General features: G+C 63.3%; 34 protein-coding genes. 10 read left to right on the forward strand and 24 right to left on the reverse strand.

Features of this window, described 5'->3' with window-relative positions:
• Positions 1–73 precede the first annotated feature (73 nt).
• From BX591_RS28375 to BX591_RS28405, 7 genes are all read left to right on the forward strand, one after another.
• Entirely contained in the window at positions 74–1,378 is a 1,305-nt protein-coding gene (locus BX591_RS28375) for an HlyC/CorC family transporter (RefSeq protein WP_111934644.1), read from the forward strand.
• A gap of 128 nt (positions 1,379–1,506) precedes the next feature.
• The gene (locus BX591_RS28380; protein WP_111934645.1) at positions 1,507–2,799 is read left to right on the forward strand and encodes a GspE/PulE family protein; all 1,293 of its coding nucleotides are present in this window, start codon (positions 1,507–1,509) and stop codon (positions 2,797–2,799) included.
• On the forward strand, positions 2,796–4,028 hold the full coding sequence (locus BX591_RS28385) for a type II secretion system F family protein (protein ID WP_111934646.1): 1,233 nt from the start codon (positions 2,796–2,798) through the stop codon (positions 4,026–4,028). Before BX591_RS28380 ends, BX591_RS28385 begins: the two co-directional genes overlap by 4 nt.
• Before the next feature lie 27 nt (positions 4,029–4,055).
• The gene (locus tag BX591_RS28390) at positions 4,056–4,997 is read left to right on the forward strand and encodes a prepilin peptidase (RefSeq protein ID WP_111934647.1); all 942 of its coding nucleotides are present in this window, start codon (positions 4,056–4,058) and stop codon (positions 4,995–4,997) included.
• 3 nt (positions 4,998–5,000) lie between these two features.
• Positions 5,001–5,633: a dephospho-CoA kinase gene (coaE, locus tag BX591_RS28395; RefSeq protein ID WP_111934648.1), complete on the forward strand. Its 633-nt coding sequence runs from the start codon at positions 5,001–5,003 to the stop codon at positions 5,631–5,633.
• A 278-nt stretch (positions 5,634–5,911) separates the two neighbouring features.
• The gene (zapD, locus tag BX591_RS28400) at positions 5,912–6,667 is read left to right on the forward strand and encodes a cell division protein ZapD (RefSeq protein WP_111934649.1); all 756 of its coding nucleotides are present in this window, start codon (positions 5,912–5,914) and stop codon (positions 6,665–6,667) included.
• A gap of 113 nt (positions 6,668–6,780) precedes the next feature.
• On the forward strand, positions 6,781–6,978 hold the full coding sequence (locus BX591_RS28405; protein ID WP_111934650.1) for a DNA gyrase inhibitor YacG: 198 nt from the start codon (positions 6,781–6,783) through the stop codon (positions 6,976–6,978).
• Between the two features lie 141 nt (positions 6,979–7,119).
• Here BX591_RS28405 and BX591_RS28410 read toward each other — a convergent pair whose 3' ends face one another.
• From BX591_RS28410 to secA, 4 genes are all read right to left on the reverse strand, one after another.
• Positions 7,120–7,542, reverse strand: coding sequence for an NUDIX domain-containing protein (locus BX591_RS28410; protein WP_111934651.1), 423 nt, complete (start codon positions 7,540–7,542; stop codon positions 7,120–7,122).
• Positions 7,539–8,408, reverse strand: coding sequence for an ATP-binding protein (locus BX591_RS28415; RefSeq protein ID WP_111934652.1), 870 nt, complete (start codon positions 8,406–8,408; stop codon positions 7,539–7,541). Before BX591_RS28415 ends, BX591_RS28410 begins: the two co-directional genes overlap by 4 nt.
• 52 nt (positions 8,409–8,460) lie before the next feature.
• Positions 8,461–9,702, reverse strand: a complete 1,242-nt coding sequence (gene argJ / locus BX591_RS28420; RefSeq protein ID WP_111934653.1) for a bifunctional glutamate N-acetyltransferase/amino-acid acetyltransferase ArgJ — start codon at positions 9,700–9,702, stop codon at positions 8,461–8,463.
• A 149-nt stretch (positions 9,703–9,851) separates the two neighbouring features.
• Positions 9,852–12,662, reverse strand: coding sequence for a preprotein translocase subunit SecA (gene secA / locus BX591_RS28425; protein ID WP_111934675.1), 2,811 nt, complete (start codon positions 12,660–12,662; stop codon positions 9,852–9,854).
• A 292-nt stretch (positions 12,663–12,954) separates the two neighbouring features.
• Here secA and BX591_RS28430 point away from each other — a divergent pair, with 292 nt between their 5' ends.
• Positions 12,955–13,440 carry a DciA family protein gene (locus BX591_RS28430; RefSeq protein WP_111934654.1) on the forward strand — a complete coding sequence of 162 codons (486 nt, stop codon included), beginning with the start codon at positions 12,955–12,957 and terminating at the stop codon, positions 13,438–13,440.
• Between the two features lie 66 nt (positions 13,441–13,506).
• Here the strand turns inward: BX591_RS28430 and lpxC are convergent, their stop codons facing one another.
• The 18 genes from lpxC to coq7 all read right to left on the reverse strand — a co-directional run bounded on the left by lpxC (position 13,507) and on the right by coq7 (position 33,983).
• Positions 13,507–14,424 (reverse strand): UDP-3-O-acyl-N-acetylglucosamine deacetylase, encoded by a 918-nt coding sequence (gene lpxC, locus BX591_RS28435; RefSeq protein WP_111934655.1) that lies wholly within the window; start codon positions 14,422–14,424, stop codon positions 13,507–13,509.
• Between the two features lie 277 nt (positions 14,425–14,701).
• The gene (locus tag BX591_RS28440) at positions 14,702–15,205 is read right to left on the reverse strand and encodes a peroxiredoxin (protein WP_035548832.1); all 504 of its coding nucleotides are present in this window, start codon (positions 15,203–15,205) and stop codon (positions 14,702–14,704) included.
• 253 nt (positions 15,206–15,458) lie between these two features.
• The gene (ftsZ, locus tag BX591_RS28450) at positions 15,459–16,661 is read right to left on the reverse strand and encodes a cell division protein FtsZ (RefSeq protein ID WP_035548835.1); all 1,203 of its coding nucleotides are present in this window, start codon (positions 16,659–16,661) and stop codon (positions 15,459–15,461) included.
• A 119-nt stretch (positions 16,662–16,780) separates the two neighbouring features.
• Positions 16,781–18,013, reverse strand: coding sequence for a cell division protein FtsA (ftsA, locus tag BX591_RS28455; RefSeq protein WP_007180311.1), 1,233 nt, complete (start codon positions 18,011–18,013; stop codon positions 16,781–16,783).
• Positions 18,014–18,040: 27 nt separating this feature from the next.
• Entirely contained in the window at positions 18,041–18,793 is a 753-nt protein-coding gene (locus BX591_RS28460) for a cell division protein FtsQ/DivIB (protein ID WP_111934657.1), read from the reverse strand.
• Between the two features lie 24 nt (positions 18,794–18,817).
• Positions 18,818–19,759: a D-alanine--D-alanine ligase gene (locus tag BX591_RS28465; RefSeq protein ID WP_111934658.1), complete on the reverse strand. Its 942-nt coding sequence runs from the start codon at positions 19,757–19,759 to the stop codon at positions 18,818–18,820.
• A gap of 1 nt (position 19,760) precedes the next feature.
• Complete coding sequence (gene murC / locus BX591_RS28470; protein ID WP_111934659.1) at positions 19,761–21,164, reverse strand: UDP-N-acetylmuramate--L-alanine ligase; 1,404 nt, start codon at positions 21,162–21,164, stop codon at positions 19,761–19,763.
• Positions 21,161–22,294 (reverse strand): undecaprenyldiphospho-muramoylpentapeptide beta-N-acetylglucosaminyltransferase, encoded by a 1,134-nt coding sequence (murG, locus tag BX591_RS28475; RefSeq protein WP_111934660.1) that lies wholly within the window; start codon positions 22,292–22,294, stop codon positions 21,161–21,163. The genes murC and murG overlap by 4 nt, the downstream gene beginning before the upstream one ends.
• Positions 22,291–23,556: a putative lipid II flippase FtsW gene (ftsW, locus tag BX591_RS28480; RefSeq protein WP_111934661.1), complete on the reverse strand. Its 1,266-nt coding sequence runs from the start codon at positions 23,554–23,556 to the stop codon at positions 22,291–22,293. Before ftsW ends, murG begins: the two co-directional genes overlap by 4 nt.
• Positions 23,553–25,067: a UDP-N-acetylmuramoyl-L-alanine--D-glutamate ligase gene (murD, locus tag BX591_RS28485; protein WP_111934662.1), complete on the reverse strand. Its 1,515-nt coding sequence runs from the start codon at positions 25,065–25,067 to the stop codon at positions 23,553–23,555. Before murD ends, ftsW begins: the two co-directional genes overlap by 4 nt.
• Positions 25,068–25,090: 23 nt before the next feature.
• Complete coding sequence (gene mraY, locus BX591_RS28490) at positions 25,091–26,260, reverse strand: phospho-N-acetylmuramoyl-pentapeptide-transferase (RefSeq protein WP_111934663.1); 1,170 nt, start codon at positions 26,258–26,260, stop codon at positions 25,091–25,093.
• 17 nt (positions 26,261–26,277) lie between these two features.
• A complete protein-coding gene (locus BX591_RS28495) occupies positions 26,278–27,708 on the reverse strand; it encodes a UDP-N-acetylmuramoyl-tripeptide--D-alanyl-D-alanine ligase (protein WP_111934664.1) in 1,431 nt (476 codons plus the stop codon).
• Entirely contained in the window at positions 27,705–29,252 is a 1,548-nt protein-coding gene (locus BX591_RS28500; protein WP_111934665.1) for a UDP-N-acetylmuramoyl-L-alanyl-D-glutamate--2,6-diaminopimelate ligase, read from the reverse strand. Before BX591_RS28500 ends, BX591_RS28495 begins: the two co-directional genes overlap by 4 nt.
• On the reverse strand, positions 29,249–31,114 hold the full coding sequence (locus BX591_RS28505) for a peptidoglycan D,D-transpeptidase FtsI family protein (RefSeq protein WP_111934666.1): 1,866 nt from the start codon (positions 31,112–31,114) through the stop codon (positions 29,249–29,251). Before BX591_RS28505 ends, BX591_RS28500 begins: the two co-directional genes overlap by 4 nt.
• The gene (gene ftsL, locus BX591_RS28510) at positions 31,111–31,461 is read right to left on the reverse strand and encodes a cell division protein FtsL (RefSeq protein WP_035548864.1); all 351 of its coding nucleotides are present in this window, start codon (positions 31,459–31,461) and stop codon (positions 31,111–31,113) included. Before ftsL ends, BX591_RS28505 begins: the two co-directional genes overlap by 4 nt.
• Positions 31,458–32,411 carry a 16S rRNA (cytosine(1402)-N(4))-methyltransferase RsmH gene (gene rsmH / locus BX591_RS28515; RefSeq protein WP_111934667.1) on the reverse strand — a complete coding sequence of 318 codons (954 nt, stop codon included), beginning with the start codon at positions 32,409–32,411 and terminating at the stop codon, positions 31,458–31,460. Before rsmH ends, ftsL begins: the two co-directional genes overlap by 4 nt.
• Positions 32,412–32,426: 15 nt before the next feature.
• Entirely contained in the window at positions 32,427–32,855 is a 429-nt protein-coding gene (gene mraZ, locus BX591_RS28520) for a division/cell wall cluster transcriptional repressor MraZ (protein ID WP_035548869.1), read from the reverse strand.
• A gap of 489 nt (positions 32,856–33,344) precedes the next feature.
• Complete coding sequence (gene coq7, locus BX591_RS28525) at positions 33,345–33,983, reverse strand: 2-polyprenyl-3-methyl-6-methoxy-1,4-benzoquinone monooxygenase (protein WP_111934668.1); 639 nt, start codon at positions 33,981–33,983, stop codon at positions 33,345–33,347.
• 302 nt (positions 33,984–34,285) lie between these two features.
• Here coq7 and BX591_RS28530 point away from each other — a divergent pair, with 302 nt between their 5' ends.
• Positions 34,286–35,473: a porin gene (locus BX591_RS28530; protein ID WP_111934669.1), complete on the forward strand. Its 1,188-nt coding sequence runs from the start codon at positions 34,286–34,288 to the stop codon at positions 35,471–35,473.
• 258 nt (positions 35,474–35,731) lie between these two features.
• On the opposite strand, the gene BX591_RS28535 is transcribed toward BX591_RS28530, so the two are convergent.
• Entirely contained in the window at positions 35,732–37,405 is a 1,674-nt protein-coding gene (locus BX591_RS28535; protein ID WP_111934670.1) for a long-chain fatty acid--CoA ligase, read from the reverse strand.
• A 146-nt stretch (positions 37,406–37,551) separates the two neighbouring features.
• The gene (locus BX591_RS28540; RefSeq protein WP_111934671.1) at positions 37,552–39,630 is read right to left on the reverse strand and encodes a molybdopterin-containing oxidoreductase family protein; all 2,079 of its coding nucleotides are present in this window, start codon (positions 39,628–39,630) and stop codon (positions 37,552–37,554) included.
• 179 nt (positions 39,631–39,809) lie between these two features.
• Between BX591_RS28540 and BX591_RS28545 the strand changes: the two genes are divergently transcribed.
• Positions 39,810–41,006 (forward strand): M20 aminoacylase family protein, encoded by a 1,197-nt coding sequence (locus tag BX591_RS28545; protein WP_111934672.1) that lies wholly within the window; start codon positions 39,810–39,812, stop codon positions 41,004–41,006.
• The last annotated feature ends 310 nt before the right edge of the window (positions 41,007–41,316 follow it).

Raw genomic sequence — 41,316 nt, forward strand, 5'->3', positions numbered from 1 at the left:
GGCCGTCTCGCGGCGAGCCGGGGCGGCCCCCTCTGCTATATTCTCTCCATCCTGTCCCTCTCCTTCACGACGCGTGGAACAACTTCCCCTGTGGGCGCAGATCGGCGCGGTTTGTCTGCTGCTCGTCTGCTCCAGTTTCTTTTCCATTTCTGAAACGGCGATGATGGCGCTCAACCGTCATCGCCTGAAGCACCTGGCCAATCAGAACGTGCTCGGTGCAAAGACCACTCAGGGTCTGCTCGCGCGTACCGACCAGCTCTTGAGCGTGGTGCTGATCGGCAACAATCTGTTCAATACGATCATTCCGGTGCTGACCACCTCGATCGCGCTGCACACGTTCGGCCGCAACAACCTCGTGCTCTCGATCGCAACCGGCATCGTCGCGTTTCTTATCATCGTGTTCGCGGAGATCACGCCGAAGATCGTCGGCGCAACGTTTCCGGAAAAGATCGCGCTGCCCGCCAGCCTGCTGATCGCGCCGATGATGCGCGTCGCGAAGCCGCTCGTCTGGTTCGTCAATCTGTTCGCCAACGCGATCCTGCGGGTGCTGCACATCAACACCAAGGGCGCGCACGACCAGCGTCTGTCCACCGAAGAACTGCGCACCATCGTGCTCGAATCGGGCAGCTTCATGCCCACCAAGCACCGCAGCATTCTGCTGAACCTCTTCGACCTCGAAAACATTTCTGTCGACGACGTGATGATCCCGCGCCGCCGCATCGAAGCGCTGGATTTCGACGCGCCGTTCGAACAGATCCTGCATCAACTCGAAACCTGTTATCACAACAAGCTGATCGTCTATCAAGGCGACATTGACCGCGTGCTCGGTGTACTCCACGTGCGCAAGACCCTGGCCGCGCTGCATAACCAGGAACTCGAACGCGAGACGCTGCGCGAGTTGCTCGCCGAGCCGTACTTCGTGCCGAGCGGTACGCCCGTGTTCCAGCAACTGCAGTTCTTCCAGGAAAGCCGCCATCGCACCGCGCTGGTCGTCAACGAGTATGGCGAACTGCAGGGCCTCGTCACGCCGGAAGACATCATCGAAGAACTGATCGGCGAATTCACCACGTCGATTCCGCGTAGCGCCAATACGCGCGGCGGCTGGAACGAGAGCGGCGAATGCATCGTGGCGGGCAGCATGCCGCTGCGCGAACTGAACCGCTGGCTGCAACTGACGCTGCCCACGGACGGTCCGAAAACGCTCAACGGCCTCATCCTCGAAATTCTCGAAGACATTCCGGACGGCGACGTCTGCGTGCAGATCGGCGACATAAAACTCGAAGTGATGCGCAGCGACGATCAGGCGATCCGCACCGTCAAGCTGTTCAAGCCGCCGGTGCGCGGTACGGCCAAGGCCGCCAAAGCCACGCGCATCTGAAGCCGAAACAGAGCTTCGCACAGCGGCGCCGCGCGCGCCATTAGCCGAATGGCCGAGTGGCGTTAGGGCGATACCTTGACCGATGATGCGACCGTCATGTTCTACAGGCGGCTCGTCACCGGTCTCTCATGCAAGCATCCAGTCATTCCGCCGCGCCCGCTTCGGGGCCTTCAACTTTCAATAGCGAAGCTGCGGCCAAAGCCAGGACCGCAAACTTCGCGGTCGATCCCGCCGCCAACCTCGTCGATATCGACAACGCGCCGGCCGTTCGCCTCCTCACCGAAACCCTGCAGGAAACCACTCGCCGCAATGCGTCGGACCTGCATATCGAACCGTCGGAGCATGGCTGGCGCGTACGCATGCGCATCGACGGCGTGCTGCATGAGCTGCCGCAGCCGCCCGCGCATCTGCGCGACGCATTTATCACCCGCGTGAAGGTGCTGGCACGCATGGACATTGCCGAGCGGCGCGTGCCGCAAGACGGCCGGCTGCGAATCGCCACGTCGCCCGGACGGACCGAAGACTATCGCGTCAATTCGCTGCCTACACTGTTCGGCGAAAAGCTGGTGCTGCGCCGGCTCGACGCATTGCCCGCGGATCTGTCGCTCGACTCGCTCGGCCTCGATCCACGGCAGCGCGCCATCGTCGACGCCGGCATCCGCGCACCGCACGGCCTGATGCTGGTCACCGGCCCGACCGGCAGCGGCAAGACGCTGTCGCTGTATTGCTTCCTGCAATTGCTCAACGACTCATCGCGCAATCTGTGCTCGGTTGAGGATCCGGCCGAAATCCAGCTAGCGGGCATCAACCAGGTCAGCGTGCGTGAGAAAGCGGGCCTCACCTTCGCCGTGGCGCTGCGCGCGTTTTTGCGTCAGGACCCGGATGTGATCATGGTGGGTGAAATCCGCGACGACGAAACCGCCGACGTCGCCGTGAAGGCCGCGCAAACCGGCCACCTCGTATTATCGACACTGCATACGAACGACGCCCCCGCGGCGATCGCGCGTCTGATCGACATTGGCGTCGAGCCGTACAACCTGGCGGCCGCGTTGCGCATGGTGACCGCGCAACGGCTGGTGCGCCGACTGTGCGTGGCGTGCCGAACGCCCGCGCCACATTCGAGCGCCGCGCTGCGTGCCGCGGGTTTCGCCGACGCTCAGCTCGACGGCTGGCAGCCCTACACCGCCGCTGGTTGCGCCAAGTGCCACGGTATCGGCTACCGGGGCCGGATCGGCGTGCATCAGGTAATGCCGGTGTCGGAGCCGATGCGCGAATTGATCGTGGCAAGCGCCGGCTCGCATGAGCTCGCGCGGCTCGCTCAGGCGGAACAGGTGGCGACGTTACGTGAAGCGGCGTTGGCGCGCGTGCGCGACGGCACGACGAGTCTCGCGGAAGCGCTGGCTGCCACGGAGGTCGCGTGAATACCGCTGTGTTGGTGCAGTCGGCGGCCACGGAACTGCGCTTCAAATGGCATGGCGTCAACGCACAAGGCACGCACAAGCGCGGCGCGCTGATCGCGCCGAACGCCAGCATCGCGCGCTCTCTGCTCAACAAGCGCGACAACCTGTTCATCATCGAACTCAAAGTGCATGGGGCGGCGCCCCGCCCCAAAACCCGCGCCGCCGACGTAACACTGTTCACACGCCAGCTCGCCAGTCTGCTGCGCGCCGGCTTACCGCTCGCGCCCGCGCTCGATCTGCTGGCGCAGACCGACAGCGTCCGCCAGCAAGGAATGCCGCGGATCGTCGGCGCGCTGGCACGCGACATTACGAGCGGCCTGCGGTTTTCGGCGGCGCTGCAACGGCATCCGGCCCAATTCAGCGCGTTCTATTGCCAACTGGTCGAGGTGGGGGAAGCCGCCGGCGCGCTAGCCACGGTGCTGGCCCGTCTGGCCGACGACCGCGAACGCGCCGCCGCGCAGCGCGCCAAGGTGCGTGCCGCGTTAACCTATCCGGGGGCGATCCTGCTGCTGGCCATGGCGATTACGACGGCGTTGCTGGTGTGGGTCGTGCCGACGTTCAAGCAGATCTTCGACGGCTTCGGCGCGCAGCTGCCCGCGCCGACCCAGTTCGTGCTGGCGCTCTCGGCGGGTGCGGCACGTTGGAGCGTGCCAGCCGTTGTCGCGGTATTCGCCATGGTGTGGGCTGCGACGTTTCTGCTGCGACGTTCCGAAGCGGCGCGCATACGCTTTTCACGCGTGGCGCTGAAAATACCGGTTGCCGGTCCGCTGTTGAGCAGTCTGTGCGCCGCCCGCTGGAGCCGTGCGCTCGGCACGCTGCTGTCGGCCGGCACGCCGCTCGCCGACGCCTTCGACTCCTTGACGCACGCCACCGGCAACGCATTCTTCGACCGCGCCACCGTCGATATCGCCACACGGCTGCGACGCGGTGAGCGGCTCGCGGCGGCCATGCGCTCGGTCCGCTGTTTTGCGCCGGAGATCGTTCAGCCGGTCGCGGTCGCCGAGGAATCGGGCACGCTCGACACCATGCTGATCGACGTAGCGTCGCTCAGCGATCGCCAGGTAGACGAAAAAATCGCCACGCTGGCGAGCCTGTGCGAACCGCTTGTCATCGTCGTGCTGGGGGCGCTGGTCGGTGGCCTCGTCATCGCCATGTATCTTCCCATTATTCAACTCGGCAACGTGGTGTAGCATCGCAGCCGAATCCACTATTTCGCCATGCAGGCTATTCATCCACTCGTGTCAGACACCTCTTCCAGCTTGCTTGCGGGCTTGCTGCCCGGGCACTTTGCCGCTGATCTGGGCTTCGCGTTCGGCAGCCTGCCGACCGGCTTGCAGTTCGGTTTCGCGGTCGTGTTCGGCCTCGTGATCGGCAGCTTCCTCAACGTGGTCGTGCATCGTGTGCCGATCATGCTGGAGCGTGCATGGCAAGAGGAAGTGCACGAAGCCACCGGCGCGCCGCCCGAAGAAGACACCCTGCCCGCCCGCTACAACCTGTGGGTGCCGCGCAGCGCGTGCCCGCACTGCGGCCATGTGCTCAGCGCGTGGGAGAATCTGCCGGTACTGAGCTACCTGCTGTTGCGCGGGCGCTGCTCGGCCTGCAACGCGCCCGTCAGCCCGCGCTACCCGTTGCTCGAAGTCGCCAGCGCCGCCTGCGCGGCCGGCACACTCGCGCTATACGGCCCGACCGCCACGACGCTCGCGGCGTTCGGCCTGTGCGCGGCGTTGCTGGCCATGAGCGCGATCGACATCGATACGCACCTGTTGCCGGACTCGATGACGCTGCCGCTTTTGTGGGCCGGCCTGATCGTCAATTTCAACGGCATGTTCGCCAGTCTTCACGACGCGGTGCTGGGCGCGATCTGCGGTTATCTGGCGCTGTGGGTCGTGCACTGGCTGTTCAAGCTGGTGCGCGGTGTCGAAGGTATGGGCTATGGCGATTTCAAACTGCTGGCCGCGCTCGGCGCCTGGTTCGGCTGGGCGGCTCTGCCGCAGATCGTGTTGATCGCCGCGGTCAGCGGTGCGGTGGTCGGCCTCGCCGCCACATGGCTCGGCCGTATGCGCTTCCAGGAACCGTTGCCGTTCGGACCGTTTCTCGCGGCGGGCGGCGCTGTTACGCTGTTCATCGGCACGCCGCTTTATCTTGCGCTGGGGGGCTGAAGCATGTTCGTCGTGGGTCTGACTGGCGGTATCGGCAGTGGCAAATCGACCGTGGCGGACCTGTTCGCCGCGCACGGCGTGCCGCTCGTCGACACCGATCTGATCGCGCATCGCATCACGGCGCCGCACGGCATTGCGATGCCGCAAATCGCGGCGGAGTTCGGCACGGAATTCGTCGCGGCGGACGGCTCGCTCGACCGCGCCCGCATGCGCACCCTGGTATTCAGCGACGACGGCGCGCGCAAGCGGCTCGAAGGCATCACCCATCCGTTGATTCGCGCGGAGACCGAACGTGGGCAGCGCGAGGCACGCGGGCCTTATGTGATCGTCGTGGTGCCGCTGCTAGTCGAGTCAGGCAGCTGGAAGACGCGCGTGAACCGCGTGCTGAGCGTGGATTGCAGCGTCGAGACGCAAATCTCGCGCGTGATGACCCGCAACGGCTTCAGCCGCGCTCAGGTGCTGGCGATCATCGCGCGCCAGGCCACACGCGAAGCACGCCTCGCCGCAGCGGACGACGTGATCGGCAACGACGGCGCATCGCTAGAAAGTCTGCGCGCGCAGGTCGACGCGCAGCATCGCGCGTATCTGTCGCTCGCCGCAGGGGCGTCGGGCCAAGCTCAAGACGCGGACTCGTAACGCAGGCGTAGCACGGCCACGCTCAGCTATGCCAACGAGCGCCAATCCTGTGCTCGCATGTGCCCGGCAGATGAAAACCGCATGCCCCCGCCACGACGTCCGCTGCCAGGCCCATTGAACTTCGCGGCATCGTGCGAGCCGAATGACGCAGAAAACTGCCCAAAACACGCGAAAAAAATTGCGCAAGCTGTCAGGAAAAGTGCGAGATTGCTAGGGTAGTCTCACGGCATTAGAATGTTCTGCATTCCCGTCACCGACCACGCCCGAGGCGAGCCCGCTTGATCCTTTACGAGTATCCCTTCAACGAGCGAATCCGGACGCTATTGCGCCTCGAAGATCTGTTCGAGCGCTTCACGTTCTTTCTGACTCAGGAAGACGCGAGGGAGCATCACGTCGCGTTGACAACGTTGTTCGAAATCTCAGAGGTTGCGGGTCGCGCGGATCTGAAGTCCGATCTGATGAAGGAACTCGAACGCCAGCGTCAAACGCTCGCGCCGTTCCGCGGCAATCCCGGCATCGAGCAGAACGCGCTGGAAGCGGTGCTCGGCGAAATCGAGCAGACCCTCTCGGGCCTCTCGCAGATGCAAGGCAAAACCGGCCAGCATCTGGCCGACAACGAATGGCTCGCCAGCATCCGCAGTCGCGCGATCATTCCGGGCGGCACCTGCAAATTCGACCTGCCGTCTTACTACGCGTGGCAACAAATTCATCCGGATCAGCGTCGCCAGGATATCGCCAAATGGGTCACGCCGCTGCTGCCGCTGCGTGACGCGGCCACCATCGTGCTGCGGCTCGCGCGCGAATCCGGGCAGGCGTCGAAGGTCATGGCCATGCAGGGCAGCTATCAGCAAATGCTGTCGGGCCGCTCCTATCAATTGATGCAAGTGCGCGTGACACCCGAGTTGCGGGTGATCCCGGAAGCCAGTGCGAACAAGTACATGCTCTGGGTGCGTTTCACTGTGCAGGACGGCGATCTGCGTCCGCGCGCGGTGGACGTCGACGTACCGTTCCAACTCACGCTCTGCAGTCTGTAACGTTCGCCGGGTAAGTCGGCCTTTAAGCCGACTCGCGAGGGCACGCCTTTAAAGCAGCCAGAAAAGCCCCTATATTCGTTACTTGTTCCGCTTACGATTGACCGCCTGACCGTATGCCTACCTTCGTCAAATGCCCCACTTGCGGAAAGGACGTCCTCTGGGCCCCTGAAAACCGCTTCCGCCCGTTTTGCTCGGACCGTTGCAAGCAGGTCGATCTCGGCGCCTGGGCCACCGAGAAGTACAGGATCGGCGGCACCGACCAGGACGCTGTATCAGATGACGCGCCCGGCGGGGATCACAACCCGCATTGAATACGGCGGCTACGCCTTTCAGCGCCGCTTCGCAGGCCAGCCCGTTCTAACGCAGCCCAAAACAAAACGCCACGACTGAATGCCGTGGCGTTTTGTTTTGGGCTTTCGGGCGCCCGTTTGCGCGAGCATTTTCTTTGCTGACTAGCGCTGCTCCGCCGCGAGCCATTCCAGCACGGGAATGGTCGCCGGCAACAACGGCGCGACGTCCGCCGGCAGCGTTTGCCAGACAAAAGCCTGACCTTCGCGGCCGTGCGGCTCGCCGGCCCACTGCGTCACCTTGCAGAAAAACAGCCGCACATAAGCATGCGGGTAGTCGTGTTCCAGCGTATGCCACAGGTGGCACGCCTTGACGTCGATCCCCAACTCCTCGTGCAACTCGCGCGCGAGCGCGGCCTCGACCGATTCGCCCGCTTCCAGCTTGCCGCCCGGAAACTCCCAGTAGCCTTCGTACGGTTTGCCGGCCGGACGCTGCGCCAGCAGATAGCGCCCATCCGGCTGAACCAGCACGCCGACGGCGACTTCCGTCACCTTGCGGCCGGCGGCATTCGTGGCAGCGTCGCTCATGCCGGGTTCTTCCGGCCGGACCAGTCGCGGGCGAACTGCCACGCCACGCGCCCCGAGCGCGAGCCGCGTTCGAGCGCCCATACCAGCGCATCGCCGCGCGCCGCTTCGACTTCGGCGTCGTCGCAACCGAAGTACCGCAGCCAGTGACCGATGATCGACAGGTAGTCGTCCTGTTTGAACGGATAGAAGCTGACCCACAGCCCGAAACGCTCGGACAGCGAGATCTTTTCTTCGACCAGCTCGCCAGGGTGAATCTCGCCGTCGGACGTGTGCTTGTACGTCTCGTTGTCGCTCATGTATTCGGGCAACAGATGGCGGCGGTTCGACGTCGCGTAAATCAGCACGTTGTCCGACTGCGCGGCGATCGAGCCGTCGAGCGCGACCTTCAGCGCCTTATAGCCCGACTCGCCGTCTTCGAACGACAGGTCGTCGCAGAACACCACGAAGCGCTCCGGCCGCTGCGCGATCAGATCGACGATATCGCCGAGATCGTGCAGATCGTCTTTGTCCACTTCGATCAGACGCAGGCCGTCTTTCGCATACGCGTTCAGGCAAGCCTTGATCAGCGACGATTTGCCGGTGCCGCGCGCGCCGGTCAGCAGCACGTTGTTGGCCGGTTGCTTATGCACGAATTGACGCGTGTTCTGCTCGATCAGACCTTTCTGGCGTTCGATGTTTTGCAGGTCGTCGAGCGTGATCGCCGAAATGGCCGGCACCGGCTGCAGGTAACCGCGCCCCTGGCGCTTGCGCCAGCGGAACGCCACCGCGGCCGACCAGTCGATGTCCGGCGCAGCGGGCGGAAGCATCGCTTCCAGGCGGCCGAGCACGGCTTCGGCGCGGGTCAGAAACTGTTCGAGTTTGTCCATGGCTGTGAAGTGAGCGGCCACGAGGCCGCATCATTAGCTTGATTAAACCTGGTTACGAACGATAGTCGGCGTTGATGCTCACGTAGTCGTGCGACAGATCGCAAGTCCAGATCGTGGCTTGCGCATCGCCGCGGCCGAGTACGACACGAATGCCGATCTCGCTCTTTTTCATGACGCGCTGGCCGTCTTCTTCACGGTAGGCCGGATTGCGGCCGCCGGCAGTCGCGACCAGCACGTCGTCCAGATACAGATCGATCTTGCCGACGTCGAGATCGTCCACGCCGGCATAACCGATGGCCGCCAGAATGCGGCCGAGGTTCGGGTCCGATGCGTAGAAGGCTGTTTTCACGAGCGGCGAGTGGCCGATCGCGTACGCGATCTGGCGGCATTCGCCGACGCTCGAACCGCCTTCGACCTGCACGGTCATGAATTTGGTCGCGCCTTCGCCGTCGCGCACGATCAGTTGCGCGAGGGTCTGGGCGACCTCGGTCACCGCGTCGCGCAGCGCTGCATAAGCGGGCGAATCGGTGGAGGTGATCGCCGGCAGGCTCGATTGGCCCGACGCGATCAGGATGAAGGAATCGTTGGTCGACGTATCGCCGTCGATCGTGATGCAGTTGAACGAGCGATCCGCCACGTGCCGGACCAGCGCGTCGAGCACCGGTTGGGCGACGGCGGCGTCGAACGCGAGGAAGCCGAGCATGGTCGCCATATTCGGCTTGATCATGCCGGCGCCCTTGCTGATGCCGGTCAGCGTGACCGTGTGGCCGTCGATCGTGACCTGACGCGAAGTCGCCTTGGGCAGCGTGTCCGTGGTCATGATCGCTTGAGCGGCGTCGTACCAGTGCGCTTCCTTACGGTTCGCGAGCGCCGCCGGCAAACCTGCCTTCAGACGATCGACCGGCAGCGGCTCCAGAATCACGCCCGTCGAAAACGGCAGCACCTGCTCCGGCGAAAGGTCCGCCAGACGCGCGAGTTCCGCGCAGGTTTCGCGCGCCGCGACCATGCCCGGTTCGCCCGTGCCCGCGTTGGCGTTGCCGGTGTTGATCACCAGCGCGCGGATCGGCTTGCCGCCGGCGCGCACACGCTCCAGATTCTCGCGGCACACCGTGACAGGGGCCGCGCAAAAGCGGTTCTGCGTGAACACGCCGCCGACCGTGGCGCCTTCGGCGACGGAAATGACGAGCACGTCCTTGCGGTTCGGCTTGCGGATATTCGCCTCCGCCCAGCCTAGCGTGACGCCGGCGACAGGATGGAGTTGAGCGGGATCGATCGAGGGGAAATTGACAGCCATGGTCGCGACCTGTCGAAGAAAATGCCGGCAGGCGCCGGCATCGGGGATAGCAAACTGATGGCTCGGGAAGAGGGCCGAACCACCGCGAAATCGACTAAAACACCTGCATGAAACGACGCGGCGCGCTCAAAGGCGCGCCGCTTTCGGCATCAGACAATCTTGCCGTGGCACTGCTTGTACTTCTTGCCGCTACCGCACGGGCACGGATCGTTGCGGCCGACCTTCGGCACCTCGTCCGCATTCACGTTCGGCGCTGCCGGCGACGACGAGCCGTGGCTCATCGCGTCGCCGATCATCGCGGCGGTCGCGGCTTCGGCGGCAACCGGCGCGGCCGATGCCGCTTCGGCAAATTCGGCGTGGCGGAACTCGACATTCTCAAGATGGCCGCCCTGCTCTTCCATCTGCTCGGCAGCCTGTTCCAACTGTTCCGGCGACTGGATCTGCACGTTCATCACCACGCGGGTGACTTCGAGCTTCACGGCGTCGAGCATGGCGGCGAACAGTTCGAACGCTTCGCGCTTGTATTCCTGCTTCGGGTTCTTCTGCGCATAGCCGCGCAGATGGATGCCCTGACGCAGGTGATCGAGCGCGGCCAGATGTTCGCGCCAGCTACGGTCCAGAGTTTGCAGCATGATCGAGCGCTCGAACGCGCTGAACGACTCGCGCCCGACCAGTGCGACCTTCGCTTCGTACGCTTCGTCTGCAGCGGCTTCGACCGCTTCGAGGATTTCGTCGGCGCTGATCGAATTCGACTCGTTGATCATTTCCTGAATCGCGAGGTCGAGTTGCCATTCGTTGCGCAGCACTTCCTCCAGTTCGGGCACGTCCCACTGCTCTTCGATACTGCCGGCCGGCACGAACTGATGGACGATATCGCCGATCACGCCCTGACGCATCGCGCCGATGGTTTCGGTAATGTCGTTCGCTTCGAGCAATTCGTTACGTTGCTGATAGATCACCTTGCGCTGATCGTTCGACACATCGTCGTATTCGAGCAATTGCTTGCGAACGTCGAAGTTGCGCGCTTCCACTTTGCGCTGCGCCGATTCGATCGAGCGCGACACGATACCCGCTTCGATCGCTTCGCCTTCCGGCATTTTCAGACGGTCCATGATCGCGCGCACGCGATCGCCGGCGAAAATGCGCAGCAGCGGATCTTCCAGCGACAGATAGAAGCGCGACGAACCCGGGTCGCCCTGACGGCCGGCACGGCCGCGCAGCTGATTGTCGATCCGGCGCGATTCGTGACGCTCGGTGCCGATAATGTGCAGACCGCCCGCGGCCTTCACCTGATCGTGCAGCGCTTGCCACTCGTCGTGCAGCTTCTGGATGCGGCTTTGCTTGTCCGCGTCGGACAGCGTTTCGTCCTGTTCGATGAACGACGCCTGCTTTTCGGCATTGCCGCCGAGCACGATGTCGGTCCCGCGACCGGCCATGTTGGTGGCGATCGTGACGCGCTTCGGACGGCCCGCTTCAGCGACGATCTCGGCTTCACGCGCGTGCTGCTTGGCGTTCAGCACTTCGTGCGGCAAGCCGGCCTGCTTCAGCAGATGCGACAGCAACTCGGAGTTTTCGATCGACGTGGTGCCGACCAGCACCGGCTGACCGCGCTCGTAGCAATCGCGAATGTCGCGGATCACCGCGTCGTAGCGTTCCTTGGCAGTCTTGTAGATCTGATCCTGCTTGTCGATCCGCTTGGGCGGACGGTTGGTCGGGATCACGACCGTTTCGAGACCATAGATCTCGTTGAATTCGTACGCTTCCGTGTCTGCCGTACCGGTCATGCCGGCCAGCTTCGCGTACATACGGAAGTAGTTCTGGAACGTGATCGATGCGAGCGTCTGGTTCTCGCTCTGGATCTTGACGTGTTCCTTCGCCTCGACAGCCTGATGCAGACCGTCGGACCAGCGGCGGCCCGACATCAGACGGCCGGTGAATTCGTCGACGATCACCACTTCGTTGTTCTGCACCACGTAGTGCTGATCCTTGAAGAACAGCGTGTGTGCGCGCAGCGCGGCGTACACGTGGTGCATCAGCGTGATGTTTTGCGGCGCGTACAGGCTTTCGCCTTCGCCGATCAGGCCCCACTCGGCGAGCAGACGCTCGGCCTTTTCATGGCCCGATTCCGTCAGGAACACCTGACGGCCTTTTTCGTCCAGCGTGTAGTCGCCCGGCTTTTCGACGCCGGTGCCGTCTGCTTTCTCTTCGCCGATCTGGCGTTCGAGCAGCGGCGGCAGCGCGTTCATGCGCACGTACAGTTCGGTGTGATCTTCGGCCTGGCCGGAGATGATCAGCGGGGTGCGGGCTTCGTCGATCAGGATCGAGTCGACCTCGTCGACCACCGCGAAATTCAGGGCTCGCTGCACGCGCGCGTCGGTCTCGTAGACCATGTTGTCGCGCAGGTAGTCGAAGCCGAATTCGTTGTTGGTGCCGTACGTGATGTCCGCGGCGTAGGCTTCCTGCTTCGCGTCGTGGTCCATTTGCGACAGGTTGATGCCGACCGACAGACCGAGGAAGTTATACAGGCGCGCCATCCATTCGGCGTCGCGCTGGGCCAGGTAGTCGTTCACGGTAACAACGTGAACGCCGCGGCCCGACAACGCGTTCAGGTAAACCGGCAGCGTGGCGACGAGGGTCTTGCCCTCACCCGTACGCATTTCGCCGATCTTGCCGTAGTGCAGGACCATGCCGCCGATCAGCTGCACGTCGAAGTGGCGCATTTTCAGCACCCGCTTGCTGGCCTCGCGACAGACCGCGAATGCCTCCGGCAGGAGCTTGTCGAGCGCCTCGCCGCTAGCGACGCGCTGGCGGAATTCACCCGTTTTGGCGCGCAGTTGATCGTCCGTCAATTGCTCGATCTGCGGTTCGAGCGCATTGATCGCCGTGACGGTCTTTTGATATTGCTTGACTAGACGCTGGTTGCGGCTGCCAAAAATCTTCTGTAGAAAACCGGTGGTCATCGGATCGGTGTCTGCGTCGCGGCTTCGGCTGGTTCGCGGCGTGCGTGATTCGTGCACGTGCGCTCCGGGGTCGGAGGGGCCTCGGCGGCTTAGTCCAAGAGTGAATTCGAATCGGGCATTTTAGCACGCGCCCCCGGCCGCGCCTGTGTCAGCGGTGAGACGACGGCATGGCATTCCGGGCCCGCCGCGCCGACCTCCGACCGTACGCATCGAGCCGGGCTCGCGTGCATCCCGCGCGGTACAATCGCGGCGTGAACGCGCATGGGGCGCGAACACACCGTTACTGTCGAACATGAGCCGCTTTCCGTCCTTTTCAAGGCCGCCGCCGCAGCAGTTCAAGGCGCGTCGTCCGCAGCCCGTCGCCGAGGTGCTGAATCGCACCGATGCGTTCGCGGCCCTGCGCGCGGGCGTCGAGCAGATCGCGGCGCTGGAGAAGGATCTGCGCGCCTTGTTGCCGGACTATCTGGCCACCAGCGTGGAACCGGGCTTCATCAAAGAGGGCGTGCTCGCGCTGTTCGCCGGGCACAATGCGCTGGCGGCGCGGTTGCGGCATCTCGAACCGCGGCTGTTGTCGGATCTGCAGCAACGCGGCTGGCACGTCAATGCGTTGCGGATTCGCGTGCGGCCGCAGCCGGCCAAGGAACCGCCGCCGGTCAAGCAGGCGCGCATGACGCCGGTCGGCGCGGACGCGCTGCACGCGTTGAGCGAATCGCTCGCGCCGTCGCCGTTGCAGGAAGCGCTGGCGAAAATGGCGGCGCGGCATCGGAGAAATCGCTGAAACGAAAAAGCGGCCCATCGGGGCCGCTTTTTTTGTGTCTACCACGGGCGCGAAGGCCCTCAAGCATTATGCGAACGCCGTTTGCGTCTCATACGCAAAGCCGCGCGGCGCCTTCTGCGTGTCGTCGAAGGTCACGATTTCATACGCGTCTTCGTGCGCGAGCAACTCGCGCAGCAACGCGTTGTTCAGGCCGTGGCCCGACTTGTACGCGTCGTACGAAGCCAGCAACGGATGGCCGACCACGTACAGATCGCCGATCGCGTCGAGCATCTTGTGCTTCACGAACTCGTCGTCGTAACGCAGGCCGTCGTTGTTCAGAATGCGGTATTCGTCGAGCACGATGGCGTTGTCCATGCTGCCGCCACGCGCCAGACCGAGTTCGCGCATCATTTCCACTTCATGCGCGAAGCCGAACGTACGCGCACGGGCGATTTCGCGCACATACGACGTATTGGCGAAATCCACTTCCAGCGACTGGCCGGTTTTATCCACCGCCGGGTGACGGAAGTCGATCGTGAATTTGAGCTTGAAACCGAAGTACGGATCGAGACGCGCGAATTTGTCGCCGTCACGAATTTCGACCGGCTTGGTGACCTTGATGAATTTCTTCGCCGCGTTCTGCTCTTCGATCCCCGCCGACTGAATCAGAAACACGAATGAGCCCGCGCTGCCGTCCATGATCGGGATTTCTTCAGCGGTGACGTCGACGTAAAGGTTGTCGATGCCAAGACCGGCGCAAGCGGACATCAAATGTTCGATCGTCGAGACGCGCGCGCCGTCTTTCTGCAACACCGAAGCCAGACGCGTATCGCCAATGGACAGAGCCGAGGCAGGAATGTCGACCGGCGTGGGCAAATCCACGCGCGAAAACACAATGCCGGTGTCTGCCGCCGCCGGGCGAAGCGTCAATTCGACCTTACGGCCGGAATGCACGCCGATGCCGACGGTCTTGACGATCTGTTTAATAGTGCGCTGCTTCAACATGGTGATCTTCTATTCGATTGAAAATCCCAATCGGGACTTTTTGTTCCATAGCGCGAATTATACTCCAATACCCTTAGGAGCGTCTTTGCGCGGAACGTATCAATCTGTTTCGCTGCATTACCCCGGGTGCGCCAATCAGGGAAAGCGTGACGGGCCGATATCCGGAACGGAGGCGTTTCCGGTCATCGGCCCGCGTAACGGCCTGTCACAAAAGCGTCTTATCGACCGTTGCCCTGCCACAACATGCGCGCGGGGCGAAGGTCGGGACGCCGCGTGACTAGCTCAACGTTGCGAGGATACTCCCTGCATCGCTAACCTCGAATTTGCCGGCAGCCTCGACGTTCAACGTCTTGACCACGCCGTCGTCGACCACCATCGCGTAGCGCTGGGAACGGATTCCCATGCCGCGCGCCGACAAATCCTGCTCGAGACCCAGCGCCCGGGTGAAAGCCGCACTGCCGTCCGCCATCATGCGCACCTTGCCCGAGGCGTGCTGATCGCGTCCCCACGCGCCCATTACGAACGCGTCGTTGACGGACACGCACCAGATTTCGTCGATGCCCGCCGCGCGCAACTGCTCGGCGTGCCCGACATAGCCCGGTACGTGTTTGGCCGAACAGGTCGGCGTGAACGCGCCCGGCAACCCGAAGATCACCACGCGCTTACCCGCCGTCTGCTCGCGCACGTCGAAGCTGTTAGGCCCGATCGTGCAGCCCGCCCGCTCGTCTTCGATCAACTCGAAGAGCGTCGCGTCGGGCAGCTTGTCACCTGTCTGAATCATGCTCAGTCCTTTGCATCGATGCGAAGCACGCTCGCACGCTGTCGTGTCGCAGTGAAGTCAATCGCGCCAGCCCTAACCCGGCTGCGCGCCCCGGCGACAGTCGCCCACTCCGCTTCGCGAATCCGAAGAGGGCAGTTGTCCTTGCCGCGAATCCAACGATACGCGACCTGTTCGCCGTTCACCCGCCACGCTCGTGCATTCGTCGGCCAGCGCTTTTCGAAAAAAGCGCGGCAACGAAAGCCTGCTCGCGCGCTCAGTCCGCCTGCTTGCGCAGGAACGCCGGAATGTCGTACGTGTCGACGCCCTTTTCCTGCAGCGCCTGCACATGCGAAGCCGCCGTGTCGCGCGAGGTGCGCCACACTGCCGGCGTATCCAGCGCGCCGTAGTCGGCGGTGCTCGCGTGCGACGTCGACGGTGCGTACGCAGCGTGTTGCATCGTGCTGATCGGCTGATTGTCGGTGCCGGTGCGCAGCAGCGTCATGGGTGCCGATTGCTGCTTCTTCGCCGCACGGCCCAGACCCGTTGCCACGACCGTCACGCGCAGCGCGTCGCCCATTGCGTCGTCGTACACCGCGCCGAAGATCACCGTGGCGTCTTCCGCCGCGTAGCTCTTGATCGTGTTCATCACTTCACGCGTTTCCGACAGACGCAGCGAACGGCTCGACGTGATGTTGACCAGCACGCCACGCGCGCCCGACAGATCCACGCCTTCCAGCAGCGGGCTGGCGACAGCCTGCTCGGCGGCCAGACGCGCGCGATCGACGCCGGCAACCGTCGCCGTGCCCATCATCGCCTTGCCCTGCTCGCCCATCACCGTCTTCACGTCTTCGAAGTCGACGTTCACCAGACCGTCGACGTTGATGATTTCCGCGATGCCGGCAACTGCGTTGTTCAGAACGTCGTCTGCGCACTGGAAGCACTTGTCCATCTCGGCGTCATCGCCCATCACCTCGAACAGCTTGTCGTTCAGAACGACGATCAGCGAGTCGACGTGATCCTCCAGTTGCTGCGAACCGGCTTCTGCCACACGCATGCGCTTGCCGCCTTCGAACTCGAACGGCTTGCTGACCACACCAACGGTCAAGATACCCATTTCCTTGGCGATCTGCGCGACCACCGGTGCTGCACCCGTACCCGTGCCGCCGCCCATGCCGGCCGTAATGAAGACCATGTGCGCGCCGCGCAGTGCGTCGGCGATGCGCTCACGGGCTTCTTCCGCTGCCGCGCGACCCATTTCCGGCTTGGCGCCGGCGCCCAGACCCGTGTTGCCGAGCTGGATCACCGCGGTGGCGCGCGAACGCGACAGAGCCTGCGCGTCCGTGTTCATCACGATGAAGTCGACGCCTTGCACGCCTTTGTTGATCATGTGCTGAACGGCATTGCCGCCAGCGCCACCTACTCCGACCACCTTGATGATGGTGCCGTTCGTTTCGGTTTCCAGCATCTGGAATTCCATGTTGCCTCCGTCAAGATAAAAAATTTACAGCCACTCGGCCGTTATTCGGCAGGAGATCGGGCAACCCCCTGTCGCGCGCCGGCCGCCGGCACCAGCGCGAGTTTTTTAAAGCGAAATCGTTAGAAGTTGCCGAGGAACCAGTCCTTCATCCGCGTGAAGACCTGACCCATCGACCCCGACTGCACGGCGACCTTGCGGCCGCGCATGCGTTGCGAGCGTCCTTCGACGAGCAGGCCCATTGCCGTCGAGTAGCGCGGGTTGCGCACCACGTCGGCGAGACCGCCCGCGTACTCCGGCACACCGATGCGCACCGGCTTCAGGAAAATGTCCTCGCCCAGTTCGACCATGCCGAGCATCATCGACGCGCCGCCGGTCAGCACCACGCCGGAGCTCAGCAGTTCCTCGTAACCCGACTCGCGCACCACCTGCTGCACGAGCGAAAACAGTTCTTCGACACGCGGCTCGACCACCGCCGCCAGCGCCTGGCGCGACAGCGTGCGCGGACCGCGCTCGCCGAGACCCGGCACTTCGATCATTTCGTCCGGATCGGCGAGAGCCTGCTTGGCGATGCCGTAATCGACCTTGATGTCTTCCGCGTCCGGCGTCGGCGTACGCAGCGCCATGGCGATGTCGCTGGTGATCTGGTCGCCGGCGATCGGAATCACCGCGGTGTGGCGGATCGCGCCTTCGCTGAAGATCGCGATGTCCGTCGTGCCGCCGCCGATATCGACCAGCACCACGCCGAGTTCCTTCTCGTCTTCGGTCAGCACCGCCAGCGACGACGCCAGCGGCTGCAGGATCAGATCGTTCACTTCGAGGCCGCAGCGGCGCACGCACTTGACGATGTTCTGCGCCGCGCTGACCGCGCCGGTGACGATATGCACCTTCACTTCGAGGCGAATGCCGCTCATGCCGATCGGCTCGCGCACATCTTCCTGACCGTCGATGATGAATTCCTGGGTCAGGATATGCAGCACCTGCTGATCGGTCGGAATGTTGATCGCCTTGGCCGTTTCGATCACGCGCGCCACGTCGGTCTGCGTGACTTCCTTTTCCTTGATCGCCACCATGCCGCTCGAATTGAAGCTGCGGATATGGCTGCCGGCGATCCCGGTGAAGACATTGGTGATCTTGCAGTCGGCCATCAGCTCGGCTTCTTCCAAAGCGCGCTGAATCGACTGCACGGTGGCCTCGATATTCACCACCACGCCTTTCTTGAGCCCCTTCGATTCGCTCTGGCCGAGGCCGATCACCTCGTAGTGACCCTCGCCCTTCAACTCGGCGACGATGGCCACCACCTTCGACGTCCCAATGTCGAGGGCGACCAGCAGATCTTTATAGTCTTTACTCATAGCGTGCTCATTGCGTGTGATGTCCGTTTACTTCTTGCCCTTGTCGGGTTCGCTGATAAAGCGCATGCCAGCGGCACGAATCGCGAAACCGTTCGGATAGCGCAAGTCCGCATACTCGATATCCTTTCCCCAACGTTGCGTCACCGCGTTCCACGCCGCGGTCAGGCGCTTGCTGCGATCGAGCAGCGTGTCCTGATTGCGTTCGCGCCCGAGTTCCACCTGCGTTCCGTTCGACAACTTCACCGTCCACGCATAACGCGGCGACAGCGTCACTTCATCCGGCGTCGCGCCCAGCGGTGCAAACCACTTCTGAAAATCGTGATAGCGCGCGACAACTTCCTTGGCTGTGCCGTCCGGACCGTCGAACGCGGGCAAATCTTCTTCGAGCTCGCCCTGGTTCGCCGTGAACAACTCGCCGTCGACGCTCACCAGCTGATCGCTGCCCCACGTTCCCAGCGGTTTGTACTCCTCCAGCGTGACAGCCAGCGCATTCGGCCAGACGCGCCGCACGCTCGCGTGACGCACCCACGGCATCTGCTCGAACGCCTGTCGCGCGACGTCGAGATCGACCGTGAAAAAATTGCCCTTCAACCGCCCTACTACCCCGGCGCGCACCGTCGGCGAATTGATGTGCTCGGTGTCGCCGTCGATCTGGATTTCGCGCAGCGCGAAATTCGGGCGCTGGATCAGCCAGTAACCGCCTGCCGCCAGCAGCACGAGCACCAGCAACGCGTGCAGCGCGTTGGCGGCGAAATTGAGCTGGCGAACGTTGTTCCACATGGTGTTGCTTTCGGGTCGCCCCGGTTAGTCCTGCAGCGTCAGCGCCAACACGCCGACAACCAGATCCTGATAGCTGATGCCCACCGCGCGCGCCGCTTTCGGCGGCAGCGAGTGATCGGTCATGCCAGGCGCCGTGTTCACTTCCAGAAAATACGCATTGCCCTGCGCGTCCATCATGAAATCGGCGCGGCCCCAGTCGGTGCAGCCGAGTACGTCGAACGCACGGCGTGCCAGCGCTTTCAGGCGCGCTTCCTCTTCCGGCGCGAGTCCGCACGGAATTAGATACTGCGTGTCGTTCGCGATGTACTTCGCGTGGTAGTCGTAGAACTCGCCGGCCGGCACGATGCGGATCAGCGGCAGATCGAGATCGCCGGCAATGCACGCGGTGTACTCGCCGCCGCCTTCAATGCTTTTCTCGACCACGACGATCCTGTCGTACTTGATCGCTTCGAGCAGCGCGGCCGGCAACGCGTCCGCGCTCTTCACCTTGATCACCGCGACACTCGACCCTTCGCTTGCCGGCTTCACGAACAGCGGCAAGCCGAGCTTCGCGACGATGTCCTGCGCGCGCGCCGCGTAATCGTCGCCGCGCAGCACGGTTTCGAACGGCGGCGTCGGAATGCCGAGCTGCTGCCACACGAGCTTGGTGCGGAACTTGTCCAGACCGAGCGCCGAGCCGAGCACGCCGCTGCCGTTGTACTTGATGCCATAGAAGTCGAGCGCGCCCTGAATCTGGCCGTTCTCGCCGTAACCGCCATGCAACGCGATGAACGCGCGGTCGAAGCCTTCCGCCTTCAACGCGCCGAGCGGACGCTCGGACGGGTCGAACGGATGCGCGTCGATACCCGCGTCGCGCAGTCCTTGCAGCACCAGGCGGCCGGACGTGAGCGACACCTCGCGCTCGGCGGATTCACCGCCGAGAAGTACTGCCACCTTGCCGAATTTTTTCGGATCGATACCGCTCATCTCACACCTTCGTTTCCTGAGCGAGGCGACCCGGCACACCGCCGATCGAACCCGCGCCCATCGTGATCACCACATCGCCGGCGCGCACCACTGCTGCGAGCGCGTCCGGCACTTCGTCCACCGCATCGACAAACACCGGTTCGACCTTGCCGGTCACGCGCAGCGCGCGCGCCAAGGCACGGCCATCCGCGGCGACGATCGGCGCTTCGCCGGCCGAATAGACTTCGGTCAGCACCAGCGCGTCGACGGTCGACAGCACCTTCACAAAATCTTCGAAGCAGTCACGCGTACGCGTGAAGCGGTGCGGCTGGAACGCCAGCACCAGACGCCGGCCCGGAAACGCGCCGCGCGCCGCCGCCACCGTCGCGGCCATTTCGACCGGGTGATGACCGTAGTCGTCGACCAGCGTGTAGGTGCCGGCCGGCTTGCCTTCGTTCAGCACCGGCACTTCGCCGTAGCGCTGGAAGCGTCGGCCCACGCCGTTGAAATCCGCCAGCGCTCGCTGGATATCGGCATCTTTCACTTCAAGTTCAGTCGCAATCGCAATCGCGGCCAGCGCGTTCTGCACGTTGTGCTCGCCCGGCAGATTCAGCACGATGTCGAGCGGCGCCGCGTCTTCGCGCATGGCGGTGAAATGCATCTTGCCGTCGTGCGCCGTCACGTTGACCGCGCGCACCTGCGCATCGGGCGCCAGACCGTAGCGAATGATCGGCTTCGACACGAACGGCAGGATTTCCTTCACGTTCGGATCGTCGACGCACAGCACCGCAATGCCGTAAAACGGCAGACGATGCGTGAACTCGATGAACGCCTGCTTGAGCCGCGCGAAATCGTGGCCGTAGGTGTCCATGTGATCGGCGTCGATGTTCGTAATGACTTCGATCACCGGAAACAGATTCAGGAACGACGCATCGGACTCGTCCGCCTCGGCGACGATAAAGTCGCCCGTACCCAGTCGCGCATTCGCACCCGCGCTGATCAGCCGGCCGCCGATCACGAAGGTCGGATCGAGGCCGCCCGCCGCCAGCACACTCGCCACCAGCGAGGTGGTCGTGGTCTTGCCGTGCGTACCGGCAATCGCAATGCCCTGCTTCAGACGCATCAGTTCCGCGAGCATCACCGCGCGCGGCACGATCGGAATGCGGCGGTGACGCGCGGCCAGCACTTCCGGGTTGTCGCTGCGCACCGCGGTCGAGACGACCACCGCGTTCGCGCCTTCAATGTTTTCCGCCGCGTGACCGATCGCGATCCGCGCGCCGAGGTTCGCGAGACGATCGGTGATCGCGTTGCTCGACAGATCCGAGCCGCTCACCTGATAGCCGAGATTGACCAGCACCTCCGCGATGCCGCTCATGCCGACACCGCCGATGCCGACAAAGTGAATATGTTTGACGATGTGTTTCATTGCTTTCCTTCTGGGCTCGCGCCCGAAATCGAACCCGCCACGGTCGCGCAAATCTGCGCGACCTGTTCCGTGGCGTCGGGTTTCGCGAGCGAGCGCGAACGCTCCGCCATTTCCGCGAGACTTGCCCGCGTCTGGCTGCGCAACCAGTCGGCGAGCATCTCCGCCGACAGATCGCGTTGCTGCACGACCAGCGCCGCGCCGTTACCGGCGAGGAACGCTGCATTGGTTGTTTGATGATCGTCTACAGCAAACGGGAACGGCACGAAGAACGCCGCCACCCCAACCGCTGAAATCTCCGACACCGTCATCGCGCCCGAACGGCAGATCACCAGATCGGCGTTCGCGTAGGCGCTCGTCATGTCGTCGATGAACGCCACGAGTTCGACGCTGTTCTGCTCAACGCCGGCGGTCTGCAAACCGGCTGCCGCGTAGTTCTCGCGCAACGCCTCGATATGCTTCGCGCCCGCCTGATGCACGATGCGCGGCCGTTCGTTCGGCGCGAGCAACGCCACCGCGCGCGGTACCACTTCGTTCAACGCCGCCGCGCCCAAACTGCCGCCCACCACCAGCACATTCAGCGGACCGCTGCGTTGCGCGTAGCGTGCTTTGGGTGCAATTGCGCGCGCAAGTTCCTCACGAATCGGGTTTCCTGTCCATTCGCCGTGCGGCAGTGCGTTCGGGAACGCAACCAGCACGCGTTTGGCGAGCTTCGCGAGCACCTTGTTGGCGAGCCCCGCGATCGAATTCTGTTCATGCAGCACCAGCGGACGACCACTCAACGCCGTCATCAAACCCGCCGGAAACGTGATGTAGCCGCCCATGCCGAGCACGACATCCGGCTTCACGCGACGCAGCACGGAAAGACTTTGCGTGCAGGCGCGCAGCAGATTCAGCGGCAGCATCAGCTTGGTCTTCAACCCTTTGCCGCGCAATCCGCCGAAGCGCACGTATTCCATCGGAATACCGTGCTTCGGCACCAGCGTCGCTTCCATACCCGCGGGGTTGCCGAGCCAGACGACCTTCCAGCCCCACGCCTGCATCAGGTGCGCGACCGCGAGCCCCGGGAACACGTGTCCCCCGGTGCCACCGGCCATCACCATCAGCGTGCGTTGCGGCGCTGCTGCGGTCATACCTTCCCTCCGCGCATCAACACCCGGTTCTCGTAATCCACACGCATCAGCACCGCCACCGCGACGCAGTTCAGCAAAATTCCCGAGCCGCCATAGCTCACCAGCGGCAACGTGAGACCTTTAGTCGGCAGCAGGCCGAGGTTCACGCCCATGTTGATGAAGGTCTGCGCGCCGAACCAGATGCCGATGCCCTTCGCGACCAGGCCCGCGAACGTGCGGTCGAGCGCGAGCGCCTGACGGCCGATCTCGAACGAACGGCGCACGATCCAGTAGAACATCAGGATCACCACCAGCACGCCGACAAACCCAAGTTCCTCGCCGATCACCGCGAGGATGAAGTCGGTGTGCGCTTCCGGCAGATAGTTGAGTTTTTCGACGCTGCCGCCGAGGCCCACGCCGAACCACTCGCCGCGCCCGAAGGCGATCAGCGAGTGCGTCAATTGATACGCCTTGCCTTGCGCGTAACGGTCGTCCCACGGATCGAGGTACGCGAAAATCCGCTCGCGACGCCATGGCGACGCCCACACCAGCAAGCTGAAGGTGCCCACCGCGGTGGCCACGAGCCCGCCGAACAGCTTGCCGTTCACGCCGCCGAGGAACAGCACGCCCATCGCGATCGCCGCGATCACCATGAACGCGCCCATGTCCGGCTCGAGCAGCAGCAACGCGCCGACCAGGCCAACCGCGACCGCCATCGGCAGAAAGCCCTTGGCGAAGCTGTGCATGTATTCTTGCTTGCGCACCGTGTAGTTCGCGGCGTAGATCGTCACGGCAAGCTTCATGATTTCCGACGGCTGCATGTTCGTGATGCCGAGCGGAATCCAGCGGCGCGCGCCGTTCACGCCCTTGCCGATGTGCGGAATCAGCACGACGACCAGCGCGGCCAGCGAGATCAGGAAAAGCTTCGGCGCGTACTTGTCCCACGTCGAAATCGGAATGCGGAACGCGGCGATGCCGATCACCGAGCCCAGCACCACGAACAGAATCTGCCGGGCGAGAAACGCCCAGTCGCGGTACGACGAATATTTGGGCGAGTCCGGCATGGCGATCGAGGCCGAATACACCATCACGACGCCGAGCCCGAGCAGCGCGACGACCACCCACAACAGCGAGTGATCGTAGTCGAGCATCCGCGAGCGCAGCGGACGCACGCCGTTGACGGCGCTCGCCAGCCCGCTGCCCGTGCGGCCGCCGGCACGCGCCGTGCCTTCGCCGGCGCCCGCGCCCGCGGTGCGTGAACCGAAGCGTTCCGACCAGCTCATATCATCGTCCCCCGTTCGGCCGCGATGTCTTCCACCGTGCCGCGAAATACTTCGGCGCGGTGCGCGTAACCCCTGAACATGTCGAAGCTCGCGCAGGCCGGCGACAGCAGCACGGCGTCGCCCGGTTGCGCCAACGCGGTAGCGGCGCGCGTCGCGTCTTCGAGCGTGGCGTGATCCGTCAGCGCGATGCCGGTGTGTTCCAGCGCGGCGCGAATCTGCGGCGCGTCGCGGCCGATCAGCATCACGGCGCGGCACCAGCGCATGACCGGCGCGGCAAGCGGATCGAACTCCTGACCCTTGCCGTCGCCGCCGGCGATCAGCACCACGCGTTGCGCGAGGCCGTCGAGCGCGGCGACCGTTGCGCCGACATTGGTGCCCTTGCTGTCGTCCACGTAATCGATACCTTCGATCGACGCGATCAATTCCACCCGATGCGGCTCGCCACGGTATTCACGCAGACCGTGCAGCAGCGGCGCGCCCGGCAAACCGACGGCGCGTGCAAGCGCGTAAGCGGCCAGCGCGTTCGCGGCATTGTGCAAACCGCGAATACGCAAAGCATCCGCCGGCATCAAGCGCTTCAGCGCGATATTCGGCAGCGCCACGGCTTCGTTCTTGCGACGGCGCTTGGGCACCGGCTCGTCGCTCACGTCGAGGTCATGCGCCGTGACCAGCCAGACAATGCCGTTCTCGCGCAGCAGACCGTAGTCGCCGTCGTTCTTCGGCTCGGTGACGCCGAATGTCACGACGTCGGCTTCGCTTTCTGCCGAAGGCACGAGCGACATGACGCGCGCGTCGTCGCGATTCAGCACGCGCACCGTTTTAGGTCCGAAGATGCGGCCCTTCGCGGCGGCATACGCATCGAGCCCGCCATGCCAGTCCAGGTGGTCTTGCGTGATATTCAGCACCGCGGCCGCGTCCGGTGCGAACGTGTGCGCGGTTTCGAGCTGGAAGCTCGACAGTTCCAGCACCCACACGTCGGGCAGCGCGGTGTTGTCGATCGCTTCGCTGAGCTTGTCGAGCAGCGACGGGCTGATGTTGCCCGCCACCGCGACCTTCTTGCCGGCGCGTTCGCACAGCAGGCCGGTCAGGCTCGTCGTGGTGGTCTTGCCGTTGGTGCCGGTGATCGCGATCACCTTCGGCGCGTAACCGCTTTCACCGAGCGTCTGCAACGCCAGCGAGAACAGTTCGAGTTCGCCCCAAACCGGAATGCCCTGCTCGCGCGCGGCCGTAATCAGCGGCAGCAGGTCGGCGGCGAGCGGCGACAAACCGGGGCTGATCGCCACGAGTTCGATACCGTCGAGCAACGCCGGCGAAAACCCGCCACCGACGAATTCAGCGTCGACGCGGTGCGCTTCCAGCGCGGACAGGTTCGGCGGCACCTCGCGCGTATCGGCCACGCGCAGCCGACAGCCGTGCCGCGCGCACCAGCGCGCCATCGCGAGACCGGATTCACCCAGTCCCAGCACGAGCACCATCGGCTTTTGCCGATCCCGAAACTTCTCGCCGAACATCGCCTGCTTCCCTTAGAACCTGCTTAACGCAACTTGAGCGTGGACAAACCGAACAGACACAACATGAGCGTGATGATCCAGAAGCGCACAACGACTTGCGTTTCCTTCCAGCCCGACAGTTCGAAATGGTGATGCAGCGGCGCCATCTTGAAGAGACGCCGCCCTTCGCCGAAACGGCGCTTGGTGAATTTGAACCACGTGACCTGCAGCATCACGGACAGCGTCTCGGCGACGAAAATGCCGCCCATGATGAACAGCACGATTTCCTGACGCACGATCACCGCGACCGTGCCGAGCGCGCCGCCGAGCGCGAGCGCGCCGACGTCGCCCATGAACATCTGCGCCGGGTGCGTGTTGAACCAGAGGAACGCGAGCCCGGCTCCGCCCATTGCCGAACAGAAGATCAGCAACTCGCCCGCGCCCGCGATATGCGGAAACAGCAGGTACTTCGAGTAGACCGAGCTGCCCATCACATAGGCGAACACGCCGAGCGAGGCGCCCACCAGCACGACCGGCATGATCACGAGGCCGTCGAGGCCGTCGGTGAGATTGACCGCATTGCTCGAACCGACGATCACCAGATACGTCAGCACGATGAAGCCCCACACGCCGAGCGGATAGCTGATCGACTTGACGAACGGCAGCATCAGGTCGGCACGCGCGGGCAAGCCCATCGACAGGCCGCTGCGCACCCACGCCATGAACAGGTCGTAGACCCGCACGTTGTTCGCTTCGGACACGCTGAACGCCAGATAGACCGCCGCGAACAGGCCGATCAGCGACTGCCAGAAATACTTTTCGCGCGAGGACATGCCGCGCGGGTCTTTGTAGACCACCTTGCGGTAATCGTCGACCCAGCCGATCACGCCGAAGCCGAACGTAACCAGCATCACGATCCAGATAAAGCGGTTGGTCAGATCGGCCCACAGCAGCGTGGCCACCGCGATGCCCAGCAGAATCAGCACGCCGCCCATGGTCGGCGTACCCGATTTGACGAGGTGCGATTGCGGACCGTCTTTGCGAACGGCCTGGCCGACCTTCATCGCGGTCAGCTTGCGAATCACCGCCGGGCCGCAGACGAGCCCGATCAGCAGCGCGGTGATGGTAGCCATCACCGCACGGAATGTCAGATAACTGAACACGCGCAAGAAGCTTGCGTCATTCTGCAGCCATTGCGCCAGCGCCAGTAGCATGCTTCGGTCCTTCTATTTCAATGTGCGGCGGGCGTCGTGCCCGCTGCGTTGGGTTGTGGACTCGTCACGGCGTCCACCACGCGTTCCATTTGCATGAAGCGCGAGCCTTTCACGAGAAGCGTTGCCGCAGGACCGAAACCGGCCTGCTGCAATTGCGCGACCAGCGTGCCGACGTCGGCCACGTGGTGCGCGTCTGCGCCATACGCGGTGCAGGCGTCGCGCGAGGCGTCGCCCATTGCGTACAGCGCGTCGATACCGCGTTCCTTCGCGTAGGCACCGATTTCGCGATGGAACGCCGGACCGTTGTCGCCGACTTCGCCCATGTCGCCCATCACCAGCACGCGCGGCGATGCGCACGACGCGAGCACGTCGATCGCGGCGCGCATCGAGTCGGGGTTGGCGTTGTAGGTGTCGTCGATCACGGTGGCGCCGGTCAGCGCGCCGACCGCCGCGTGCTTGACCTGCAAGCGGCCCTTCACGGCGCCGAACGATTCGAGGCCGCGCTTGATCGCGTCGAGCGGGACGCCTGCAGCCAACGCCGCGGATGTCGCGGCCAACGCGTTGTGCGCGTTGTGATTGCCGAGCACCTGCAGCGTGACGTCGAGGTGGCCTTGCGGCGTGTCGATGCTCAACACGCTGCCGTTAAAGCTGCCTTTGACGGCGGCTTCGGTCACGCGCTCGGCCGAGTTCAGCGCAAAGTCCATGATGCGGCTGCCGGTGGCAGCCACGCGCCAAATGCTCGCGTAGGCGTCGTCGGCGGGGAACACGGCCACGCCTTCCGGCGACAGCGCGTGAATCACGCTCGCATGTTCGAGCGCGACCGCTTCGACGGTCGCCATGAATTCCTGATGCTCGCGCTGCGCGTTGTTCACCACGGCGACGGTCGGCTCGGCGATCTTCGCCAGCAACGAGGTTTCGCCCGGATGATTCATGCCGAGTTCGACCACCGCCAGCTGGTGCGCGGCGTGCAGACGGAACAACGTGAGCGGCAAGCCGATGTCGTTATTGAAGTTGCCGGCCGTGGCGAGCCGCTTTTGTTCGCCCACGGCGGCGGCGAAGATCGACGCGATCATTTCCTTGACCGTGGTCTTGCCGTTGCTGCCCGTCACCGCGACGAGCGGCATACTGAATTGACGACGCCAGCCGCGTGCGAGCGCGCCGAGCGCAACGCGGGTATCGGTCGTCACGAGCAGCGACGGCACGCTCCAGTTCGCCGGCGTGCGCGTGAGCAGCGCGGCCGTCACGTTGCGCGCCGCCACTTGCGGCAGAAAGTCGTGCGCGTCGAAGCGCTCGCCCTTGATCGCGATGAACAGATCGCCCGGGCCGGCGCTGCGGCTGTCGGTCGAAATGCGCTCGATCGTCACGCTGTCGTCGCCGAGCACGGTGGCGCCCGGAATCAGCGCGGCGGCTTCACGCAGCGAGAACATGGCATTGCCTGACTGGCTCATTCGCCACCTCCGCGGGCATGCGTCGCGCGCGCGGCAAGCGCGAGGCGGGCGTGATCCTGATCGGAGAACGCGCGTTTCTTACCCATGATTTCCTGTGTTGCTTCGTGCCCCTTGCCGGCCAGCACGATGACGTCTTCGCGCGCGGCGGTGCGGATCGCTTGCAGGATCGCGCTCGCGCGGTCTTCGATGCGGCGTGCCTTCGACGCGTCCTGCATGCCCGCTGCAATCTGTTCGAGGATCGCTTGCGGATCTTCGCTGCGCGGGTTGTCGCTGGTCACGATCACGCCGTCGGCGAGCCGTTCGGCGATCGCGCCCATTAGCGGACGCTTGGTTGCGTCGCGGTCGCCGCCACAGCCGAACATGCAGATCAATTCGCCACCGCGCGCGGCCGCCATGGGGCGCAGCGCGCCGAGCGTTTTTTCCAGGGCGTCCGGTGTGTGGGCGTAATCGATCACTACCAGCGGCTCGTCGTTTTGCAAGCGGCCGCCCAGCCGCTGCATGCGGCCGTTCACCGGTTCGAGCTTCGCCAGTTCGGCGAGTGCGGCGTCGAACGGCACGTCGGCGGCGAGCAGCGCGCCGAGCACGCCGAGCAGATTGCTCACGTTGAACGCGCCGAGCGTTTGCACTTCGATGTCGGCATCGCCCCAGTCGGAGGTGGTCAGATGGAACGCGGTGCCGGTGGCCGTGGCGCGCACGTTCGACGCCAGCAGCAGCGCGTCGGCTTGCGGCGCGTCCTGCAGCGCGGCGTCGAGACCGTAGGCGATCGTGCGAGCGTGACCTTGCGTGCTGGCCAGCAAGCGGCGGCCGGCGGCATCGTCGCGATTGATCACGGCCGCGCGCAGCGCCGGCCAGGCGAACAGACGCGCCTTCGCCGCTTCATACGCCGCGAAGGTGCCGTGATAGTCGAGATGGTCTTGCGTGAGGTTCGTGAACACGGCGATGTCGAACGCCGTGCCGTTCACGCGCCCCTGATGCAGCGCATGCGACGACACTTCCATCGCCACCGCCTGCGCGCCGGCGTCGCGCAACTGCGCGAGGCTGCGTTGCAATTGCGGCGCGTCGGGGGTCGTGAAACCGGTGTGCACGAGTTGGCCCGGCAATCCCGTGCCGAGCGTGCCGATGATCGCACAGCGCGTGCCGAGCGCGGTCAGCGCCGCCGACACCCACTGGCTGCACGAGGTCTTGCCGTTGGTCCCGGTAATGCCGACCGCCAGCATGGCGTCGCTCGGATCGCCGTACCAGCCGCTCGCAATCGAGCCGGCCAGTTCGTTCAACGCCGGCACGGCTAGCGTGGTGGACGGATCGACCTGCGCGGCAAAGCCCTCGGGCTGCACCAGCACCGCGGCGGCGCCGCGTTCGAGCGCCCCGTCGATAAACGGGCGGTTGTCCGCGCCGTCTACCGCGTAGGCGAAAAATGCGTCGCCCGCTGCGAGCGAGCGCGTGTCGGCATGCAGATGCGCGTCTGGCTGCACGCGTGCGTGCAGCCAGGTGAGCGCGTCGGCGATCTGCCGGTGGGCGGGATGGTGCTTGCGCAATGCGCTCATCGCACGACTCCCGGGTGGCTTTTCGCGGAGGCGGAAATCGTCATCTTTTTAGCGCCGGCGCTAGTGGAAAGTTTCTTGGCCGCTGCAGGCGTGGCCGGTGCGGTGGGCGCGGGCGGCGCCGAATCGTCCGACACCACCATCTGCTTGACCGGCATGTCCGGCGGCACATTCAGCGAGCGCAGCGTATCGCCGACGATCGACGAGAACACCGGACCCGACACCTGGCCGCCGAAGTGGCTGCCCGCCGTCGGTTCGTCGACCGACACGGCGACGACGATGCGCGGATTCGGCATCGGCGCCATGCCGACGAACGACGCGCGGTATTTGGAGTGGTCGTAACCATGCGCACCGTGCTTATACGCGGTACCGCTCTTGCCGCCGACGCGATAGCCCGGCACGGCCGCATCCGGCGACGTACCGCCCGGCGCGGTGACGGTTTCGAGCATGGCGCGCACTTCGCGAGCGGTGGTCGGTGCGAAGATCTGCGGGCCCGTGGCCGGCTGATCGCCCGGCGTGCGGAAAATCGACACGGGCATGATTTCCCCGTCGTGCGCGATCGCGGTGTAAGCGCGGCCCAACTGGAACAGCGACACCGACAGACCGTAACCGTACGACATGGTCGCCTGTTCGATGCGGCGCCAGCTCTTCCACGGTCGCAGACGGCCCGCCGCCGCGCCTGGGAAGCCGACCTTCGGCGCCTGGCCGAGACCGATGCTGGTGTACATATTCCACATCTCTTCGGGCTTGAGCTGCATGGCGATCTTCGTCGCGCCGATGTTGCTCGACTTCTGGATCACGCCGCCCACGGTCAGCACGCCGAACGCGCTGTCGTCGGTAATCGGCGCGCCGTCCAGCACAAAGCGGCCACCGCCGGTATCTACCAGTGTAGTCGGCGTGACGCGGTGCAGATCGAGCGCGAGCGAGACCGTGAACGGCTTCATGATCGAGCCCGGCTCGAACGTGTCGGTCAGGATGCGGTTGCGCAGTTGATCGCCGGTCAGGTGCGAACGGTCGTTCGGGTTGTACGTCGGGTAATTGACGAGCGCCAGCACTTCGCCGGTCCGCACGTCGATCACCATCGCCGCGCCGGCCTTCGCCTTGAATTTCTCGACGGCCGCCTTCAGGTTCGTATAGGCGATGTACTGGATCTTGCTGTCGATCGACAGGTCCACGTCTTCGCCGTTGTGCGGCACGACCTGCTCGTCCACATCTTCAATGATGTGGCCCATGCGGTCCTTGATCACGCGGCGGCTGCCCGACACGCCGGCGAGCGACTTCTGGTCGCCGAGTTCGACGCCTTCCTGGCCTTCGTCTTCCACATTGGTGAAGCCGATCAGGTGAGCCGTGATCTCGCCTTCCGGATAGAAACGCTTGTATTCGTCGCGCGCGTAAATGCCCGGAATGTCCAGCGCCGCCACCTTCTCAGCCACGTCCACCGGCACCTGGCGCTTCACGTAGACGAAGTTCTTGTCTTCCGACAGCTTGGCGCGCAGTTCCTTGTTCGTCATGCCGAGCAATTGCCCGAGCGAGGCCAGCTTGTCCGCGCCGAGATCGTCCGGCACCGATTCGGGAATCGCCCAGATCGCGCGCACCGGCAAGCTCGTGGCGAGCACCAGACCATTGCGGTCGAGAATCTTGCCGCGCGTGGCCGGCAGTTCGAGGCGGCGCTGATAGCGGATTTCACCCTGCTTCTGATAGAACGCGTTGCCCGGACCCTGAATCCAGAACGCGCGCCCGGCCAGCGCGACGAACGCCATGAACAGCATGAACACGACGAGTTTCGAGCGCCACATGGGCAGGCGCACCGACAGGATCGGATTGGCCGAGAAGGCCACGCTCTTGCGAGTCGACGATTTTTTCATCGCACACCTCCGCGACGGGTCGCCACCGGCGCGGACGCCGGACCGGAAGTCGGGATCGGCGCGTCCTCGGCCTTGACGGCGCCCGGGTCGAGCGTCAGATACTGGGTGCGGCCGGTCGTGACCGATTGCATTTTCAGCGAGTCGGTCGCGATCTGCTCGATGCGCGAGGTTTTCGACAACGCGCTCTGCTGATATTGAAGCTGCGAATAGTCCTGTTGCAGCTGACGCTCCTGCGATTGAGCGCGCTGCAACTGGATAAAGATCTGCCGCTGCTGATTGGTCGCGTTGACAACCGACAACGCGCACCCCATCACGATGATCAGCAGGAAGATATTGAGGCGGTTCATGGCGCGATCCGCTCCGCCACACGCATCACGGCAGAACGGGCGCGCGGGTTGGCGGCGACTTCAGCGTCGCTCGCGAACACACGGCCGATGATTTTGAGCGGGGGGCTCGGCAGATCGACGGCGCGAATCGGCAGGCGGCGATCCACCTGCGGCGTACTGGCGTGCGCCTGCAGGAATCGCTTGACGATCCGGTCCTCGAGCGAATGAAAGCTGATGACCACCAGCCGCCCCCCTTGCTCCAACAGCGCCAACGCTGCTTCTAAAACGACTTGCAGCTCCGCAAGCTCTTGATTGATGTGAATCCGTATAGCTTGAAAGGTGCGGGTTGCCGGATCCTTGCCCTTCTCACGGGTCTTGACGACGTTAGCCACGATTTGGGCAAGCTCGCCCGTGCTGACGAGAGGCCCAAGACGGTCGGACTCTGCCCGGCGAGCAACAAGCGCCTTTGCAATCTGAAAAGCAAACCGTTCTTCCCCATAATCTCGTATTACCTCCGTCAGTTCCTGCACCGTGGCCCGCGCCAGCCAGTCAGCCGCGGATTCGCCGCGCGTCGGGTCCATGCGCATGTCGAGCGGGCCGTCGGCGCGGAAGCTGAAGCCCCGCTCCGGATCGTCGATTTGCGGCGACGATATGCCCAGATCCAGCAAGATGCCCGACACCCGCCCTACGCCACGCTCCGCAACCGCGGCGCGCAGTGAAGCAAAACTCTCATGCACGATGCTGAAGCGCGGATCGGCGATCTGCTGCGCCGTGGCGATGGCGAGCGGGTCTTTGTCGAACGCGATCAGACGCCCCGACTCGGCCAGCTTCTCCAACACCAGGCGGCTGTGCCCACCGCGCCCGAACGTGCCGTCCACATAAACGCCGTCCGCGCGATTCACCAGCGCGTCGACCGCTTCATCCAGCAGCACCGTGCGATGCTGCAATTCGTTTCCCATCGCAGGTGCCATATATGTAAGCCGCGATCAGAACGTGAAATTCTTTAACGCTTCGGGCATGCCCTCGGCGATGGCCGCCTGTTCCTTCGCGGCGTAAATCTGTGCGTCCCACAGCTCGAAGTGACGGCCCATTCCGAGCAGGTTCACTTCTTTTTCCAATGCGCCAGCCGCGCGCAATTCCGGCGACACGAGCACGCGCCCGGCACCGTCCATATCCACATCCATTGCATTGCCGAGAAAAATGCGCTTCCACCAGGCCGCGTTCATCGGCAGCTTGTCGACCTTGTCGCGGAAGATCTCCCATTCCGGGCGCGGAAAGAGCAACAGGCAGCCGTCCGGGTGCTTGGTGATCGTCACCCGGCCCTCTGCCTGTGTTTGCAGCGCATCCCGATAGCGAGAGGGGATCGACATCCGCCCTTTCGCATCGAGCGTCAGCGCCGACGCCCCTTGGAACACTTCGCTCTCCCCTGTCGACCCGAGTGATGGACTCCGGCCCCATGCCACTGATTGCTGTCGCGGCGCTTTTTTGCGCCGGCTACCCGATTCGTGAAAATCTACCCCAAACCACCCGTGAGATCACACAAAAATACACTTTCTCACACTGTCTCCCACTTTAGAGTAACGCTAAAGAGGGGTCAAGGGAGATAACCGCTTTTCGAACGAATTTTGTTTGTTAGAACAAGGACTTAGCGCGAGACCTTCACGTCAGACATAAAACGGAAAACCGTTATAAATGAATGAGCTAGTGCAACTTGTGAAGGTGATACGTGAAAAGTGCGAGGGAACAGCGTGGAATGTAAGAGATCGTCAAGCAGGATTGGGGGATGGCGGCGGGGTTTTCCGCGACTTCTGGCGGACGACGCGCGAGGCGCCGTCCCACTTCCGGTCTTGCGTTCTGCCGGGGTGCATTTTCTGCGTTGAACCCCGGTTTCGCATTGATATGCTCTATATGTAATAGGCAGTGCGCGTCATGACTTTCGATACCGCGCGCATCAGCGCACGCACGGGCAACGGCAACTCGATACCGCCGGCGTCCATCGCGGCTTTGCCGTGCTCGGCTTCATCCACGCGCATCTGCTCGACGATGGCGCGCGACTCGTGGTCGGCCGCCGGCAACTGATCCAGATGGCTATCCAGATGCTGCTCCACCTGACGCTCGGTTTCCGCCATGAAGCCGAGGCTCACGCGGTCGCCCAGACGGCCGGCCGCGAGACCGATCGCCAGCGCGCCGGTGTACCAGACCGGGTTCAACAGACTCGGGCGCGAATCCAGCGCTTCGAGGCGCTTCGCGGTCCATGCGAGGTGATCTTCTTCCTCGATGGCCGCGTGCATGAACACGGCTCGCAATGAAGGAGACCTGGTGGCAAGTTTTTGCGCTTGATAAAGCGCCTGTGCGCACACCTCGCCGACATGGTTCACGCGCATCAGTCCGGCGGCATGCGCGCGCTCCGCCGGTGAGAGCTCGGGCACCTCGCCACTCACCGATGATTCTTGCGGAACCGGTAACGGACGACTCATCCGCGACACGCCGGTCATTGAGCGTAAACCCCGATCAAACTCGCTAATCAACTCGTCCAGAAACATTCAGCACTCCCTCATTCGACAGCCGCCACGACGAACCCGAAGGCCCGTGCGACAAGGCTTTGCGGGCGAAAAAACGCGCCACGAAAACCTTTAATCCGCATGATTTCGACGGCCAATTCCTGATTTTAGACCATGTTGCGTAAACGAAACAGGAGCGTTCCAAGCCGTCTCGTTTTTCTTTGTGCCATGTATGCCTTTTGTTACATTACGTGCAACTTCTCGCGAAGTTGGACAAGCAAGGCCTCAACGCTAGACAAATATTCGCCTTGTACAAAAGATTCGTAATCCTTGGAGATCATTCGATGAAAAAGTCGCTTCTCGCTCTCGCAGCACTGGGCGCATTCGCAGGCGTCGCACATGCGCAGAGCAGCGTGACCCTGTACGGCATTATTGATGAAGGCTTCAACATCAACACCAACGCGGGTGGCAAGCACCTGTACAACCTGTCCAGCGGCGTTCTGCAAGGCTCGCGTTTCGGCCTGCGCGGCACGGAAGATCTGGGCGGCGGTCTGAAGGCAATCTTCGTGTTGGAAAACGGCTTTGACGTGAACAGCGGCAAGCTGGGTCAAGGCGGCCTGATGTTCGGTCGTCAAGCTTACGTTGGCCTGTCGAGCCAGTTCGGCACGGTCACGTTGGGTCGTCAGTACGACTCCGTGGTCGACTACGTCGGTCCGCTGGAAGTCGGCGACCAGTGGGGCGGCTACATCGCTGCTCACCCGGGCGACCTCGACAACTTCAACAACGCGTACCGCACCAACAACACGGTCAAGTACACGAGCGCAAACTACGGCGGCCTGACGTTCGGCGGCACGTACAGCTTCGGCGGTGTTGCAGGCAACGTTACGTCGAACCAGATCTGGTCGTTGGGCGCTGGCTACAACAACGGTCCTCTCGTTTTGGGCGTTGGTTACTTGAACGCACGCACCCCGTCGGCTTCGGGTGGCCTGTTCAACGACAGCGGCACGACGCAGACCGCAGCGCAAAACATCGGCGCCCAGTCGCCGGTTTACGCTGGCTTCGCATCGGCTAACACGTACCAAGTCATCGGTGCGGGCGGCGCATACACGTTCGGGGCAGCAACGATCGGCGCAACGTACTCGAACATCCGCTTCGGCAACCTGGCTTCGTCGTTCACGGCGCCGGCTCTGGCGGCTTACAAGGGCCAATCGGCTACGCTCAACAACGCGGAACTCAACTTCAAGTATCAGTTGACCCCGGCGTTGCTGATCGGCGCTGCATACGACTACACGCGCGGCGTGGAAATCGGTGGCGCATCGCGCGCTCAATACCACCAAGGCGCGATCGGCGTGGACTACTTCCTGTCGAAGCGTACGGACGTGTACGTGACGGGTGTGTACCAACACGCTGTGGGCGACACGCTGAATGCAGCGGGCCAAACGGTCACTGCAACGGCTGCCATCAACGGCCTGACGCCTTCGTCGAACCAGAACCAGCTCACGGCTCGCATCGGCATCCGTCACAAGTTCTAATAAGTCGTAACAAAGCAGTCTGCCTCAAAGGCGCCTTCGGGCGCCTTTTTTTATGGCGAGGACGTGCGCTGCAACAGGTCACGTTTGGGACTGTCCGTTCCGGGGCAGACGGTTTGACGAAAAAAAAGCCCGACAGAATTTCGTCTGCCGGGCCTTTCTGTCTCTTGCTTTATTACCTGGCTCTGGCGGGCAAGCCTTGCTTCGATTCGCGTTGCGCGCGCGTCCGCTTGTGCCCGCCGTTCGCTTGTTGCTTGCCGCTTATGCCCGGCCGTCGCGCAACTCACGGCGCAAAATCTTGCCGACGTTGCTCTTCGGCAGTTCCGTGCGGAACTCGACGATCTTCGGTCGCTTATAGCCGGTCAACTGCGTCTTGCAGTACGCGAAAATGTCCGCATCGGTGAGTGCCTGATCTTTCTTCACGACAAACAGTTTCACCGCTTCGCCCGAATGCTGGTCGGGGACACCGACCGCCGCGACTTCAAACACACCCGGCAGTTTCGCGACCACATCTTCGATCTCGTTCGGATAGACGTTGAAGCCGGACACGAGAATCATGTCCTTCTTGCGGTCCACGATCTTGACGAAGCCGCCTTCGTTCATGAAACCCACGTCGCCGGATTTGAAGAAGCCGTCCGGTGTCATGACCTTCGCCGTTTCGTCCGGCCGGTTCCAGTAACCGGCCATCACCTGCGGCCCACGGATGCAGATTTCTCCCGGTTGGCCGAGCGGCACTTCGTGGCCTTCGTCGTCGCGAATCGAAATTTCGGTCGACGGCAGCGGCAAGCCGATCGTCCCACTGTATTCCGTCACGCTCACCGGATTGCAGGTCACGCATGGCGACGTTTCCGACAAGCCGTAGCCTTCGATAATCGGCGTGTGCGTGTGCTCGTACCAGCGCTTGGCTACCGCCTCCTGCACCGCCATACCGCCGCCGTTCGCCGCGAGCAGTTTCGAGAAATCGAGCTTATGAAAATCCGGGCTGTTCAGCATCGCGTTATAGAGCGTGTTGACCGCCGGAATCGTATTGATCTGGTAGCCCTGCAGCGCCTTGATCATGCCGGGGATATCGCGCGGATTCGGAATCAGCACGCCGAGGCCGCCGGTACGGATTGTCAGCAGTCCGCAAACGGTCAGCGCGAACACGTGATAAAGCGGCAGCGCCACGACGGTGATGAACTGGTCGATATCCGTGCGGCCGGCGCGAACCGGCTCGAGCCAGATCTCCGATTGCAGCACGTTGGCGATCAGATTCCGGTGCAGCAGCGTCGCGCCCTTGGCCACGCCGGTCGTGCCGCCGGTGTACTGGAGAAATGCGACGTCGTCCGGGCCTTGCTGAACCGGCTTGAAGCTTTGCCGGCCACCTTCGGCGATCGCCGTGTTGAACTTGACGTGGCCCGGCAGGCTCCAGGCCGGCACCATCTTCTTGACCCGGCGCACGACGAAGTTGACCAGCGAGCCTTTGATGCCCATCAAGTCGCCCATCGCCGCAACGACAATGTGCTTGACCGCGGTATTACCCACGATAGCCTGCAGCGTCACCGCGAAATTCTCGAGCAGAATGATCGCTTCAGCGCCGCTGTCCTTGAGCTGATGCTCGAGCTCGCGCGGTGTGTAAAGCGGGTTCACGTTCACGACCACGTAACCGGCGCGCAAGACGGCGGCAATCGCCACCGGATATTGCAGCACGTTCGGCATCATGATCGCGATGCGCGAGCCGCGCGCGAGACCCTTCGACTGAAACCACGCAGCCAGTTTGCGCGAGAGCGTGTCGAGCTCGCCGTAACTGATCTGCTTGCCCATGCAGACGAACGCCGGTTTGGCGCGATGGTCGCGGAAGGCTTCTTCGAGCAGGTCGGCGACCGACGAATAGCGGGTCGGGTCGATCTCTGCGGGAACGCCGGGCGGATAGGATTTCAGCCAGATTTTGTCCATGCAGCGTCTCCTCCTTTATTTTCGAATGGTCGTGCTAAAAACGCATCGTAGCATGGGCACCTCTGTGCTATTCGCGAAAAGCGCTGGGGTTAGACTGCGGCCTCGAACCTGTTTCGGCCAGCAGCGACGGGATGTTCGAGCGGGTGTCAGACGCGCTCGACTTCGACGAGGCAATCGTAGAACGTGGCCGATCCGCCCAGATCGGTGAGCGCCTGGCTGGTGACCTGGTTGGCATTACGGCCGTCCGGTGCGAGTTTTTTCCACCAGATCGACAGGCCGACGACAAGTCCCGCGCGCGCTTTGTCCGTGACGCGAGCGCGCGCCTGCATCGAGCCGCGATCGTTGAAGATGCGCACCTGCGCACCGTCGACGATATCGCGCGACTGCGCATCCGCAGGGTGTATGTCCAGATGCGGCTCGCCCTCGGTCGAACGCAGACTCTCGATATTGACGAACGTGCTGTTCAGGAAATTGCGCGCGGGCGGCGAAATCATCGCCAGCGGGTAGCGGGCTGCGAGCTCCGGCGCGCCGTCGGCGGATTCGTAGGGAGGCAGATAATCCGGCAGCGGGTCAAGTCCCTGCTGTGCGAGGCGCTCGCTGTAAAACTCGCACTTGCCCGACGGCGTGCGGAAACCACCCTCGGCGAAAGGCGCGTCGGGCAAATTCAGCTTCGCCCAGCCGGCCTGCTTAAGCGTTTCCCAGCTCACGCCCTCGAGCGTTTTGTCTTGCCAGCGGAACGCAGCTCGCGCGATGGTTTCGTCGCTCTCGAACAGCGCGGGCTCGTCGAGGCCCATATGCCGCGCGAAGCCACGGAAAATCTCCGTGTTCGGCCTCGCGTCGCCAACCGGTGCGATCGCCGGCAAGTTGACCATCACGTGCGTGTGGCCGTACGACTTATGCACGTCGAGGTGCTCGAGTTGCGTCGTGGCCGGCAACAGCAGATCGGCGTAGTCCGCAGTGTCGGTCTGGAAATGCTCCAACACGATCGTGAGCAGATCGTCGCGTGCAAAACCCGCCGCAACGCGCTCCGAATCCGGTGCGACGGCCACCGGATTCGAGTTGTAAACGATGATGGCTTCGACCTTCGGACCGAAAGCAACGTCGCCACGATGCAGCAATGCGTCGCCGATTGCGTTCATGTTGATGACGCGGCTCGGCTTGGCGGGCCAACCCGGCATCAGATCAGGACGTTGCAGCGCATGCGAGTCGACCGGCGCCCAGCCGCCCGACGACAGCAGCGCACCGCCCGCGCGCTCGCGCCATGCGCCGGTTAGCGACGGCAGACTGGCAATCGCGCGCACGGCATTGCCACCGCCGCGCACCCGCTGCAGCCCGTAGTTCATCCGGATCGCGGCCTTCTTCGTACTGCCGTAGAGTCGGGCAAGATCGACGATCACATGCTCGTCGATACCGCAAATCTCCGCGACGCGCGATGGCGGATAGGTCAGCGCGCGCACCTTCAGTTCAGCGAAACCCATCGTATGTTCGGCGATGTACGCATGATCGAGCAGGTTCTCCGCGATCAACACGTTCATCATGCCGAGCGCCAGCGCGCCGTCGGTGCCGGGCTTCAGCGCAATGTGCTGGTGGCATTTTTCGGCGGTCAGCGAGCGATAGGGGTCGATCGCGATCAAACGGGCGCCCCGACGCTTGGCCTCCTGGGCGCGCGTCCAGAAATGCAGGTTCGAAGCGATCGGGTTGGAGCCCCAGATCAGGATAATTTCGCTCTCGGCGAAGAATTCCGTCAGCATGCCGACGCTCGCGCCGTAGGTATATTTCAGCCCGGCTGCGCCAGCCGCGGCGCAGATCGTACGGTCCAGCTGCGACGCGCCGAGTTTGTGGAAGAACCGTTGGGCAATGCTGTCGCCTTGAATCAGACCCATCGTGCCGGCGTAGCTGTACGGCAAAATCGCTTCCGGCGCGCGGCGGGCAATCTCGGACAGGCGGGCTGCGGCGAGTTCGAGCGCCTCATCCCAACTGATCGGCTCAAAACGGCCCTCGCCTTTGCGGCCGACGCGCTTCATTGGCGTAGTCAGACGACGCGGATGATGCACGCGCTCCGCATAGCGACTAACTTTGGTACACAACGCGCCTTGCGTGGGCGGATGATCGGGATCGCCGACCACCTTGATCGCCCGGCCGTCTTCGACGGAGACGCGCATCGCGCAGGTGTCCGGGCAATCGTGGGGACACACGGCACGGGCGAATTCAGTCGGAGCATTCATGGTCGATCCGTCGAGGATAGCGGTGAGGCGATGCCGGATTTTATTACGTCCGTTAGCGGTTGACCTGCTTGGTGCCGCCAAAAATGCCTTCGGCGTAGAATCGTTTATCACCGTGCCCGGGTCACGTGACCCCGAGCGATCCCACGCAAGTCAAAGCACAAGCGCAACATCACTCCATCATGAAACTGATCCCCGAAATCCAAGCCGCCCACGGCGAAATCCAGACCCTTCGACGAACCATCCACGCTCACCCGGAATTGCGCTATGAGGAGACGGCGACAGCAGATCTGGTCGCCCAAGCCCTTGAGTCCTGGGGCATTGAAACGCACCGAGGACTGGGCAAGACTGGCGTGGTCGGCGTGCTTAAACGAGGCACCAGTTCGCGCGCTATCGGGCTTCGAGCCGATATGGACGCGTTACCCATTCAGGAGCTGAACAGCTTCGAACATCGGTCAAAAAACGATGGAAAGATGCATGCATGCGGCCACGATGGGCATACCGCGATGCTGCTCGGCGCGGCGCGGCACCTCGTGAAACATGGTGAATTCGATGGCATGGTCGTCTTCATCTTCCAGCCGGCCGAGGAAGGTGGCGCCGGTGCGCAGGCCATGATCGACGACGGCCTGTTCGTCAAGTTTCCAGTCGATGCAGTGTTCGGTATCCACAATTGGCCGGGCATGCCGGCTGGCCATTTTGGCGTAACCGAAGGTCCGATCATGGCGTCGAGCAACGAATTTCGTATCGAGATCAAAGGTATCGGCTCGCACGCGGCGTTGCCGCATAACGGGCGTGATCCGGTTTTTACCGCCGTGCAGATTGCGAATGGACTGCAGGGCATCATCACACGCAACAAGAAACCGCTTGATACTGCCGTATTGTCAATCACGCAGATTCACGCCGGCGACGCGATGAATGTCGTCCCAAATGATGCGTGGCTTGCAGGCACCGTTCGTACTTTTAGCACCGAAACGCTTGATCTGATCGAAGCACGCTTGCGCAAGATCGCAGCGAGTACCGCCGATGCTTACGATTGCTCCGTGAATGTGCACTTTCACCGAAACTACCCACCGACTATCAACAGCAGCGAAGAGGCTCGCTTTGCAGCGTCGGTCATGAAGGAGATTGTGGGCGAGGAAAACGTCGACGACTCGGTCGAACCGACGATGGGCGCCGAGGACTTTTCCTTCATGTTGCTGGCAAAGCCGGGCTGTTACGCTTTTTTAGGCAACGGCGATGGCGGCCACAGGGATTCGGGCCACGGTGCGGGTCCGTGCATGCTGCATAACGCGAGCTATGATTTCAACGACGAGTTGCTGCCAATCGGCTCGACTTATTGGGTGAAATTGGCGCAGCGATTTTTGGCCGAGGCGCGATAGGACATTTGATAAGGGGGCTTGAGGCGGTGAGTTATGCTTGTCGCCTTTCCGGTTTGCCTTCTTTGAGCTTGGTGCTCTCTAGTTTGGCAGTCGCTCGGGCAAACGGTATGCGAGAACGTGCGGTGCGCGGGGGCCTCTATCTGAGATTGCGAGACGGACCAATGGTGCGTGCTCACGTATTTCTGGGGCGTAAACGACAGAAACCCCACCTTTTCGGGTGGGGTTTCTGTTTTCTGCATGGGAGCCTGACGATTACCTACTTTCACACGGGCAATCCGCACTATCATCGGCGTGGAGTCGTTTCACGGTC

The sequence above is a fragment of the Paraburkholderia bryophila genome, from assembly GCF_003269035.1.
GTDB classification, from domain to species: Bacteria; Pseudomonadota; Gammaproteobacteria; order Burkholderiales; family Burkholderiaceae; genus Paraburkholderia; species Paraburkholderia bryophila.

Bases quoted from the DNA above. Each gene is read 5' to 3' on its own strand.
- BX591_RS28380 (WP_111934645.1), top strand. From the start codon at position 1,507: ATGCAAGCATCCAGTCATTCCGCCGCGCCCGCTTCGGGGCCTTCAACT.
- BX591_RS28390 (WP_111934647.1), top strand. From the start codon at position 4,056: ATGCAGGCTATTCATCCACTCGTGTCAGACACCTCTTCCAGCTTGCTT.
- coaE (WP_111934648.1), top strand. From the start codon at position 5,001: ATGTTCGTCGTGGGTCTGACTGGCGGTATCGGCAGTGGCAAATCGACC.
- BX591_RS28405 (WP_111934650.1), top strand. From the start codon at position 6,781: ATGCCTACCTTCGTCAAATGCCCCACTTGCGGAAAGGACGTCCTCTGG.
- BX591_RS28410 (WP_111934651.1), bottom strand. From the start codon at position 7,542: ATGAGCGACGCTGCCACGAATGCCGCCGGCCGCAAGGTGACGGAAGTC.
- BX591_RS28415 (WP_111934652.1), bottom strand. From the start codon at position 8,408: ATGGACAAACTCGAACAGTTTCTGACCCGCGCCGAAGCCGTGCTCGGC.
- argJ (WP_111934653.1), bottom strand. From the start codon at position 9,702: ATGGCTGTCAATTTCCCCTCGATCGATCCCGCTCAACTCCATCCTGTC.
- secA (WP_111934675.1), bottom strand. From the start codon at position 12,662: ATGACCACCGGTTTTCTACAGAAGATTTTTGGCAGCCGCAACCAGCGT.
- BX591_RS28430 (WP_111934654.1), top strand. From the start codon at position 12,955: ATGAGCCGCTTTCCGTCCTTTTCAAGGCCGCCGCCGCAGCAGTTCAAG.
- lpxC (WP_111934655.1), bottom strand. From the start codon at position 14,424: ATGTTGAAGCAGCGCACTATTAAACAGATCGTCAAGACCGTCGGCATC.
- BX591_RS28440 (WP_035548832.1), bottom strand. From the start codon at position 15,205: ATGATTCAGACAGGTGACAAGCTGCCCGACGCGACGCTCTTCGAGTTG.
- ftsZ (WP_035548835.1), bottom strand. From the start codon at position 16,661: ATGGAATTCCAGATGCTGGAAACCGAAACGAACGGCACCATCATCAAG.
- ftsA (WP_007180311.1), bottom strand. From the start codon at position 18,013: ATGAGTAAAGACTATAAAGATCTGCTGGTCGCCCTCGACATTGGGACG.
- BX591_RS28460 (WP_111934657.1), bottom strand. From the start codon at position 18,793: ATGTGGAACAACGTTCGCCAGCTCAATTTCGCCGCCAACGCGCTGCAC.
- BX591_RS28465 (WP_111934658.1), bottom strand. From the start codon at position 19,759: ATGAGCGGTATCGATCCGAAAAAATTCGGCAAGGTGGCAGTACTTCTC.
- murC (WP_111934659.1), bottom strand. From the start codon at position 21,164: ATGAAACACATCGTCAAACATATTCACTTTGTCGGCATCGGCGGTGTC.
- murG (WP_111934660.1), bottom strand. From the start codon at position 22,294: ATGACCGCAGCAGCGCCGCAACGCACGCTGATGGTGATGGCCGGTGGC.
- ftsW (WP_111934661.1), bottom strand. From the start codon at position 23,556: ATGAGCTGGTCGGAACGCTTCGGTTCACGCACCGCGGGCGCGGGCGCC.
- murD (WP_111934662.1), bottom strand. From the start codon at position 25,067: ATGTTCGGCGAGAAGTTTCGGGATCGGCAAAAGCCGATGGTGCTCGTG.
- mraY (WP_111934663.1), bottom strand. From the start codon at position 26,260: ATGCTACTGGCGCTGGCGCAATGGCTGCAGAATGACGCAAGCTTCTTG.
- BX591_RS28495 (WP_111934664.1), bottom strand. From the start codon at position 27,708: ATGAGCCAGTCAGGCAATGCCATGTTCTCGCTGCGTGAAGCCGCCGCG.
- BX591_RS28500 (WP_111934665.1), bottom strand. From the start codon at position 29,252: ATGAGCGCATTGCGCAAGCACCATCCCGCCCACCGGCAGATCGCCGAC.
- BX591_RS28505 (WP_111934666.1), bottom strand. From the start codon at position 31,114: ATGAAAAAATCGTCGACTCGCAAGAGCGTGGCCTTCTCGGCCAATCCG.
- ftsL (WP_035548864.1), bottom strand. From the start codon at position 31,461: ATGAACCGCCTCAATATCTTCCTGCTGATCATCGTGATGGGGTGCGCG.
- rsmH (WP_111934667.1), bottom strand. From the start codon at position 32,411: ATGGCACCTGCGATGGGAAACGAATTGCAGCATCGCACGGTGCTGCTG.
- coq7 (WP_111934668.1), bottom strand. From the start codon at position 33,983: ATGTTTCTGGACGAGTTGATTAGCGAGTTTGATCGGGGTTTACGCTCA.
- BX591_RS28530 (WP_111934669.1), top strand. From the start codon at position 34,286: ATGAAAAAGTCGCTTCTCGCTCTCGCAGCACTGGGCGCATTCGCAGGC.
- BX591_RS28535 (WP_111934670.1), bottom strand. From the start codon at position 37,405: ATGGACAAAATCTGGCTGAAATCCTATCCGCCCGGCGTTCCCGCAGAG.
- BX591_RS28540 (WP_111934671.1), bottom strand. From the start codon at position 39,630: ATGAATGCTCCGACTGAATTCGCCCGTGCCGTGTGTCCCCACGATTGC.
- BX591_RS28545 (WP_111934672.1), top strand. From the start codon at position 39,810: ATGAAACTGATCCCCGAAATCCAAGCCGCCCACGGCGAAATCCAGACC.